48 protein-coding genes (2 of these 48 running past the window's edge) are annotated in these 57,443 nt (G+C 63.4%); 27 read left to right on the top strand and 21 right to left on the bottom strand.

Going from position 1 to position 57,443, the window contains the following annotated elements:
• Window positions 1-963, top strand: the 3' portion of a protein-coding gene (locus HWE04_RS07480; RefSeq protein WP_182994202.1) for an NAD(P)/FAD-dependent oxidoreductase. Its footprint begins 171 nt before the window's first position; the window shows 963 of its 1,134 coding nt (coding positions 172-1,134); its start codon lies beyond the left edge, outside the window; its stop codon occupies window positions 961-963.
• Window positions 964-1,024: 61 nt separating this feature from the next.
• Here the strand turns inward: HWE04_RS07480 and HWE04_RS07475 are convergent, their stop codons facing one another.
• Window positions 1,025-2,605 carry a GGDEF domain-containing protein gene (locus HWE04_RS07475; RefSeq protein ID WP_241812001.1) on the bottom strand — a complete coding sequence of 527 codons (1,581 nt, stop codon included), beginning with the start codon at window positions 2,603-2,605 and terminating at the stop codon, window positions 1,025-1,027.
• 437 nt (window positions 2,606-3,042) lie between these two features.
• On the opposite strand from HWE04_RS07475, the gene HWE04_RS07470 reads away from it, so the two are divergent.
• Entirely contained in the window at window positions 3,043-4,803 is a 1,761-nt protein-coding gene (locus HWE04_RS07470; protein ID WP_241812000.1) for a methyl-accepting chemotaxis protein, read from the top strand.
• 72 nt (window positions 4,804-4,875) lie between these two features.
• Here HWE04_RS07470 and HWE04_RS07465 read toward each other — a convergent pair whose 3' ends face one another.
• Window positions 4,876-5,859, bottom strand: a complete 984-nt coding sequence (locus HWE04_RS07465) for a MerR family transcriptional regulator (protein ID WP_241811999.1) — start codon at window positions 5,857-5,859, stop codon at window positions 4,876-4,878.
• A gap of 249 nt (window positions 5,860-6,108) precedes the next feature.
• Here HWE04_RS07465 and HWE04_RS07460 point away from each other — a divergent pair, with 249 nt between their 5' ends.
• The 3 genes from HWE04_RS07460 to HWE04_RS07450 all read left to right on the top strand — a co-directional run bounded on the left by HWE04_RS07460 (window position 6,109) and on the right by HWE04_RS07450 (window position 9,948).
• Entirely contained in the window at window positions 6,109-7,851 is a 1,743-nt protein-coding gene (locus HWE04_RS07460; RefSeq protein ID WP_241811998.1) for a methyl-accepting chemotaxis protein, read from the top strand.
• 7 nt (window positions 7,852-7,858) lie between these two features.
• Window positions 7,859-9,649: a putative bifunctional diguanylate cyclase/phosphodiesterase gene (locus HWE04_RS07455; protein ID WP_241811997.1), complete on the top strand. Its 1,791-nt coding sequence runs from the start codon at window positions 7,859-7,861 to the stop codon at window positions 9,647-9,649.
• Window positions 9,650-9,741: 92 nt separating this feature from the next.
• On the top strand, window positions 9,742-9,948 hold the full coding sequence (locus HWE04_RS07450) for a hypothetical protein (RefSeq protein WP_241811996.1): 207 nt from the start codon (window positions 9,742-9,744) through the stop codon (window positions 9,946-9,948).
• A gap of 44 nt (window positions 9,949-9,992) precedes the next feature.
• On the opposite strand, the gene HWE04_RS07445 is transcribed toward HWE04_RS07450, so the two are convergent.
• Both HWE04_RS07445 and HWE04_RS07440 read right to left on the bottom strand, forming a co-directional pair.
• A complete protein-coding gene (locus HWE04_RS07445; protein WP_241811995.1) occupies window positions 9,993-12,731 on the bottom strand; it encodes a hybrid sensor histidine kinase/response regulator in 2,739 nt (912 codons plus the stop codon).
• Window positions 12,732-12,790: 59 nt separating this feature from the next.
• Complete coding sequence (locus HWE04_RS07440; protein WP_241811994.1) at window positions 12,791-13,630, bottom strand: response regulator transcription factor; 840 nt, start codon at window positions 13,628-13,630, stop codon at window positions 12,791-12,793.
• Between the two features lie 482 nt (window positions 13,631-14,112).
• Between HWE04_RS07440 and HWE04_RS07435 the strand changes: the two genes are divergently transcribed.
• Entirely contained in the window at window positions 14,113-14,796 is a 684-nt protein-coding gene (locus HWE04_RS07435) for a response regulator transcription factor (protein ID WP_241811993.1), read from the top strand.
• A gap of 49 nt (window positions 14,797-14,845) precedes the next feature.
• Here the strand turns inward: HWE04_RS07435 and HWE04_RS07430 are convergent, their stop codons facing one another.
• The 3 genes from HWE04_RS07430 to HWE04_RS07420 all read right to left on the bottom strand — a co-directional run bounded on the left by HWE04_RS07430 (window position 14,846) and on the right by HWE04_RS07420 (window position 16,996).
• Complete coding sequence (locus HWE04_RS07430) at window positions 14,846-15,160, bottom strand: cupin domain-containing protein (protein WP_241811992.1); 315 nt, start codon at window positions 15,158-15,160, stop codon at window positions 14,846-14,848.
• A 182-nt stretch (window positions 15,161-15,342) separates the two neighbouring features.
• Complete coding sequence (locus HWE04_RS07425; protein WP_006463215.1) at window positions 15,343-15,927, bottom strand: flavin reductase family protein; 585 nt, start codon at window positions 15,925-15,927, stop codon at window positions 15,343-15,345.
• Window positions 15,928-16,075: 148 nt separating this feature from the next.
• Window positions 16,076-16,996, bottom strand: a complete 921-nt coding sequence (locus HWE04_RS07420) for a dihydrodipicolinate synthase family protein (protein ID WP_006463214.1) — start codon at window positions 16,994-16,996, stop codon at window positions 16,076-16,078.
• Between the two features lie 128 nt (window positions 16,997-17,124).
• On the opposite strand from HWE04_RS07420, the gene HWE04_RS07415 reads away from it, so the two are divergent.
• The 6 genes from HWE04_RS07415 (at window position 17,125) to HWE04_RS07390 (ending at window position 24,185) form a co-directional block, all read left to right on the top strand.
• On the top strand, window positions 17,125-18,072 hold the full coding sequence (locus HWE04_RS07415; RefSeq protein ID WP_241811991.1) for a LysR family transcriptional regulator: 948 nt from the start codon (window positions 17,125-17,127) through the stop codon (window positions 18,070-18,072).
• 412 nt (window positions 18,073-18,484) lie between these two features.
• Window positions 18,485-19,822, top strand: coding sequence for an MFS transporter (locus HWE04_RS07410; RefSeq protein ID WP_006463212.1), 1,338 nt, complete (start codon window positions 18,485-18,487; stop codon window positions 19,820-19,822).
• A 78-nt stretch (window positions 19,823-19,900) separates the two neighbouring features.
• Window positions 19,901-20,731 carry a phosphogluconate dehydrogenase C-terminal domain-containing protein gene (locus HWE04_RS07405; protein ID WP_234295847.1) on the top strand — a complete coding sequence of 277 codons (831 nt, stop codon included), beginning with the start codon at window positions 19,901-19,903 and terminating at the stop codon, window positions 20,729-20,731.
• Window positions 20,732-20,741: 10 nt separating this feature from the next.
• Entirely contained in the window at window positions 20,742-21,986 is a 1,245-nt protein-coding gene (locus HWE04_RS07400; RefSeq protein WP_241811990.1) for a ribulose-bisphosphate carboxylase large subunit family protein, read from the top strand.
• Complete coding sequence (gene oiaK, locus HWE04_RS07395) at window positions 21,983-23,380, top strand: 3-oxo-isoapionate kinase OiaK (RefSeq protein ID WP_241811989.1); 1,398 nt, start codon at window positions 21,983-21,985, stop codon at window positions 23,378-23,380. The genes HWE04_RS07400 and oiaK overlap by 4 nt, the downstream gene beginning before the upstream one ends.
• 97 nt (window positions 23,381-23,477) lie before the next feature.
• The gene (locus HWE04_RS07390) at window positions 23,478-24,185 is read left to right on the top strand and encodes a transcriptional regulator NanR (RefSeq protein WP_006463208.1); all 708 of its coding nucleotides are present in this window, start codon (window positions 23,478-23,480) and stop codon (window positions 24,183-24,185) included.
• A gap of 109 nt (window positions 24,186-24,294) precedes the next feature.
• Here the strand turns inward: HWE04_RS07390 and HWE04_RS07385 are convergent, their stop codons facing one another.
• From HWE04_RS07385 to HWE04_RS07370, 4 genes are all read right to left on the bottom strand, one after another.
• A complete protein-coding gene (locus tag HWE04_RS07385) occupies window positions 24,295-24,615 on the bottom strand; it encodes a type II toxin-antitoxin system PemK/MazF family toxin (protein ID WP_234295850.1) in 321 nt (106 codons plus the stop codon).
• On the bottom strand, window positions 24,609-24,863 hold the full coding sequence (locus HWE04_RS07380; protein ID WP_039875214.1) for an AbrB/MazE/SpoVT family DNA-binding domain-containing protein: 255 nt from the start codon (window positions 24,861-24,863) through the stop codon (window positions 24,609-24,611). Before HWE04_RS07380 ends, HWE04_RS07385 begins: the two co-directional genes overlap by 7 nt.
• Before the next feature lie 103 nt (window positions 24,864-24,966).
• Window positions 24,967-25,824 (bottom strand): hypothetical protein, encoded by an 858-nt coding sequence (locus HWE04_RS07375; protein WP_241811988.1) that lies wholly within the window; start codon window positions 25,822-25,824, stop codon window positions 24,967-24,969.
• Window positions 25,825-25,960: 136 nt separating this feature from the next.
• Window positions 25,961-26,617 carry a helix-turn-helix transcriptional regulator gene (locus tag HWE04_RS07370; RefSeq protein ID WP_241811987.1) on the bottom strand — a complete coding sequence of 219 codons (657 nt, stop codon included), beginning with the start codon at window positions 26,615-26,617 and terminating at the stop codon, window positions 25,961-25,963.
• A gap of 162 nt (window positions 26,618-26,779) precedes the next feature.
• Between HWE04_RS07370 and HWE04_RS07365 the strand changes: the two genes are divergently transcribed.
• Together HWE04_RS07365 and HWE04_RS07360 are read left to right on the top strand one after the other, a co-directional pair.
• Window positions 26,780-28,231 (top strand): MFS transporter, encoded by a 1,452-nt coding sequence (locus tag HWE04_RS07365; RefSeq protein WP_241811986.1) that lies wholly within the window; start codon window positions 26,780-26,782, stop codon window positions 28,229-28,231.
• A gap of 9 nt (window positions 28,232-28,240) precedes the next feature.
• The gene (locus HWE04_RS07360; protein WP_102661263.1) at window positions 28,241-28,420 is read left to right on the top strand and encodes a hypothetical protein; all 180 of its coding nucleotides are present in this window, start codon (window positions 28,241-28,243) and stop codon (window positions 28,418-28,420) included.
• Window positions 28,421-28,434: 14 nt separating this feature from the next.
• Here HWE04_RS07360 and HWE04_RS07355 read toward each other — a convergent pair whose 3' ends face one another.
• A complete protein-coding gene (locus HWE04_RS07355) occupies window positions 28,435-29,334 on the bottom strand; it encodes a LysR family transcriptional regulator (RefSeq protein WP_241811985.1) in 900 nt (299 codons plus the stop codon).
• A gap of 187 nt (window positions 29,335-29,521) precedes the next feature.
• Between HWE04_RS07355 and HWE04_RS07350 the strand changes: the two genes are divergently transcribed.
• On the top strand, window positions 29,522-30,898 hold the full coding sequence (locus tag HWE04_RS07350) for an NAD(P)H-dependent oxidoreductase (RefSeq protein ID WP_241811984.1): 1,377 nt from the start codon (window positions 29,522-29,524) through the stop codon (window positions 30,896-30,898).
• A gap of 94 nt (window positions 30,899-30,992) precedes the next feature.
• Window positions 30,993-32,297, top strand: coding sequence for an MFS transporter (locus HWE04_RS07345; RefSeq protein WP_241811983.1), 1,305 nt, complete (start codon window positions 30,993-30,995; stop codon window positions 32,295-32,297).
• Between the two features lie 21 nt (window positions 32,298-32,318).
• Here HWE04_RS07345 and HWE04_RS07340 read toward each other — a convergent pair whose 3' ends face one another.
• Complete coding sequence (locus HWE04_RS07340) at window positions 32,319-32,909, bottom strand: IMPACT family protein (RefSeq protein WP_241811982.1); 591 nt, start codon at window positions 32,907-32,909, stop codon at window positions 32,319-32,321.
• Window positions 32,910-32,934: 25 nt separating this feature from the next.
• On the bottom strand, window positions 32,935-33,843 hold the full coding sequence (locus HWE04_RS07335) for a hypothetical protein (protein ID WP_241811981.1): 909 nt from the start codon (window positions 33,841-33,843) through the stop codon (window positions 32,935-32,937).
• 132 nt (window positions 33,844-33,975) lie between these two features.
• Here HWE04_RS07335 and HWE04_RS07330 point away from each other — a divergent pair, with 132 nt between their 5' ends.
• Entirely contained in the window at window positions 33,976-34,947 is a 972-nt protein-coding gene (locus HWE04_RS07330) for a patatin-like phospholipase family protein (RefSeq protein ID WP_039875210.1), read from the top strand.
• Between the two features lie 98 nt (window positions 34,948-35,045).
• Here the strand turns inward: HWE04_RS07330 and HWE04_RS07325 are convergent, their stop codons facing one another.
• Window positions 35,046-35,648 (bottom strand): C40 family peptidase, encoded by a 603-nt coding sequence (locus HWE04_RS07325; RefSeq protein ID WP_039875208.1) that lies wholly within the window; start codon window positions 35,646-35,648, stop codon window positions 35,046-35,048.
• Window positions 35,649-36,017: 369 nt separating this feature from the next.
• On the opposite strand from HWE04_RS07325, the gene HWE04_RS07320 reads away from it, so the two are divergent.
• From HWE04_RS07320 to greA, 4 genes are all read left to right on the top strand, one after another.
• Window positions 36,018-36,425, top strand: coding sequence for a GlcG/HbpS family heme-binding protein (locus tag HWE04_RS07320; RefSeq protein ID WP_241811980.1), 408 nt, complete (start codon window positions 36,018-36,020; stop codon window positions 36,423-36,425).
• 299 nt (window positions 36,426-36,724) lie between these two features.
• Window positions 36,725-37,888, top strand: a complete 1,164-nt coding sequence (carA, locus tag HWE04_RS07315; RefSeq protein ID WP_241811979.1) for a glutamine-hydrolyzing carbamoyl-phosphate synthase small subunit — start codon at window positions 36,725-36,727, stop codon at window positions 37,886-37,888.
• Entirely contained in the window at window positions 37,881-41,114 is a 3,234-nt protein-coding gene (carB, locus tag HWE04_RS07310; protein WP_006463195.1) for a carbamoyl-phosphate synthase large subunit, read from the top strand. The genes carA and carB overlap by 8 nt, the downstream gene beginning before the upstream one ends.
• A gap of 399 nt (window positions 41,115-41,513) precedes the next feature.
• Window positions 41,514-41,990, top strand: coding sequence for a transcription elongation factor GreA (greA, locus tag HWE04_RS07305; RefSeq protein WP_006463194.1), 477 nt, complete (start codon window positions 41,514-41,516; stop codon window positions 41,988-41,990).
• A 194-nt stretch (window positions 41,991-42,184) separates the two neighbouring features.
• On the opposite strand, the gene yhbY is transcribed toward greA, so the two are convergent.
• A complete protein-coding gene (gene yhbY / locus HWE04_RS07300; RefSeq protein ID WP_182994223.1) occupies window positions 42,185-42,643 on the bottom strand; it encodes a ribosome assembly RNA-binding protein YhbY in 459 nt (152 codons plus the stop codon).
• Between the two features lie 76 nt (window positions 42,644-42,719).
• Between yhbY and HWE04_RS07295 the strand changes: the two genes are divergently transcribed.
• The 5 genes from HWE04_RS07295 to HWE04_RS07275 all read left to right on the top strand — a co-directional run bounded on the left by HWE04_RS07295 (window position 42,720) and on the right by HWE04_RS07275 (window position 48,917).
• The gene (locus tag HWE04_RS07295) at window positions 42,720-43,367 is read left to right on the top strand and encodes an RlmE family RNA methyltransferase (RefSeq protein ID WP_241811978.1); all 648 of its coding nucleotides are present in this window, start codon (window positions 42,720-42,722) and stop codon (window positions 43,365-43,367) included.
• Window positions 43,368-43,750: 383 nt separating this feature from the next.
• On the top strand, window positions 43,751-45,640 hold the full coding sequence (gene ftsH / locus HWE04_RS07290; protein ID WP_039875206.1) for an ATP-dependent zinc metalloprotease FtsH: 1,890 nt from the start codon (window positions 43,751-43,753) through the stop codon (window positions 45,638-45,640).
• A gap of 236 nt (window positions 45,641-45,876) precedes the next feature.
• Window positions 45,877-46,725 (top strand): dihydropteroate synthase, encoded by an 849-nt coding sequence (gene folP, locus HWE04_RS07285; protein WP_241811977.1) that lies wholly within the window; start codon window positions 45,877-45,879, stop codon window positions 46,723-46,725.
• 138 nt (window positions 46,726-46,863) lie between these two features.
• Entirely contained in the window at window positions 46,864-48,198 is a 1,335-nt protein-coding gene (gene glmM, locus HWE04_RS07280; RefSeq protein ID WP_006463183.1) for a phosphoglucosamine mutase, read from the top strand.
• A gap of 26 nt (window positions 48,199-48,224) precedes the next feature.
• Window positions 48,225-48,917 carry a winged helix-turn-helix domain-containing protein gene (locus tag HWE04_RS07275; RefSeq protein ID WP_077237791.1) on the top strand — a complete coding sequence of 231 codons (693 nt, stop codon included), beginning with the start codon at window positions 48,225-48,227 and terminating at the stop codon, window positions 48,915-48,917.
• A 96-nt stretch (window positions 48,918-49,013) separates the two neighbouring features.
• Here HWE04_RS07275 and HWE04_RS07270 read toward each other — a convergent pair whose 3' ends face one another.
• From HWE04_RS07270 to HWE04_RS07260, 3 genes are all read right to left on the bottom strand, one after another.
• Entirely contained in the window at window positions 49,014-50,321 is a 1,308-nt protein-coding gene (locus HWE04_RS07270) for a cytochrome c (protein ID WP_241811976.1), read from the bottom strand.
• Window positions 50,318-51,067, bottom strand: a complete 750-nt coding sequence (locus HWE04_RS07265) for a c-type cytochrome (RefSeq protein WP_446719212.1) — start codon at window positions 51,065-51,067, stop codon at window positions 50,318-50,320. The genes HWE04_RS07270 and HWE04_RS07265 overlap by 4 nt, the downstream gene beginning before the upstream one ends.
• A 534-nt stretch (window positions 51,068-51,601) precedes the next feature.
• Entirely contained in the window at window positions 51,602-54,079 is a 2,478-nt protein-coding gene (locus HWE04_RS07260) for a penicillin-binding protein 1A (protein WP_241811974.1), read from the bottom strand.
• 375 nt (window positions 54,080-54,454) lie between these two features.
• On the opposite strand from HWE04_RS07260, the gene HWE04_RS07255 reads away from it, so the two are divergent.
• The gene (locus tag HWE04_RS07255) at window positions 54,455-56,383 is read left to right on the top strand and encodes an ATP-binding cassette domain-containing protein (RefSeq protein WP_241811973.1); all 1,929 of its coding nucleotides are present in this window, start codon (window positions 54,455-54,457) and stop codon (window positions 56,381-56,383) included.
• A gap of 24 nt (window positions 56,384-56,407) precedes the next feature.
• Here the strand turns inward: HWE04_RS07255 and HWE04_RS07250 are convergent, their stop codons facing one another.
• Together HWE04_RS07250 and murJ are read right to left on the bottom strand one after the other, a co-directional pair.
• The gene (locus HWE04_RS07250; protein WP_006463177.1) at window positions 56,408-57,256 is read right to left on the bottom strand and encodes a SirB1 family protein; all 849 of its coding nucleotides are present in this window, start codon (window positions 57,254-57,256) and stop codon (window positions 56,408-56,410) included.
• Between the two features lie 119 nt (window positions 57,257-57,375).
• A protein-coding gene (murJ, locus tag HWE04_RS07245; protein ID WP_241811972.1) for a murein biosynthesis integral membrane protein MurJ crosses the window boundary here: on the bottom strand, window positions 57,376-57,443 show its 3' portion. It continues 1,486 nt past the right edge of the window; only the last 68 of its 1,554 coding nucleotides appear in the window; its start codon lies off the right edge, out of view — the gene reads right to left on this strand; it ends in the stop codon at window positions 57,376-57,378.

Raw genomic sequence — 57,443 nt, 5'->3', positions numbered from 1 at the left:
CCGCCGCAGGTGCGGGCGCTGACCTGCGCAAGTCGCGCTTTCTTCGACCATCCCCCGGAGGGCTTTGCCGAACATCCCTTGCTCACGCCGCGTGGCGCGCTGTTCTATGCCGGTGCGGCCCTGCAGGCCGAGCTGGATGAGCACGAAGCGCTGGTGCGCTCGGTATCGGACAAGGTACAGCGTCTGGATCGCGAGCAGACCCTGGCGATGGTGCCAGTGCTGCGCGGGGAAGACCTGATCGGCGCGGTCTATGAGGAAGATGCCAGCGACATCGACGTGCATGCCCTGCACCAGGGTTTCCTGCGCGGTGCGCGCGCGGCCGGTGCCCGGCTGCTGTGCCATGCCGAGGTGCAGGCCATTGTGCGCGACGAGGCTGCGCAGGAGTGGCAGGTCGGCACCTCCCAGGGGCCGTTGCGTGCCGGGGTGGTCATCAATGCCGCCGGTGCCTGGGCCGATCAGATCGGCAGTCTGGCCGGAGCCGCCAGCATCGGTCTGCAACCCTGCCGTCGTTCTGCCTTTACCTTTGCGGCGCCGCCTGACAGCGCCCACTGGCCGATGTTCATGCCGGTGGACCAGGCGTTCTACATCAAGCCCGACGCCGGCCTGCTGCTGGGGTCCCCGGCCAATGCCGATCCGGTGCCGCCGCAGGATGTGCAGGCCGAAGAACTGGATATCGCCATTGCCATCGACCATATCCAGAACGGCACCACCCTGGAAATCCGCCGGCCTGCGCATGTCTGGGCCGGTCTGCGTTCCTTTGTGGCCGATGGCAGCTTCGTCGGTGGCTACGATGCACAACTGCCGGGCTTCTTCTGGGCGGCCGGGCAGGGCGGCTATGGCATCCAGTCCGCCCCCGCGGCCGGCGAAGCCTATGCGGCACTGGTGCGCGGCCAGTCGATACCGGAGCATATCGCCCGCTTCGGCGTGCAGGCCGACGCCCTGAGTCCGGCCCGGATCGGCTGAGGCCGCGGCCTTTGCTGATGCCTGTGCCGGTCGCCTTGCCATCGACGTCAGGCGTCAGGCGTCAGGCAGAGGCATCCCCGGACCGCTCGTCCTGCCTGTCCTTGCCACTGACCACCGTGTGAGGCGGCTGGTAATCCGCAACGCGGTCGCGTCCATCGTCCTTGGCCCGGTACAGCGCCCGGTCGGCGCCGGCGAAGATGTCCTCGATGCGGGTCTCCGGACGCGGCACGCAGGTGTACACACCCGCACTGATGGTGACCACGCCATGGGCGTTGCCTTCATGCGGGATCGCCAGCGCCCTGACAGCGTCCACCACCTTCTGCGCAATCCTGTGCGCTCCGGCAAGGTCGGTATCGGGCAGCAGGATGGCAAATTCCTCTCCCCCATAACGGGCCGCCAGGTCGCCTTGCCGGCGCTGCGCAGTCTGCAGTGTGCGTGCGATGTCCTGCAGGCAGTAGTCGCCCTGGATGTGGCCATAGAGGTCGTTGTACTTCTTGAAGTAATCCACATCCAGCATCACCAGTGACAGCGCGCTCTTGCTGCGGCTGGCATTGCGCATCACCAGTTGCAGCTGTTCATCCAGGTAGCGCCGGTTGGGAATGCCGGTCATGCCATCCAGCATGGCCTGGGCGCGCAGGTTCTCGGTGAGCAGCTTGAGGGACAGGTTCTTCTTTTCGATTTCATCCTCGGCGCGATCGCGCATGCGGACCACGCGCAGCAGGTAGGCGGTCAGCAGACCGATGATCAGGGCCGCGGCGACGATCACCAGCAGTTGTGAAGCCTGGGCGGCGTGCCAGTCGGCCAGCATCTCGTCGTGGGCCAGGGCGGCGCTGACGAAGAGCGGATAGTCCGGCACCCCCGTGACGTAATGCAGCCGTCGTATGCCGTCCTGCATCGAATTGATGTCGGCCCAGCCGGAGGAGCGTTGGCGTACGTGATCCCGGTAGAGCGGCAACTCCACCATGTTCTTGCCGAGGAACTGTTCGCCATAGGGACGGCGCAGCAGCATCACGCCGTCGCGGCTACCCAGTAGCAGCGAGCCTTGTGCCCCGATATTCACCTCGTCGAAGAGACGCTGGAAATGCTCCAGACTGACGCCCAGCCGGAATTCTCCGGCAGGCTTGCCCTGACGCATGCGCGTGCGGGCCAGCGGGATCACCCAGTGACCGGTGACGCGGCTGATCATCGGCGCGCCAATCTTCAATCCGCCTTCCGAGATCGATGCCGGCCCGTCGGGACTGGCTGAGAGGGCTGTGGCGGACATATTGTCGCCAGCCGGCCAGCGTTGCAGGACGCGACCTTGCTCGTCGATGACCAGCAGGGTGTCCATCTCGGGAAAGAGGCGGCTCTGTCGATTGAGCAATTCCTCCACCAGCTTGCGCATGTCACGCCGATCCAGCGGATTGTTGTTGTCCAGTGCGGCGATTTCCTGCAGCAGCAGGTCGGCGGCGCGAACACTGAGATTGACCTGGGTGGCAAGACCGGTGGCGATATTCATGGTGGCCGTCTGCCCCGACTTGAGCGCCGCCTGGCGTCCGGCCAGGCTGCCGTTGAGCAAGGCATAGCCGAACATGGCACTGCCCAGGATGGCCAGCACGATGGACGTGATCCTGACCTTGTTGTTGAGACGTTTGAGGGGCATGGCGTTTCTCCGCGGTGACAACGGGTCAATCATGTCAACTTGAAATCAAATTAATCAAATTAACCAATTGTATTTTAGCGCATTCGTGCTTTTATTTCCTTTTTTGCAATGCCTTGTGCACGAAAAAGGAGGGTGTATTTGATGTGCATTAAATGCGCTGTTGTTTTGCGGGCGCGAATGCTTATCGCTTAGATAGCGGGTTTACGGCTTGTTGTGGCGTATTTCGGCGGGAAAAGATCATCGTTCCTCGCAGCATCGATGTCATCTTTTCATGACGTGAGAGTCGCGCGAGATCAAAATCCAACGCTCTTGCTGTATTTATCGAATTTAATAAATAAATCGTTTATAGTTGGGGAATTCCGGATGCGAGAGGGAGCCCGGATAAGCAGATTCAGGGTGGTTTGGGAGCTGAAGTATTCATACAAGGGGGAGTCAACATGAAAATCACGGATATCAGGATCAGCGTTCGGCTCGGCGCCTGCTTTGCGGCGCTGATCGTGGTGATGTGTGTCATCGCCGGGGTGGGCATCAAGAACCTGTGGACGGTGAGTGCCGCCACGGCGGAGATCGTCAACGACCGCTACGTCAAGGTCGCCATCGGCGCCCAGATGAGCGACAAGATCAATACCGCCGCACGCAGCCTGCGCAATGCCATCCTGGCGCGCAACCCGGAGGAGGCCAGGAAATACCTCGACCGGGTCGACCTCAATACGGCTGAAGTCGGCCAGCACATGGCGCAGATGGACAAGCTGATCAACACGCCGCGTGGGCGTGAATTGATCGATGCGCTCAAGCAGTCGCGCGACGATTACACGCGCGAGCGCAAGAAGGTCGTCGAGCTGATCCTGCAACAGAAGAGGGATGAGGCGACCACCCAGTTGTTCGATCAGACCATCCCGGTGCAGGACAAGTATTTCGCTGCGCTCAAGGCCATGACCACTTTCCAGGCCGAGCTCATGGATCGGAGCGTGGAGCGTGCCAATGCCGCCTCCGCCATGGCGGTCAACATCATGCTGTTGCTGTCGGTGGCCGCCGTCATCCTGTCGGTGCTGTGTGCGGTGCTGATCACGCGTTCCATCACGCGGCCGCTCAATCAGGCTGTGGAAGTGGCCACCGCAGTGGCGGCAGGCGACCTGACCGTGCAGATCCATGCCACCTCCCGCGATGAGACCGGGGCGTTGCTGGCGTCGCTGAAGGCCATGAATGACAACCTGCATCGCATCGTCACCGAAGTGCGCCAGGGTAGCGACACCATCAATACCGCTTCGGCCGAGATCGCCACTGGCAACTTCGATCTGTCGTCGCGCACCGAGCAGCAGGCCGGCGCACTGGAGGAGACGGCCTCGGCCATGGAGGAACTGACTTCCACCGTCAGGCAGAACGCCGACAATGCGCGCCAGGCCAATACGCTGGCGGAGAGCGCGTCGGCCGTGGCGATCCAGGGTGGCAGTGTGGTGGGGGAGGTGGTGCAGACCATGGGCGAGATCAACGATGCCTCGCGCAAGATCGTGGACATCATCAGCGTGATCGATGGCATTGCATTCCAGACCAATATCCTGGCCTTGAATGCGGCGGTGGAAGCGGCACGGGCCGGTGAGCAGGGGCGCGGGTTTGCGGTGGTGGCTTCGGAGGTGCGCACGCTGGCTCAGCGCAGCGCGGCGGCGGCCAAGGAGATCAAGGGCCTCATCGACGCATCGGTGGAGCGCGTGGAAAGCGGCAGTCGCCTTGTGGAGCAGGCCGGTTCGACCATGAGCGAGGTGGTGGCCAGCGTCAAGCGGGTGACCGACGTGGTGGCCGAAATCACCGCCGCCAGTGGTGAGCAGAGCGATGGCATCGAACAGATCAACCAGGCCATCGTCCAGATGGATGAAACGACCCAGCAGAACGCGGCCCTGGTGGAGCAGGCGGCTGCGGCCGCGCAATCGCTGCAGGAGCAGTCCGGTCGTCTGTGCGAGACCGTCAGCATCTTCCGGTTGAGCAGCGGTGAAGTGGCACGCAGTCCAGCCGCTGGTGCGGTCAATATGGCGCCGGCGCGCAGCGTGGATATCTCGCCGCGTGCGCCGGCCTTGCCGCGCAAACCGCAGGCCAGGAGCAATCCGGCCGTGGCCAAGGCCTTGCCGGCGACGCCGGCACCGGCACCGGCACCGGCAAAGGGGGCGGCGGTTGCTGCAGCCGAAGGGGATTGGGAGCAGTTCTGATTTCCGAGCGCTTGGCACCTTGCAGTTCCAACAGCGCGCCCGTCGGGCGCGCTTTTTTTTCATCCCCAGGTACTACGGCAGGGTGATGCCCTTCACCTGGGTCAGACGCTGCAGGGCTTCTTCCAGTGGCAGACGGGCGCGTCCGGCCGCAATGCAGAGCGACCGGTGCAGCGCTGCTTCTTCGTCCGATTCATCTTCGCACTGGCGGCTGTAGCGCTCGAAGCCGGCCAGGGCGGTCAACAGCTCGGCCAGGTGGCGCGGGCATTCGCACTGCATGCGGTCGGATGCCTCGGAGATATGGGCCAGGTCGCTCTCGCTGAAACGCGGTGGCGGTACGCTGGCTTCATCCTCGGGTGAGGTGGCCGTGGCCGGCAGTTCGATGCGCTGGATATGGTTGCCCAGCCAGTCGGCGTCAAGGCCATCCATGGGTTTGCGCAGCAGTCGATGACCGGCCTGTTCCAGGCGCGCCACCACCTCCGCCGAGCCGAAACGGTACAGGATCAGTACCGGTACCTGGGCCAGGGCGTGCCGCAGATCGTTCAGTCGCAGGTCCAGGTCGCTCTCCAGCACCGCGCTCTCCAGCACCAGCATGTCGCTCTCCACGCCGCGCAGGTCCAGTTGATCCAGCGACTCGATGGCTGCGGTGATCGTGAAATGCTGTCGCACCAGTGCCTCTCTGCCAGCCTTGGTGGAAATCCAGGGACCGACCACGGCCAGTCGCTTCGATGCCGGCATTGCTGCGCCCAGATCGCTGGCGGGTGTCTCCCTGCCCGGCAAGCTCTGGGTCAGCGACTCCAGCTCCTGTGGTGACAGGGCGGCCAGCTTGCCGATCCGGTGCCCGGCGTCGACCAGCCGCTTGATCCAGCCCAGTCGTTGCAGGTCGTCCTGCGAATAGAGGCGCTGACCACCGCCGCTGTGCTGTGAGGAAGTAATGCCGTAGCGATGCTCCCAGGCGCGCAGGGTCTCCACTGACATGCCCAGTTGCCGCGCCACGGCACCGGGCCGTAGCAGGGGGAGATCGGTCAGGTCGTCGGGTTGAGGGGTGACATGATCCATTGTGTTTTTGGCAATCAAAAATAATTTGAAGAAACAGGGATATTTTTCCGGGTTATCCGTTCAAATCCGTTGCATTTTGAATTTATGTGCAAATGCATCGAAAAGATGCGTGTTTGTTTTGGTGATTTTTATCAGTATGTCACGCATTTGCAGGATTGTGAACGTGAAAAATAAAAAAGCAAGCGGCGCCGGCCTTCTGCAGGGCGCCGTCTCTTCAGGAACCTTGTCTGTCTCAACGGAAAAATGAACATGAAACTCTCTGACCTGAAAATCGGCACGCGCCTGTATATCGGTTTTGGCATGGTGGCCGCCATCCTGGTGATCCTGGTCAGTGTGGCCTACGCCAACTTTGCCCGCCTGGGGGCGGCCAATGAATGGAACGTGCATACCTACGATGTGCGCGACCAGGTACAAGGCATGATGGAAAGCCTGATCAACATCGAGACCGGCCAGCGTGGCTTTTCCCTGACCGGAAATGACGCTTCGCTGGAGCCCTACCAGCTCGGCAACGCCAGCTTCAAGCAGCATCTGGCCAAGGCCCGTGAGCTGACCGCCGACAATGCGGCCCAGCAGCAGCGTCTGCAGCAGATCAGTGAGGCCGAAGGGCGCTGGCTGGCATCGGCCATCGACCCGGCCATCGCGCTGCGGCGCGCGGTGCGTGACGGCCGTGAACAGATGGCCGCCGTGGTGAACTTTGAGCAGGCCGGCAAGGGCAAGACCGAGATGGACCGCATGCGCGCCTTGCTGGGCGAAATGGACCGTTCCGAATCGTCCCTGCTGAGTACCCGCGCTGAGGAAGCTGCCAGCCTGAAGTCGGTGACCGGCAACACCCTCATCGGTGGCGGTGTCATTTCGGTGGTGCTGGCGATGCTGTTGGCCTGGTGGTTGTCCAACAACATCACCCGCCCGCTGGCCACGGCCGTGCGCCTGGCACGTCAGGTGGCCGGTGGTGACCTGACGGCGCGCATCCAGGTGAACTCGCGGGATGAAACCGGCGAACTGCTGGCCGCCCTCAAGGAGATGAACGCCAGTCTGGTGGGCATCGTCTCCGGTGTGCGCCGGGGGACCGACATGATCGCCACTGCATCCTCGCAGATCGCCAGCGGCAACCTGGACCTGTCCTCGCGCACCGAGCAGCAGGCCAGCTCGCTGGAGGAGACCGCTTCCTCGATGGAAGAGCTGACCTCCACGGTGCAGCAGAACACGGCCAATGCCCGCGAGGCCAACCGCATGGCGCAGGCCGCCTCGGATATCGCCAGCAGCGGCGGTGGCGTGGTCAACCGGGTGGTGGAGACGATGGAAGACATCAATGCCTCCTCGCGCAAGATTGTCGACATCATCAGCGTGATCGATGGTATCGCCTTCCAGACCAATATCCTGGCGCTCAACGCGGCCGTGGAAGCGGCGCGCGCCGGCGAGCAGGGGCGCGGCTTTGCCGTGGTGGCCACTGAGGTGCGCAGCCTGGCGCAGCGTTCGGCCGCAGCGGCCAAGGAGATCAAGGCCCTCATCAGTGATTCGGTCGCCAAGGTCGAATCCGGCAGCGTGCTGGTCAACGAGGCCGGTGACACCATGCGCGAGATCGTCCAGAGCGTGCAGCGGGTGAGCAACATGATCAGCGAGATCAGTGCCGCTGGTGAGGAGCAGCGTTCCGGCATCGAGCAGGTCAGCCAGGCGGTGGGCCAGATGGACCAGGTGACGCAGCAGAATGCGGCGCTGGTGGAAGAAGCGGCGGCAGCCTCGCAATCGCTGCAACAGCAGGCCCAGGAGCTGGCCCAGGCGGTGAGTGTGTTCCGTATCGATGCCGCCCAGGTGCAGGAAGAGGCAGCGCCGTTGGTGGCCAAGGATACGCTGGCGGCCCCGCGCAGCCTCGGCAGCACTGCAGCGCGCACTGCCAGCCACACTGTGCCGCGCACCCCGCGTGAACCGCGCCTGAGCACACCGCTGCCCGCCCGCCAACTGGCTGGCGGCACCGATGAATGGGTCACCTTCTAAGCCAGCGATGCATGCCGATATCCTGAGACTGGACGGCGCACTGCGCGTGCCGTCCGAAAAAGAACAGCGGCGCCTGGCCGTGCTGGACAGTTATTGTGTGCTCGACAGCCAGCCCGATGCACTGTGCGACCTGGTCACCGACCTGGCCGCCAGGCTGTTCCAGACTGAGATCGCGCTGGTCTCGCTGGTGGCGGAGAACCGTCAATGGTTCAAGTCCCGGCACGGGCTGCAGGCGCAGTCCACGCCGCGTTCGCAATCCTTCTGCAGCTACGTCATCGAGCAGGACCAGGTGATGGTGGTACTGGATGCCTGCCATGACCCACGCTTTGCAGACAATCCGCTGGTCACCGGCGAGCCGGGCATCCGCTTCTATGCGGGCGCTTCGTTGCGGACCAGGGACGGCCTGTACCTGGGGACGCTGTGCGTGATCGGCAAGTCGCCGCGCCAGCAGTTCAGCGACGAGGAAGCGGCCACCCTGCAGCGACTGGCGGCCATCGTGATGGCGCGGCTGGAAATCCTGCGCGACGCCAGCTATGTCGACAGCCTGACATCGCTGCCCAATCGCAGCCGCCTGGTAGGCGACCTGCAGACCTTGCGCAGCGTCGACGGCCCGCTCGACAAGCTCACGGCGGTGGCGGTGGAGGTGTGCGAGCACGTCTATCTGGCCGACATGATCAAGGCGCTCGGCTGGGATTACGTGGAAGGTTTCCTGATCGAAGCCAAGGAACGCCTGCGCCAGGCGCTGGGGGGCATCGCGCTCTATCGCATCGGTACCACCAGCTTTGCCTATCTGGAGCGGCGTGACGTCTGGCAGGCCCAGGCCGAGCAGATCGAGGAGGCCTTCGCTGCGACCGTGGCGCACCAGGGGATTCCGCATCATCTGGACATCTCGGTGGGGATCGCGCCGATGTCGCAGTGCGCGGACGACAATGAATTGGTACCGGCGCTGCTGACCGCCATTGACGTGGCGCGGGAATGCGGCAGCCTGCAGTGTCACTACGAACAGCCGCTGGGGCGCATGCAGAAGCATTCCTTCGAACTGCTGTCGGCCATCCCGGGGGCACTGCTGGCCACCGATGAACTGTGGCTGGAGTTCCAGCCCAAGGTGGCGCTGATGTCAGGCCAGTGCGCCGGGGTGGAGGCGCTGCTGCGCTGGCGCCATCCGGTGCATGGGCTGATCTCGCCGGCTCTGTTCATCCCGCTGGCGGAAAAGACTGCCCTAATCCGCCAGGTCACCCTGTGGGTCCTGCAGCACGGCATCGAGCAGGCTGCTGCCTGGATGCGCCAGGGCCGTGCCATTGCAGTGGCCATCAACGTGTCGGCACGCGACTTCGACAACGACGATCTGGTGCATGCCCTGGCTGCACAACTGCAGCGGCATCGTCTTCCTGCCGGCCTGATCGAGATCGAGTTCACGGAGAGCGCGATGAGCAAGAACCCGGAAAAGCTCTACGGCAAGATCCAGGAAATCAAGCGGCTGGGGGTGAAGGTGGCCATCGACGATTTCGGCGCCGGCTTCAGCAACCTGAGCTATCTCAAGAACATCCCCGCCGACTATCTCAAGATCGACCAGTCCTTCATCCGCACCATGGAGAGCAATTACTCCGACCAGCAGATCGTGCCGTCGATGATCCATCTGGGCCAGAAGCTGGGATTTGCGGTCGTGGCCGAGGGCCTGGAGACCGAGAAATGCCGGCGCATCCTGCAGCACCTGGGCTGCGAATATGGGCAGGGGTACGGTATCGCCCGTCCCATGGCGGCCGCCGATACCTGGGACTGGATCGCGGCCCGGGGTTGAAGCAAACAGCTGGTCTCTTACGGCCGCGCTTGCGATGAGGATTGGTGAGGAGTATATTGCCGGGCAGAAATATAACGATGGAGACCATCCACATGCCCCGTCCTGCCTCCCTCCTGCTACTTCTCCTGAGTGCCTCGGTATTGACGCTGGGGGCCTGCAGCCGCTCGCCCAAGGAGCAACTGGCCTATGAACACGCCGAGCTGCAGTATCAGATCAATGTGCGCAATGCCGAACTGGCGCGTAGCGGCGACCGGCCTGCCATGCCGGTGGAGGCCGGCAGTGCGGGTGGCGGCGAATGAGCGGCCCTGCGTAAGCGCATCCGGCGAGGACTCAAGACACATCCTCATTTCCCGGCCCGCACTGCTTCGAGCGCTGTATTGACCAGGGCTTCCACGGCGAACAGGTCACCCTCACGCAGCAATTGATCCACCCTGGACTGGAACCCGGCACACTGTGGATGCTGCTGCAGTAGCGCATCGCCCCAGTCCAGCAAATCCGAGACCGCACCACTGTCGATCAACACACGTGCCTGCTGCAGGCTTTCCTGCGGCGGCAGTGGGTCCTGTCCGGCAGTGTCCCCGGTCGTCTCGCTGGTTGCTGCAACGGCTGCGACGGTGCCGACCGCTGCAACCGTTCCTGCCAGCGCCGCGCCCAGCTGCGGCAGCGGCAGGCCCAGCAGGCGTGCCAGGGTTTCCTGCAATTCCATGAAGTTGACCGGCTTGAGCAGGCAGGCGTCGAATGCCAGGTCATCGGGTCGATCTGTTGGCGGCCGCAGGGTTGCCGACAGCAACAGCACCGGCACGCCCGGCAGATGCTGGCGGGTGGCCCGCAGGACCTCGCCTCCCTTTGCAACGGGTAGCAGGTAGTCGGTCAGCACCAGCGCCGGGGCGGGTTTGTCGGTCTGCATGATGCGTGCGACGGCGCTTTCGCCGTCAGCATACAGTTCCACCTCGAAGGCCAGCATTTCCAGTTGCTCTACCAGCAGGTCGGCGATGTCGGGACTGTCCTCCACCACCAGCACCCGGCGACCAGTTCCATCGATGAGGGGATGCGTGTTGCTGTCTTCGCGGCAGTCGTCACGGGCAATGTCCTGTTCGTCCGCCAGGGCGACCGGCAACTGCAAGGTCAGGACAGTGCCTTGACCGGGCTGGCTTTGCAGGGCGATCTGCCCGTCCATCTGCTGTATCCATTGACGTACCAGGGCCAGCCCCATGCCGAGGCCGGGTTGCGAGCGGTCGGCCCCGGCCCGTTCGAAAGGCTCGAACACGCTTGCCTGGTAGTGTAAGGGAATGCCGCTCCCTGTATCGCTGACCCGCATTTCCATCACGCCCGTGCCGGAGCGCACGGCCGCCGCCTGCCAGCCGACTTCCAGCCTGATACTGCCCTCGCGGGTGTACTTGGCGGCATTGTCGAGCAGGTTGCCCAGGAGGCGGCGCAGCCGAGGGGCGTCGATCCTGAGCACCGGTGGCAGCGCCGGTGAGACGTCAAGGCTGAAAGCATTGTGCTGCCGTCGGGCCAGGGCCGCGCCTTCCTGGCCGATGGTCTGCAGCAACCCATGCACATACAGGGGCCTGGGTTGCGACAGGTCCATGCGGTCGCCGTGGGCGTAGTCGATGAGGTCATTGATCATGGACAGCATGTGGCGGGCGCTGCGCACGATGATGCGTCCATACCGCCCTTGTTCGCCACCGGCCGCCTGCAGCATGTCGGCAAAGCCGAGGATGGAGGTCAGCGGGGTGCGCAGATCATGGCTGATGCTGGTGAAAAAGCCATTCTTGGAATGACGGGCATGATCGGCGACCTCCAGGGCCGCGCGCAATTCACTGGTGCGATGGTTGACCGCCTGCTCCAGCTTGAACTGTTCGCGCATGCGCAGGGAGAGCACCGACCACTGCATCTGCTCGAACTTGTGATGCAGTTGCAGCGCACGCCCGACCACCATCGTAGAGGCCACGCCGAGCAGGCCAAGCTGGAACAGGGTGGAGAACTGCCAGTCCGGCAGGATGCCGTGTGCAATCAGGCCGTTGAGCTCCAGCATCTTCAGCCACATCGCCGACCAGGCCAGGCCAAAGGAGATGGCCAGCAAGCGCGCATTGTCCAGCCCGTGGCGCCAGCCATGCAGCATCGATGCGGCCCACATCAGATAGCAGGTGGCGGCGATGGCATTGGCCACTGGAGCTGTGGCGCGGAAGTCGCCTGCTGCGATCCATATGGTCACCACGATGAGCGCCGCGCTCATGACGTCGTAGATCCGCTTCCAGCGCCGTTCCCAGCGCGGCAGCTGATCCAGACTGACCAGCAGATAGCTCATCCTGAGATGCAGCAGGGTGGTCAGGCAGCCCAGCGTGATGGGGACGCGTACCAGCCACATGCCACCCCTGGGGAGCAGGTAGAGGTAGAGATAGCCCTGGAAGCTGAGGATGAAGAGCAGCGCCGAGCAGATCCACACCGCCATCAGCACGGAACCGCGATCGCGCCATTCCACGCCCTGGATCAACGCGTACGTCACCAGCACCAGGGCGATGCCGATGACGAAGGCCTGGAAGGCCAGCTCGCGACCTTCTTCCTCCCGGAACACGGCGGGATCCCACAGCGCCACACCCAGTTCGATCACCGAGCTGCCGGCCACCCGCAGCACCATCGTGCGTTGCTCGCCCGGTGCCAGCGTCAGCGCAAACAGGGCCGTGCGGCCCTGCACCTCGCGTTGCGCAGAGGCGTACTTCGTGCCGGCGACCTGTGGCGGCTGCCAGCGTAGTCCGGCCCCGGGGACGCCCGCCGTGAGCGGTTCCGAGAGATGCAGTTGCACATCCTGCAGGCGCGCCGATCCCATGGCCAGCCAGCGCGTGACGGGGACGGGACTGTCGTTGCGCAGTTGCCCACGCAACCAGAAGGCCCCTTCGCGATAGCCCTCCTGCAGGACAGAGACGTTGATGTTCTCCCACTCCGGACTTTGCATGGCGGAGGACAACTGCTCCGTGGCCCCTTCATCGCGCAGCAATTGCAGATACTGGGTGACGGACTCCCCGTACTGCCACCGGGACAGATCGATGGCCTGTGCCGAGCAGGCCGCTGTGGGCCACACCAACGCAGCCCACAGGACAGGCAACAAGCACCAGCGTGACGCCCACATCATCGCAGTGGCTAGCGGCGGAACTGACTGGGTGGCATGCCGAAGCGATCCCGGAATGCCGTGGAGAAGTTGGCAGTGTTGCTGTAGCCGATTGCCAGCGCAATGGCACCGATGTCCAGCGTACTTTCGGAGAGCAGTCGCCTGGCCTCCTTCATACGCTCTTCGCGCAGGTAGTCGAAGACCGTCACGCCGCAGCAATGCTTGAAGGCGACGGAGAGGCGACGCGCATTGCTCCCCACAGCGGCGGCCAGGGCATGCAGACCCATCGGCTGGTCGAGTTTTTCCAGTATCAATCGGCGCGCCGCCTCGAACAGCACGACGTCGAAAGTGCTGTTGTTGACGGAAGTCCCCACCGTTGCCGGCGAGACGTCTGCGGCGCTGCTGCCGGCCATGTTTGGCAGGGGCGCCAGCTCCTCGTGCACCGGTGAGCGCAGATGTACGCACAGACGCAGTCGCACTTCCTCGAAATCGAATGGTTTGGTAACGTAATCCACCGCACCTGCCCGTAGACCCGAGATCTTTTCTTCACTGGCATCGGCTGCCGAAAGGAAGATCAGCGGGATATTGCGAGTGACCGCATTGGCCTTGAGCAGGCGGCAGCTCGTGAGCCCATCATAGACCGGCATGCGAATGTCCATCAGGATCAGGTCAGGCCGCACAGTCTGCGCCTTGTGGTAGCCGTCCTGCCCGTCCCGTGCGACATACAGTCGCGCCCCGTAGCGCAGCAGGAAACCGGAGAGCAGCATGCGGTCCTCCTCGGCGTCATCGACAAGCAGGATGCGCTGTCCGGCCAACAGGCCGGTGTGTGCGGTATGTGTGGTACGTGTGTTCAGATTGGTTCTGTGGCTCATGTTCACCTCGTGACGAAAGTTCGGAAGTTACGGCGGGAAGTTACCCCGAAATGGAGGCGAAGCGACGCAAAAATGCCGTTTGGGAACATATTTTTCCCGCCATCAAAACAATGGGATCGGCTGGCAAAAATGTGACGATCTCAGTCCGGATTTTTTTCGGTCGGCCGGTGCCGCGGTCACGTTGCAGGGTGCGATGGCGCCTTAGCATATTGCGCCAATAACTTCCATGATCGGCCCGCTAGAATCGTTGGAAAAAGCTCAGTAGAAAATATTTTTCCTTCGTGAACAAACATCCGTGCAGATCGCAAAAGTGGATGCGTGAAATTCCAGGTTTCCTTCGATAAATTCCTTAAACGCCAAATCCGTCGCCTTGATCTGAAGGGGCAAGGGAGCGTTGGCAGATCCGACCCGCTCGGATTTCCTTGGTTTTATTTCCGATCGGGTCGTTCAAGGATGCGTTTGAGTAAGAAGGAGAAGCCGCAATGGCCAATATTTTATTGATCGAAGAAATTCTGACGTCCGGGCAGCGCCAAGGCAGTCACGCCGTGCGCAAACTGATGGAGCAACAGGGACACAAGGTGCTGAGCGTGATGGCGGATGGCGATAAGCTGCTCATGCCGACGCAGGATTGCGACATCGCCATCGTTGACGTTGGAAAAGCCAGCGGGACCGGCTACACGGTGACCGAACAACTTCGCGCCGCGCATGGTGGCATGGGTATCCTGCTGCTGGCGGGACAGGAAGAGACCGCAGCCCAGCGGGTCGCCGGGCTGCAACGTGGTGCCGACTTCTGCGAAGCCAGGCCGGAGGAAGCAGATCTGCTCAATGCCTATGTCGATGTGCTGCTGCGTCGGGTCGCGCCAGAAGTCTGGCGGCTCGATACCAAGGCACGCACCTTGCGGGCACCCCGACATGATGCGGTGGAGATCAACGTGCGCGAGGTCGCATTGCTGCGCGCGCTGGCCGATAGCGCACGCAATGCCGCGAACCGCTCGACCATCGCACACGCCTTTGGTGCCGACTGGATCGGCTTTGACGAGCGCGTATTGGAAAAAACCGTCAGCCGGCTTCGCCGCAAATGGCGTGAGAGAACCCTGGGCGACTTGCCCCTGCGCACTCTGCATGGCGTGGGTTATTGCTTCACCGAAGCGCTACAGGTGCATTGAGAGGACAGCTGGCCGGGCTTCTGGCGCGGCCGCTGTGACTGCGGTCGGTTCAGTTCTTGCGCGCGACCCAGTAGGTCGCGCCGGCATCGCCGTAACGTTCGCTATGAGGCGTGCCGGGCAGCACCTGGAAGCGGTCGCCCGCGACCAGGCGGCGCTCTGCTGCGCCATCAAGCGTCAGAAACATCTCGCCCTGGACGACCAGGGCGTTGGCTTCGAAGGGGTGGGTGTGGATTTCCAGGACGGTGCCGCCGTCCCAATGTCGTTCCACGACTTCGTCATAGCCTCGTGCCAGCATGGTGTCGCGAAACTGGTCGAGTGTGATGTCAAGGATGGGGGTGTCAAGGGTGGCGGTTGGCTGGTTCATGGTGGCTTCCGGAGGGCTGGCGACGGTTGAAGGAACGGCGTGTCGTCACACTATAGCGCTGCCCGGAAAGCCTTGCTGGACGTGGCCCGGGTGTCAGTCATCCGTCAGAAACCCGTCAGAGATTCGTCAGGATGACGACCGGGACGCCTCATGAAAGACGTCACCCAGGCCCGCCGCTGCACTCAGTCCAGTTTGGCCTGGCGCTGGTTGCCGGCCACCACGAACTTGCCGGCGCCGAGGTGATGCAGGGTATGCAGATCGGCATTGGCGTCAGTGAAGGACCAATGACCGTTCTCGAAGATGCGGGCATCGGCCGCCGCAGCGACCACTTCGCCAAAGAAGGTGTCATAGGCCTGCTCGGTATGGCTCTCCTTGATCCAGCGACACTCCAGCCACGCGGCGCAGCCTTGTTCCAGCACTGGCATGCCCAGGACCGGGCCGGTGCCAGCCTCGATATGGTGGCGTTTGAATTTGTCGATATCGCGACCGCTTTCGCTGCCCACGGCATAGGTCAGGTCCATCTGCGCGGCACCGGGGACGATGATGCCGAAGCTGCCCGATTGCATGATCAGCTCGCGGGTATGGGTGCTCTTGTCGATCACCACCGCGATGCGCGGCGGCGTGAACTCCACCGGCATGGACCAGGCGGCGGCCATGATGTTGCGCTGCCCGCCATGGGCGGCGGTAATGAGTACCGTGGGGCCGTGGTTGACCAGGCGGCTGGCGTGTTCCAGCGCGACGGGGCGGAAATGACTGGGATGGGACAAGATCAACTCCTTGGGCAATGGGGAAGACAGGCGGCAAGGATGACACAGAATGCGTGGGCAGGTGGCTTGCGCGGCTGGCCTGACCGCTGATGCAAAAACGGGAGCCTTAGCCCCCGTTTCAGTCATGTCCTGCAGGCGAGCTTGTCGCTCACTTGCCCCAGTTCAGCACCACCGGGTCCAGGCGACGTGCCACGCGCAGCAGGCCTTCGCGCACCTTGGGGTGCATCGGTGCCTGCGGATGGCGCAGCATGTCGGACTTGATCACGCCGCCTTCGAGCATCAGTGCCTTGCAGGCGGCCAGGCCGCACTGGCGGTTTTCATAGTTGATCAGCGGCAGCCAGTGCATGTAGAGCTCGGCGGCCTTTTCGGTGTCGCCGGCCATGTAGGCGTCGACGATCTTGCGGATGCCATCCGGGTAGCCGCCACCGGTCATGGCGCCGGTGGCACCGGCGTCGAGGTCGGGGATCAGGGTGATGGCTTCTTCGCCGTCCCACGGGCCGACTACGGCGTCACCGCCCAGTTCGATCAGATCGCGCAGCTTGGAGGCGGCGCCGGCGGTTTCGATCTTGAAATAGGAGACGTTTTCGATTTCCTTGGCCATGCGTGCCAGGAAGGGCGCCGACAGCGGGGTGCCGGCCACCGGTGCGTCCTGGATCATGATGGGGATGTCGATGGCTTCGGACACGCGTGCATAGAACTCGTAGATCTGCTTTTCCGACACGCGGAAGGTGGCGCCGTGGTAGGGCGGCATCACCATCACCATGGCGGCGCCCGCATCCTGCGCGGCGCGGCTGCGCTCGGCGCAGATCTGGCTACCGAAGTGGGTGGTGGTGACGATCACCGGCACGCGTCCGGCGACGTGTTCCAGCACGGTGTTCTGCACCTGCACGCGCTCTTCGTCGGAGAGTACGAACTGTTCCGAGAAGTTGGCCAGGATGCACAGGCCGTTGGAGCCGGCATCGATCATGAAGTCGATGGCGCGCTTCTGGCCTTCCAGGTCGAGCTGGCCGTGTTCGTCGAAGATGGTGGGGGCGACCGGGAATACGCCGCGGTAGATGGGGGTGCTCATGGAGTCTCCGTCATGGTTGTCGTGGGCCATCGGTGGATGGCGGCTTGCAATGGCGATCAATATACGTGCGCCCAACGGGGCTGTATAGTGAAGACTTTCCATCATGTGATCGCTTTTTGGAATCACCCATGAAACCCACACCCAGCTTGCAAAGCCTCCAGAGTCTGCTGTCCCGTCTGCGCATGAAGCAGCTGCAGCTGCTGATCGCCCTGGATGAACACAAATCCCTGCACAAGGCCGCCAGTGCCCTGGCCATGACGCAGTCAGCGGCCAGCAAGTCGCTGGCCGAGCTGGAATCGATGCTGGATGCGCAATTGTTCGAACGCACCAAGTCCGGGCTGATCCCCAACCAGTTCGGCCATTGCGTGATCCGCTATGCGCGCCTGATGGCTACCGACCTGGGGTCCTTGTGCGAGGAAATGGCGCAACTGCGCTCCGGGCGCGGTGGCCGGTTGGCCATCGGGGCGGTCATGGGGGCGGTACCGGAGATGGTGGTGCCGGCGGTGGATGCGCTGCAACGGCGCCATCCCGAGCTCAGCATCGAGATCGTGGAAGATACCAGCGTGCAGTTGCTGGGCTTGCTGGACGAGGGGCATCTCGACCTGCTGGTGGCGCGCGCCAGCGTGTCGGACCATCCTGGCAAGTATCACTACCAGGCCCTGTCGGAGGAGCCGCTGTCGGTGGTGGTGTCGGCCGAGCACCCGCGCCCGCGTAATCGGCAGCTGCAACTGGCGGCGCTGGCCGGCTATCGCTGGGTGACCTATCCTAGCCACATGCCGCTGCACGCGGTGCTGGAGCGCGAGATGGACCTGGCCGGGGTGACCATGCCGGGCAATGCCATTTCCACGGCATCGACCTTCGTGACCGTGGCGCTGCTGCAGCAGGGGACGGACATGGTGTCCATCCTGCCCACAGCGGTGGCGGAGATGTTCGTCCGGCGCGGGATGCTGCGCATCCTGCCGGTGAAGCTGCGCTCGATGTCGCAGACCATCGGCATCGTCACCCGCAAAGGGGGGCAGTTGTCGGGGGCGGGGGAGGCGCTGGTGCGGCTGTTGAGGGAGCGCTCGGCGCTCTGACCTCCATCGACCCTGCTCGCCATGGCAGGGGCTCTTCTTCCAGGTGGGGCTCCTCCCGCCTGATCTTTCCCGCTTGCATTATTTCCGGCATGAAGCGCGGGAGGCGCCTTGTCGCCCATGCAGCCCATGCAGCCTTTCCTACGCTCGCATGCGAGACATTCATCTCATCCATGCAAAAAATTTGAGCATCCTTACAACTGGTGTAATGGTATAGTGATTATACCAGTTGGCGCTGTCCGTCTTTTTCGTCTGCCGTCGCCGCTGGCGATATCAAGAAAACATCAAAGAAACAAAACAAGCAAAGGCAGCCAGGCGACCGCAAGGCGCACAGCCCCCGCAGTCCCTGGCGAAACCCGGAGAGGTTGTCGTTGAACAGGCGCAGCCTCTCAACCCGACAGGAGACAAGACAAAAATGGAGACCACCCAGAGTGCCGTCGAAAGATCGGCCATCCGCAAGGTCGCGATGAGGCTGGTGCCTTTCGTAGGCCTGATGTTTTTCATCAACTTCCTGGATCGCACGGCGATCTCGTTTGCCGGCCCCAATGGGATGAGCCGTGACCTGGCGCTCACTGCGGCCCAGTTCGGCTTTGCTGCCGGGGTCTTTTTCATCGGCTACGTGCTGCTGGAAATCCCCAGCAACCTGGCCCTGCACAAGTACGGCGCGCGCCGCTGGCTAGCGCGCATCATGGTGACCTGGGGCATCGTGGCGCTGCTCTTTACCTGGGTCAGCAGCGTGGAGGGGTTGTATGTGTTGCGCTTCCTGCTGGGCGTGGCCGAGGCCGGTTTCTTCCCCGGTGCCATCCTCTACCTGAGCCTGTGGGTGCCGGCCCGGCATCGCAGCCACATCCTGGCGCTGTTCTACCTGGCCCAGCCGCTGACCATCGTCATCGGCGCGCCGGTGGCGGCCCTGCTGATCGAGGCGCATGGCCTGTTCGGCCTGGAAGGCTGGCGCATCATGTTCGCCGGGGTGGCGCTGCCGGCCATCGTGGTCGGGGTGATCGCCTGGTTCTACCTGGCCGACAAGCCGGGTGAAGCCAAATGGCTCAACGAGGCCGAACGCAAGTGGCTCACCGGCGCCCTGCAGGCCGAGCAGAACGGCAAGCGTGTGGAGCATGTGGCCCACGCCGGCGCGGCGCTGAAGAATCCGCGGGTGTGGATGCTCTCGCTGGTCTATTTCGGACTGATCTACGGGCTTTACGCGCTGGCCTTCTTCCTGCCGACCATCATCGGCGGCTTCGAGACCCAGTTCGGCACCAAATTCAATGTCTTCCAGAAGGGCCTGATCACCGCCATTCCCTACCTGCCGGCGGCCATCGCGCTGTTCCTGTGGAGCCGTGACGCCACCCGGCGCGGCGTGCGCAGCTGGCATGTGGGCCTGCCGGCACTGCTGGGCGCCATCAGCATCCCGGCCGCGCTGTACATGCAGAGCCCGGCAGCCACCGTGATGGCCATCACGGTCACGGCCTGCGCCATCTTCTCGGCGCTGCCGACCTTCTGGTCGATCCCGGCGCGCTTCCTCTCCGGTGCGGCGGCCGCTGCCGGTATCGCCCTCATCAATACGGTGGGCAATGCGGCGGGCTTCATGGCGCCCTTCATCACCGGTGCGATCAAGGACGCCACCGGTTCCTACCAGGCACCGATGTTCGTGGTGGGGGCATTGATGGCCGTGTCGGCACTGGTGATCTTCGCCATCGGCGCGGGATCGCGGGAAGAGGCGGCCGAGTTGCAGGGCCGCGTGATCGCCGAATGAATCCGCCGGTCGGCCGGCAGCCAGTTGGCCCGGCCGACCGGAACTTTGCAGAACTCAAATGACGACAGGAGAAGAAATATGAAGGAAAAGATCGCACTCTTCGGCGCAGGCGGCAAGATGGGCGTGCGCCTGGCGAAGAATCTGAAGAAATCGGATTACCAGGTTTCTCATGTGGAAGTCAGCGAAGTGGGCCAGCAGCGCCTGCGGGACGAGGTCGGCGTGGACTGTGTGAGCATCGACGCGGCGCTGGACAACGTGGACGTGGTCATCCTGGCCGTGCCCGACACCCTGATCGGCAAGATTGCCGCCGAGATCTCGCCCAAGCTGCGCGCCGGCGTGATGGTGATGACGCTGGACGCGGCCGCGCCCTTCGCCGGCCATCTGCCGGAGCGGCCGGACCTGGTCTATTTCGTGGCCCACCCTTGCCACCCGCCCATCTTCAACGACGAGACCACGGCGGAAGGCCGTCGTGATTTCTTCGGTGGCGGCGCCGCCAAGCAATCCATCACCAGCGCCCTGATGCAGGGTCCGGAGTCGGCCTTCGACCTGGGCGAGGATGTGGCCAAGGTGATTTACCAGCCCATCCTGCGCAGCTATCGCCTGACGGTGGAACAGATGGCAATCCTGGAGCCGGGCCTGTCCGAGACCGTCTGTGCCACGCTGCTCTATGCGATGAAGCAGGCCATGGACGAGACCGTGCGTCGCGGCGTGCCGGAAGAAGCGGCCCGCGATTTCCTGCTGGGGCATATGAACATCCTGGGCGCGGTGATCTTCAAGGAAATTCCCGGTGCCTTCTCGGATGCCTGCAACAAGGCCATCCAGAACGGCCTGCCGCGCCTGCTGCGCGACGACTGGCTGAAGGTCTTCGAGCATGACGAGATCGCGGAGAGCATCCGCCGCATCACCTGAGGGAGTGGGCATGGAACGCATCTACGCCAGCTACTGGCTGGAAACCGGGGATGACCCGGCGCGCGCGGCCGAGGTCATCGCCGGGGAGCAATCCAGCGGGACCTTCGTGGCCCTGGCCACCGAGACGCCGGAACTGAAGGCGCGCTCCGGCGCCCGTGTCGAAAAGCTGGAGATCCTCGGCCACAGCAACACGCCCAGCCTGCCCGGCGGCATGACGTCGCAGCGCTATACGCAATGCCGGCTGGAGCTGTCCTGGCCGCTGGAGAACACCGGTGCTTCGCTGCCCAACCTGATGTCCACGGTGGCGGGCAACCTGTTCGAGCTGCGCCAGGTGTCGGGTCTGCGCCTGACCGGGCTGCAACTGCCCAAGGCCTTCGTGGACGCCTATCCGGGGCCGGCCTTCGGCATCGAAGGCACGCGCCGCCTGAGCGGGGTGAGGCATGGTCCGCTGATCGGCACCATCATCAAGCCCAGCATCGGCCTGTCGGTGGAGGAGACGGTGCAGCAGGTGCGTGAACTGGTGGCTGGTGGCATCGACTTCATCAAGGACGACGAACTGCAGGCTGATGGCGGCCGTTGTCCCTTCGACGAGCGGGTGCGGGCGGTGATGCGGGTGGTCAACGACCACGCCGATCGCACCGGCAAGAAGGTCATGGTGGCCTTCAACCTCACCGGCGACCTGGACCAGATGCGACGTCGTCATGACCTGGTGCTGGCCGAGGGCGGAAGCTGTGTCATGGCGGTCCTCAATTCCATCGGTCTGGTCGGTCTGCAGGAGTTGCGCCGCCATGCCCAACTGCCGATCCATGCGCATCGCGCCGGCTGGGGCTATCTCACGCGCAGCCCGCAACTGGGTTGGGACTATGCGCCCTGGCAGCAGCTGTGGCGCCTGGCGGGGGCTGACCATATGCACGTCAACGGTTTGGGCAACAAGTTCAGCGAGCCGGATGACAGCGTCATCACGGCGGCGCGTTCGGTCCTGCAGCCGGTGGTGGCCGGCGCCGACATGGTCAGCACGATGCCGGTCTTCAGCTCCGGGCAGACCGGCTTGCAGGCGGCCGATACCTATGCCGCCATTGGCTGCGCCGACCTGATCCATACCGCCGGTGGTGGCATCTTCGGCCATCCGCAGGGTGTGGCGGCAGGCGTGGAAGCGCTGCGTGAGGCATGGGTGGCCGCCATCGAAGGCGTCCCCCTGGCCCAGCATGCGCGCAACAACAAGGCGCTGCAGGCGGCGCTGGGGTTCTGGAAATGAGCCTGCTGCCTGAGAGCGCACAGCTGCCACAGGGGCTGCTGCTGTCCTATTACGGCGACGACTTCACCGGCTCCACCGATGCCATGGAGGTGATGAGCGCCGCCGGTCTGCCGACCGTGCTGTTCCTGCGTACGCCCGATGCGGCGATGCTGGCGCGCTTTCCCGAGGTGCGCTGCATCGGCATCGCCGGGTCTTCGCGCGGGCGTTCGCCGCAGTGGATGGAGGAACATTTGCCGCAGGCCTTCACTGCGCTGGCGGCGCTGGGCGCACCGGTGATGCAGTACAAGGTGTGCTCGACCTTCGATTCCTCGCCCGAGACCGGTTCCATCGGGCGCGCCATCGACATCGGCACGCGCCATCTGCGTGGCGACTGGTCGCCCATGGTGGTGGGCGCGCCCCGGCTGAAGCGCTACCAGTTGTTCGGCAACCTGTTTGCCGCAGTGGACGGGCAGGGCTACCGGCTGGACCGGCATCCGACCATGTCGCGCCATCCGGTCACGCCCATGGACGAGGCCGACCTGCGCCGGCATCTGCGCCGGCAGACCGCGCGCCGCCTTGAACTGGTGGACATGCTGCAGCTGCGCGACGGGGCCGGGCAGGCGCAGGCGCGCCTTGAGGCATTACGCGGTGGCGATGCCCCGGTAGTGCTGATCGACGTGCTCGACGACGAGACCCAGCGCCAGGCCGGGCGGCTGGTGTGGGAGGGTAGGGGGGCGGGCGTCTTCAGCGCATCGTCCTCGGGTTTGCAATACGCGCTCACCGCCTACTGGCGTGAACGCGGCTGGATCGCGGCGCAGCCATCGTTACCCAAGGCCGGCCCGGTGCCGGTGATTGCGGCGGTCAGCGGCAGCTGTTCGCCGGTCACGGCCGGGCAGATCGCCTGGGCGCGCGAGCACGGGTTTGCCTGCCTGCGCATGGATTTGCCGGCCGTGCTGCGGCCCGAGCGGCGTACTGCCGAACTGGGCCGCCTGGTGGCGGCGGCCGATGCGGCCATCGCCAGCGGGCGCAGTCCGTTGGTGTTTTCGGCCGAGGGGCCGGACGATCCTGCCGTCGCCGGTTTCGATGACATCGCCGCCCAGGCCGGGCTGGCGCGGGGCGAGGCGGCGCGCCAGGTCGGCATCGCCCTGGCCGAGACCCTGCGTGCCATCCTCGATGGCGATTCTGGACAGTCGCTGCAGCGTATTGCCATTGCCGGCGGCGACAGCTCGGGCGAGGTCGCCAGTGCCCTGGACATCACGGCCCTGTCGGTCTGCGCCGGACTGGCCCCGGGCGCGCCACTGTGCCGGGCATGGTCGGACAATAGCCGCCGCGACGGTCTGGAACTGGTGCTCAAAGGGGGACAGGTGGGCGCGCGCAGCTTCTTCGGGGATGTGCTGGAGGGCGCCGCCAGCTAGGCGCATTGCATGGCGCAATCGCAGGCCGGGCCTGCGATTGCGGTAGATATGGTAGAGTGCGCGTCCAACGAAACCTATACTTTGAGACAGCGCAGCCATGCCGGAACCGATACAGCGACGCAAGTTATACCAGGAAGTGCTGGAGCGCCTGATGGATCGCATCCATCAGGGTGAATTCCCGCCCGGGTCACAATTGCCTTCCGAACGCGACCTGATGGAGCAATACGGTGTGGGCCGCCCGGCGGTACGCGAGGCGATGCAGGCGATGGAGCGTTCCGGTTTCGTGGAGATCGCCCATGGCGAGCGCGCCCGCGTGGTCGACCCCACGGCCGACCGGCTGATCGCCCAGATCGCGGCTGGTGCGCAGCATCTCCTGCGTACCAAGCCGGACATGTTGAAGCACATGAAGGAAGCCCGCGTCTTCCTGGAAACCAGCACCGCCCGCATGGCCGCCGAGCGCGCCAGCGAGGAGCAGGTAGCGCGGCTGCGCCAGGCCATCGCCGAGCATCGCGCTTCGATGGTCAACCTGGAAGAGTTCATCGAACGCGACATGGCCTTCCATCGCGAGATCGCCGACATCAGCGGCAACCCGATTTTCCCGTCCATCGTCGAATCGATGTTCCGCTGGGCCAGCGAGTTCTATACCACCCTGGTGCGCGCCCCCGGGGCGGAAGAACTGACGCTGCTGGAACACCAGCGCATCGTCGATGCCATTGCCGCCCACGATGGCGAAGCCGCCGCCGAAGCCATGCGCGCGCACCTGATGCGCGCCAATGAGTTGTATCGGGAGTTGGGGCAGCAGTAGATATGCCTGCACGCGGGGAGCACAGCCGTGGATGCTCTGGATGATTGCAACCGGTCTTCCCCAGGGTGACAAAAATAGCTCGGTGCGGCCCCGTGTTTTTCCTGCTTCGCTATTCGGCGAAGACTTCTTGCAACGCTTCCAATGTTGCCGTGAGCGTCTTGTCCGTTACGCGCCCGAGTTTCCTGATCAAACGCTCCTTGTCCAGCGTGCGCATCTGATCCAGGACAATCAATCCTTTTTTCTTGTCGAACGTGATCGGTACGCGATACGGGGCGGGCTTACTGCCTGTTGTCATCGGAGCCACAATCACGGTGCGCAGATAATCGTGCATCTCTGCCGGCGAAACGACGACGCATGGACGGGATTTATTGATTTCGCTACCCACAGTGGGGTCGAGCGCGGCTAACCAGATTTCGCCGCGCATCACCATGTCAATTCCTTGTCACCATCGTTTCCAAATTCGGGCCAGACCAGGCCGTCATCCTGTGCGGCCGCAATTTTCTGGCTGGCTTCGGCCCATCCTTCACGGGGCCGTTTTTCCAGTTTGCGAATCACGATCTTGTCGTCTTCGATGTCGATGTCGATATCTTCATCGACCAACATCCCCATCTTGGCCAGAAATGGCTTCGGAATCAGTACGCCTTGCGAGTTACCCATTTTGCGGATGGATGTCTTCATTTTTCTCACCTGGTAAATACAATGTTGTTACATCAGAATTCTCGTGTAAAAACAATGTTATTACAATTTTCCTGAAATGCCTATCGCTGGCCAAGATCGTGATTCAACGCAACATGCCATGCCAGGTAGGCTGCTTTTCCTCATGGTAATAAGGCCGGGTCAGCGGCGCCGACATCACCTGCTCATCCGCCAGCACGGTCACCGTGGCCAGGCCGGGCGGGCCGTCGTAGCGACGGCAGGCCTGGGCCGAATTGCGGTTGTTGTGCATGTCCACCACCAGCAGGCGTTTCTGGGCCTCGCTCATGCCCGGGGTGGGTGGCGGTGCCATGCGCTTGGGTGGGATCACCAGGGCGTCGCCCGGTTCCACCCACAGGTCGGCCAGGCTGATTTCATTGACGTAGGGGCGCCAGCGCGCCATCGTGATCACCAGTGGTTCGGGGCCCTGCGAGAAAAAGATGTGGGCGAAGTCGTGGTACTCCAGGTCGGTGGCATTCCAGGTCAACAGTTCGCGGCTGCGGCCGTCGCCGAGATAGGGTGATTCATAGCCGGCCCATTTGCCGTAGGTGTACTGGGCCATCACCAATCCCTGATAGGTGAAGCTGAGGCACTGGCCGTTGCGCAGCAGCGTGGCGCCGAAGGCCTGGGCATTCTCCGGGGTGGCGGGCAGGGGTTCGTAGCGGACCTCGGGAACGCGGAAGTCGAACTCGGTGATCTCGTAGGCCGGCCAGTCCTTGGGCGTGATCTTGCGCGGCCAGTGGGCGATATCGCGGTAGGTGGCACCGCGTTCGAGTTCCGGTGCTTCCTGGGCCAGGGTGATGAGTTCGCCGACCACGGTCTGGCTCTGCAGGCCATGGCCGTTCTGGTTGCACATGTAGGGGTACTGGTTCGGGTCGAGCAGGGCTTGCGAGGGACCGTCGGCGATGAACAGGACCGGGTCGAAATCACTTTGATCTGGTGGCATGGCTTCCCCTTTTGAATAAGCGTGGCGGTGGCAGGTCGCCGGCCGGCATCCCCCGATGCGGCGCGGCGTCGGGGATGTTCGCACAGATCGGGGGCGTTCAGCGCAGTTTGTTGGCGCCGGGGGACTTTCGCCGGACTCAGCCAGCGGCGATGCGACGGATGCGATAGACGCAGCGTCGTGCTCCGGCCGGCAGGTGCTCTTCGCGGGTGATCTCGGCCTCGCCCCCGAGCACTTCGCCAAAGAGCTGGAGCTCCGAACGGCAGAAGCCCTGGCAGGTCATTGCGGCGGCGCAGATGGGGCAGTGGTCTTCGATCAGCAGCCAGTCCTTGCCCTCCTTCTCCACCCTGGCCATGTAGCCTTCGGCACTGCGGATGTCGGCCAGTTTTTCCAGCTTCTTCGGAAGGGTGGGCAGGTCGGCGCAGAGGCGCAGATAGTGCGCCCGCATGTCGTCTTCGCGTTGATTGATCAGCTTGTCCAGTCCGGGTTCGCCGAACAGCTGGCGGATCGACCCCAGCAGTTGCACCGTCAGTTGCGCATGCGTGTCGGGGAAGCGGGCATGGCCGCTTGCGGTCAGCTCCCATTCCTGGCGCGGCCGTCCGGCGCGCGCCACGGCTGCGGCCTGGCGGCTGGCGATCAGGCCTTCGGCGGCCAGCTTCTGGATCTGTTGGCGTGCCGCTTCGGCGGTCATCTCCAGCTCCCCGGCCAGTTCGCTGGCGGCGGCGGGACCGCGGGTCTTCAGGCGTAGGAGGATGCGTTCCGCAGTACTGGGGCTTTCCTGTATCGATTCGCTCATCGTATATTTTCCAAGTGTTTACTTGTTTAATTGCTCGTCTGGTTTTACCATGGCGGTGAATTAGCCAAGTATTTACTTGTATATTATGCCGGAGCGCTCCAAATGTCGATACGGTCCTGCGCCGGCTTTCCACCTCCCTACCAAGGTCACCAAGGATACGCCATGACGAGTTCTCCTCCTTCCTCCACCGACGTCCATCCCGCCGCGGGCGTGGCCTCGGCCTCGTGGGGCGAGCTGCTGGGCCGCCGCCAGGGCTGGCGTGCAGTGGCCCTGACCGGTGGCGTGGCCATGCATGCCATCAACGTGCATATCGTCACGACCATCCTGCCCTCGGTGGTGCGTGATATTGGCGGTATCGATTATTACGCCTGGAACGTGACCCTCTTCGTGGTGACCTCCATCATCGGCTCCGCTCTGACCAGCAAGCTGCTGGGTCGCCTGGGAGCACGTCCTGCCTATCTGCTGGCGCTGGCAGTGTTCGGTGCCGGGGCGATGCTGTGCGCCAGTGCCGGCGACATGGGCTGGATGCTGGTCGGGCGGGCTGTGCAGGGCATCGGCGGCGGCTTGCTGGCGGCGCTGGGCTATGCGCTGATCCCGCTGGTGTTCGAGCAGCGCCTGTGGTCGCGTGCCATTGCACTGGTGTCGGGCATGTGGGGCATATCGACCCTGCTGGGGCCCGCCGTGGGAGGCATGTTCGCCGCCGGCGGCCAGTGGCGCCTGGCCTTCTTCGCCTTGTTGCCGTTGCTGCTGTTGCAGGCTGCACTGGTGACGCGTCAACTGGGGCCGGACGCGGTACGCACGATAGTGGGCGAGCAGCAGGCCATGCCGCTAGGACGCATTCTCTTGCTGGCTGTCTCGGTACTGCTGGTGGCGATGGCGGCGCAAACTGGCCGGGCCTGGATGGCGATGGCCTGCGTGGCCGGCGGTGCTGCTTTGGGCGTACTGGTGGCGCGTATCGACCTGAATCATCGCGTGAGCCTGCTGCCGCGCGATGGCTACAGCCTGCGCACGGTGATGGGTAGCGTGTTTGCCAGTGTGTCCTTGCTGGTGGTTGCCAGTTGTGTGGAGATCTTCGTCCCATACTTCCTGCAGACCCTGCATGGTTATGCACCATTGGCCGCGGGTTATGCCACGGCGGCCATGGCGGCCGGCTGGAGCGTGGGGTCGCTCGGCGCTTCAGGGCACAGCGGCGTGGCGGCACGTCGCATGATCTGTGCCGGCCCTTGGCTGATGGCGCTGGGCCTGGTCGCGCTGGCGTTGCTGTTGCCGGGGCAGTTGCTGACCCCGGGTTGGCTGTCGGATGCCCTGATCGTGCTGGCGCTGGGCGCGGCCGGGCTGGGCATCGGCCTGGGCTGGCCCCATCTGATCGGCCGGGCCATGCAGGCGGCTCGGACAGGTGAGGAGAACCTGACCTCTGCTGCCATCACTACCGTGCAGCTCTATGCCATGGCCATCGGGGCGGCTTTGGCCGGTCTGGTGGCCAACCAGGCCGGGTTGGGCGAACCTGGTGGCCCGGCGGGCGCCGCCCAGGCGGCGACAGTACTGCTGGGGGTGTTTGCGCTGGCACCACTGGCGGCCATCGTGTTGACGCGGCGCCTGGTGCGGCAGGGTTGAGGAGGGCGCATGGACTTGCCGCCGGAATTGAGCGAGATCGAATACTACCTGCTGGTGGCCGAGTTCGACCTGTTGTGGTCACGCCGGCCGGAGGCGGCCCTGCGTGAGCGCATGGATCAGATGATGTGCAGGATAGAGGCCTTCGAGGCTGCCCATGCGTTCTTGTTCGTGCGCAGCGCATCGGCCTGAAGCCGCTGGCTGTCTCAGGCCATCCAGAAGGCCGGCCCGGTTGCCTCCAGTTCGTCGCGGATGAAGCGGGTCACGCGTTCCACCCGGGCCAGGTCCCGGGTATCGGCGTGGGTCACCAGCCAATAGGAGCGGGTCAGGCAGATCTGCTCCGGCAGCACCCGCACCAGTCCGGGCTCCTGGCGTGCCATGAAGTGCGGCAGCACGCCGATGCCGGCGCCGCCGGCCAGCGCGGTCATCTGCGTGATCACGTTGGAGACCCGCAATTGTGCCCGGATCTCGCGCGAGATCTGGGGCAGGTAATCCAGCTCCGGGGTCCACATCAGGTCTTCCACATAGCCTATCCAGCGCATCCCGGCCAGGTCGGAGGGCTTGCGCAGGCGGCGCTGGCCGGCCAGGTAGGCGGGCGCGGCGTACAGGCCTAGCGCATAGTCGACCAGCTTGTTGGCATAGACCCGCCCCTGGGCCGGACGCGCCATGCTCACGGCCAGGTCGGCTTCGCGCTTGGTCAGACTGAATGAGCGGGGATTGGCTACCAGTTCGATCTCCAGCCCTGGCTGGGCGTCGCACAGGCGCTCGATGCGTGGCGCCAGGAAGTAGGTGCCGAAACCCTCTGGTGTCCCCAGCCGCACCGTGCCGGTCAGGCTGGCGGCATCATCGTCGAGGCTGGCGCGCATGCGCAGGGCCAGGGTCTCGATGGCTTCGGCATCGCCGATCAGTCGTTCGCCCTCGGGCGTGAGTACGAAACCCACCGCACGCCGTTCGAAGAGCGGTACGCCCAATGCCGCTTCCAGCGCGGCGATGCGGCGGCTGAGGGTGGAGTGGTCCACGCCCAGGCGCTGCGCCGCCACCATCAGGCGCCCGGCCCGGGCCATGGTGAGGAAGGCTTGCAGGTCGTTCCAGTTGAAGTCGCTCAAGAGATATTCCTTTCTGGCTGGGGGCGAGAGACTTCGAATTTTTGCACAGAACGCTTTCGATTTTCCGCATTGGATTGCGAAAATGATGGTGCTATCTTGCCTGCCAGGGTAGGGCATGGACGCTTGACTCAAGGCTCATCGCCATGCCGTACCTGCATCCATCAACAAGGCAACGGAGACAATACACATGTCGCTCATCAGGCAATTGAAGGCCCGCGCGGCCAATGGCAGACCGGTTCGGGTCGGCGTCATTGGCGCCGGCAAGTTCGGTTCGATGTATCTTTCACAGGCACCGCGCACGCCGGGTATTCACCTTGCCGCGGTAGCCGACCTCTCGCCCACGCGTGCCCAGGCCTCGCTGGCCAGGGTGGGCTGGGAAGAAGCGCGTTACCAGGCGCGTTCGCTGCAGGAGGCCGTGCGTACCGGTGGCACCTTCATCACCGACGATGCGGCGGCCATGATCGCCAGCGATGCCGTCGATATCGTCATTGATGCCACCGGCAGCCCGGCCGCCGGAATCCGTCACGCGCTGCTGTGCTGCGAGCACAAGAAGCACATCATCATGGTCAACGTCGAGGCCGATGTGCTGGCCGGTCCCTATCTGGCGCGCCGCGCGGCCGAGGCGGGCATCCTCTATTCAATGGCTTCGGGCGACCAGCCGGCCCTGATCGCCGAGCTGGTGGACTGGGCGCGGACCATCGGCATGGACGTGATCTGCGCCGGCAAGGGCACCAAGTATCTACCGGTATATCACCAGTCCACGCCGGATACGGTCTGGGGCCACTATGGTTTCTCGGAGGCGCAGGTGGCCGGTGGCGACTTCAATGCCCAGATGTTCAACTCCTTCCTCGATGGCACCAAGTCGGCGCTGGAAATGGCAGCCGTCTCCAATGGCTGTGATCTGGTCCCGCCCACGGATGGCCTGATGTTCCCGGCCTGCGGCGTGGACGACTTGCCGACCCTGCTGCGCGCACAAGCCGACGGCGGCATCCTTCAGCAACGCGGGACAGTGGAGGTGGTGTCATCTCTGGAGCGCGATGGTCGGCCGGTGTTCCGCGACCTGCGCTGGGGCGTGTATGCGGTCTTCGAGGCCCCCAGCGATTACGTGCGTGACTGCTTCGCCCAGTACGGTCTCAAGACCGATGCCAGCGGCCGCTTTGCCGCCACCTATAAGCCGTATCACCTGATCGGGCTGGAGCTGGGCATCTCGGTGGCGTCCATCGCCGTGCGCAACGAAGCCACCGGGGCCACTACCAGCTGGAGCGGTGACGTCGCCGCCACCGCCAAGCGGGACTTGAAGGCGGGTGAGACGCTGGACGGCGAGGGTGGCTTCACTGTCTACGGCAAGCTCATGCCGGCGGCCGATTCGCTGCGCGTGGGGGCCTTGCCCATCGGGCTGGCGCACAACATGGTGCTCAAGCACGATATCCCGGCTGGCCGGGCGGTGCGCTGGAGCGACGTGCAATTCGATGCCAGCAAGCAGGCCGTGCAGGTGCGCCGCGAAATGGAAGCGCTCTTCGCACGCGAACTCGGCATCGCAACCGAGCACAAGCAGGCGGCCTGAGCGCCGGCTTCCTCGTCAACGGGGGCGACGCTGACGTCGCCCCTGCCTTTCCCAACCTCGAACAAGCCCATCAAAAAAGGGCATCGGAGGAGACATGACTCAACACACCATGGCGCATCCCACTGCGCATGCGGGTGCTTTCGACGTTTATCGCAAGATCACCTGGCGCATCATGCCGTTCATCGTGCTGTGCTATCTGTGCGCCTACCTGGACCGTGTCAACGTCGGTTTCGCCAAGCTGCAGATGATGAACGACCTGCACCTGAGCGACGCCGTCTACGGCCTGGGCGCGGGCATCTTCTTCATCGGCTACTTCCTCTTCGAAGTGCCCAGCAACCTCATCATGCACAAGGTCGGCGCGCGCGTGTGGATCGCCCGCATCATGATCACCTGGGCGCTGATCTCGGCGGCCACCCTGCTGGTGCAGACGCCGACCCAGTTCTATATCGCCCGCTTCCTGCTGGGCGTGGCCGAGGCCGGGTTCTCGCCAGGCATCATGCTCTACCTGACCTACTGGTTCCCGGCCAGGAAGCGCGGTTTCGCGCTGGGCTTCTACTACATCGCCATCCCGCTGGCGGGTGTAGTGGGCGGGCCGCTGTCGGGCTGGATCCTGGATGCCTTTGGCCAGTCGCAAATCATGCGCGGCTGGCAGTGGCTGTTCCTGATCGAGGCAATTCCATCGATGGTGGCGGGTATCGCGGTGCTATTCATGATGGTGGACAAGCCCGAGCAGGCACGGTGGCTCTCGGCCGATGAAAAGCGTCAGGTGGTCGAGGAGATCCGCCAGGAAGATGGCGCCAAGACCGAGCATGCGAATTCGATGTCCTTCCTCAAGGACCGCCGGCTGTGGAAGCTGTGCCTAGTGTATTTCTGCCAGATCATCGGGCTATATGGCGTGAGCTTCTGGCTGCCCTCCATCATCAAGAACAGCGGCGTGGCCGACAACACCATGATCGGCTGGCTCTCGGCGATTCCCTATCTGGTGGCGATCCCGGCCATCCTGCTGACGGGTATGTCGGCCGACCGTCGCCGCACGCGCCGCATGCACTTTTCGGTGATGCTGGTGGTGGGCGCGATCGGCCTGGCCTTCAGCGGCTACATCGGTCGTGATCCGACGCTGGCGGTGCTGGGTCTGTCGGTGGGCACGGCCGGTACGCTGGCGGCGCTGTCGCTGTTCTGGGGGATTCCCTCGGCCTTCCTGGCGGGAACTTCGGCGGCGGCCGGGATTGCAGCGATCAATTGCGTGGGCAACCTAGCCGGGTTTGTTTCGCCCTACATGGTGGGCTGGTTGAACGATGTGACCGGAAACGTCAGGATCGGTCTGTATGCGGTGGCGGCCTTCATGGTGCTGGGGGCTTTCCTGGTGCGCATGATTGCAGCGCGTGATGCCGACCAGTGAGATGGCGCATGGGCGCCGGGATCAGGCGATGCGCTTGATCTCGGCGTTCGAGGAGAGTCGGCGGATCGCTTCTTCGGCCTGAGCCAGGGCGGCCTCGGGCAGGCGCAGGTGGAGGTGGGCCAGGGTGTCGTGGCGGCTGTCCAGCAGTTGGTACTTTTGCTGCGCCAGCCAGTGCCGCAGTTGCGGTTCGGCCGAATAGACCACCCCGATCTCGATTTCCGCCTGGGCCACGCGTTCGGTGCGTTCGCTGGTCTTGAGGGCAGTGGCGATGGCGTCGGTATACGCACGTACCAGGCCACCGGCGCCCAGTTTGACGCCACCGTAGTAGCGCACCACCATGGCCAGTACGCCATCCAGTTCGTGGTGACGCAAGACCTCCAGCATGGGGCGGCCGGCGGTGCCGGAGGGCTCGCCGTCGTCGGACATGCCGGACTGGCCACCGGCCATCACCGCCCAGCAGACGTGGGTGGCACTGCGATGGGCCTCGCGCATGCGGGCGATTTCCTGCATGGCGGCCTCGCGCCCCGCGACCGGCTGGACGATGCCGATGAAGCGGCTCTTGCGGATTTCCAGTTCGATCTCGGCCCGCTGGGCGATGGTGAAGGTGGCCATGGTGACTTGCCCGTGCGCCTGGGCGTCAGGCCTGCTGGTCGCTGCCGGCCTTGAGCAGGGCCAGTTCGGCACGCAGGCCCTGGTTCTCTTCGGACAGGCGCGAGACCCGGTTCTGCAGTGCGGCGATCTCGCGGCGCAGGGTGGCGGTGAGTTCGTTTTCCTGGCCTTCCACCAAGGGGATGGCGCTGCTGCTGCCGGTGGCGCTGTCGTCGCTGACGGGCGCGCGCGGGGTACGGGTGGCGGCTTTCTGTTCGCGCACTTTCTTGGCGGCTTCGCGCAGTTCCTTCTTGCCACCGGCCACAGCGCTGACCTGCGCCTCGCTGGGCAGGGTCGCTACGGCAGCGGCGGCATTGATGGAGATGGTGCCGGTGCGCACGGCCTCTACCAGTTCCGGGGCGGCGGTCTTGCGGATGCGGTCGATCTGGCCGATGGTGGCGCTGCTGATGCCGGCGGCGCGGGCGATGTCTTCGCGCGTCTTGATGCGACCGGCGTCGTCGTCGGCGTGCCAGGGGGCATCGCCGGCCGGGGCGTCTTCGTTGTTCATGGCGGGCTCGGCGGTGCTGCTGTCGTCGCTGGCGGCCGATTTGGCCGGTGTGGCTTCGGCCTTGGTGCGGGCGGCGATGATGTCGCGCTTGCGCAGGGCTAGCATGCCGCGCTGGAAGTCCGAGACGCTGCGGCGGCCGAGCTGGTTATCGATCATCCACAGCAGCACGTCTTCCAGCGACTTGAAGCTGTCATTGTGGACCGTCTTGAAGGGCAGGTCGTACTTGCGGCAGATTTCGTAACGGTTGTGACCATCGATGAGCACCTCGCCCCACAGCACCAGCGCATCGCGGCAGCCTTCGGCCAGCAGGCTGCGTTCCAGAGCGGCGTATTCGTTGGGGGTGAGGGGATCGATGTACTTCTGGAGTTCTTCGTTAATGACGATATTCATGGGGCGAAGCCTTGCCTAACAGATCGTGAGCCGGGGCCGCATTCTACACCACCGCCCCTGGCGGCCGGCCGCCTGCGGTCGGGTCGGGGGCTTGCAGTACAATGACGGGCTTCGATATTGCTCCGTGGTGTCATGCGCTTCTCCTTCCGCCTGACGGCTGTTGCCGTCGCTTCCACTTTCCTGCTGTCGGCCTGTGGTACCCCTTCCTGGGTGCCGGGCAACGCGTCGCCAGCGTCTGTCGAATCTACCGCCGGTAGCCCTGCAACCCCCGCTGTCACGACCGTCACCCCGGTGCCGGTGGCGCCACGCAAGATCAGGATCGGCCTGGCCCTGGGCGGCGGCGCTGCGCGCGGGTTTGCGCACATTGGCGTGATCAAGGCGCTGGAGGCGCAGGGCATCACGGTAGACGTGGTGGCCGGTACCAGCGCGGGCAGCCTGGTGGGGGCGCTCTATGCCGCCGGCAACGATGGCTTTGCCTTGCAGAAGCTGGCGATGTCCATGGATGAAGCCTCCATCTCTGACTGGTCGGTGCCCTTGTTCGCCAAGGTCAGCGGGGTGATCAAGGGGGAGGGCGTGCAGAACTACGTGAACAAGGCGGTGCACAACGTTCCCATCGAAAAATTCAAGATTCCCTTCGGCGCGGTCGCCACCGACCTGCGCAGCGGCCAGCCCATCCTGTTCCAGCGCGGCAATGCGGGCGTCGCGGTGCGGGCTTCGTCGGCGGTGCCGGGGGTGTTCCAGTCGGTGAAGATCGGCGACCATACCTATGTCGATGGCGGGCTGGTGTCGCCGGTGCCGGTGCGCTATGCGCGGCAGATGGGGGCGGACTTCGTGATCGCGGTCAATATCTCGGCCAATCCGGAGGCACAGGCGGCTTCCAGCAGCTCCATCGATGTGCTGCTGCAGACCTTTGCGATCATGGGGCAGACCATCAACCAGTATGAGCTGAAGAATGCTGATATCGTGCTGCAGCCGAGTCTGGGGGCGATGAAGGGCAGCGACTTCGCCAGCCGCAACGTGGCCATCCTGGCGGGCGAGCAAGCGGCTACGGCGGCCATGCCGGAGATCAAGCGCAAGCTCAGGTTGATGGCGACGGGGAACTGATTTTCAGGTTTCCCTGAGGAAAAAAATGGCCACTGGATTTTCCAGTGGCCATTTTGTTTGTATCGTTTATAGCGTTTGCGCTCGCACCGTTGCGGTGCTTATTTTTGCTCTTCTTCGCCCGCCATGATGCGTCTTGCACCATTGAAGCGCTTCTTCCAGTAGGACTCGTCCATGCTCTCGATGCGCACCTGGCCACCGGCCGAGGGGGAGTGGATGAACTTGCCGTCGCCCAGGTAGATGCCCACGTGGGAGAAGCCGCGGCGCAGGGTGTTGTAGAACACCAGGTCGCCGGGCTGCAGATTGTCGCGGCCGATCTTTTCGCCTACGCGGCTGATTTCCAGCGAGGTGCGCGGCAGGTCGGTGCCCCATGCTTCCTTGAAGACGTAGCGCACCAGGCCGCTGCAGTCCAGGCCGGTATCGGGCGAATTGCCGCCGTAGCGGTAATTGATGCCCAGCATGGCCAGGGCCTGGGTGGCCAGTTCGGATGCGCGATTGGTGATGTCTTGCAGGCGGGCGATCGCAAGATTGGTCTTGCTGATCAACTGCTGGGCTTGCGGGGAAGTTGCTTGAGGAGGAGGAAGATCCTGCGCTGCCAGGGAAAGGTCAGCGGAATAGGCCGATGCACTGATCCAAAGGCCGGCTGCGAGCGCGCACGCACGAGCGGTTTGTCGTCGGATTCGGTCAGATCGGCGTAGGGTCATCGGGATCCTCTCAAAATAGGATTGCGGGACTGTAAGGTAAATCTTACGGCTTGTCAAAAGCTGGATTCGTGCCAGCTTGGCAAAATGGAATGATTTGCGGGGCAAAAAGGGGGTATTTAGCGTCATCTCCCAGTAAGTGTTCTTCCTACACGACCCTAGGAAAATTTTTCTGTAAATGATTTACGGATGAGTCGGAGTGCAGTTCTTGTGTTCTCGGGGTGCGGGAATTTTCAAGAGGGGTGGGCAGTATGCGGAAGTGCTGAAAATGATTCATGCAAGTCGCATGGATGAGTTTGCCGGCATGGGATGTCAAAACGACTTTATGGCCTTACAATCAGCGTTCGATTTTTTATGCCTATCGGAGCAAACATGCAAACCAAACCGTTTCTGTCGCTGGACGACGTGAAGAAGATCGCCGCCGGTGCTGAAGCCGAAGCCCGCGCCAACAACTGGAACGTGGCCATCTCCGTGGTCGATGACGGCGGCCACCTGCTGTGGCTGCAGCGCATGGACGGCGCCGCCCCGATTTCCTCGCAGATCGCCCCGGCCAAGGCGCGCACCGCCGCCCTGGGTCGCCGCGAAAGCAAGATCTATGAAGACATGATCAACAACGGTCGCGTCTCCTTCCTGAGCGCCCCCGGCCTGGACGGCCTGCTCGAAGGCGGTGTGCCGGTCGTGGTCGAGGGTCACTACGTGGGCGCCGTGGGCGTTTCCGGCGTGAAGTCTTCCGAAGACGTGCAGATCGCCCAGGCCGGTATCGCCGCCCTGGGCCTGTAATACGCCGCGTTGCGCCGGCAGCGCTGCCTGCCGGCGTTCCCTCCTTCGGCACCCCATTTCGGTGCTTCCAGAAGCAAGTTCGGCCATCCGTGATTTGCCGGAGGGAGCCTCTTGCGCTATAATTGAGCGGTTTAGCCAATTTTATCCGCCGTAGCGCATAGCCATTCCTCTTCCTCGTTCCTAACAGGCCCAGCCACGCTCCCGTACCGAATGAGTCGGGGTGTTCGCGCCGGTCGGTTTTGGCGCGCAAAGGTCTTCCGGTCATCCAGCCGCGGCGGTAACAATCTCAGGAGTTACCCTTGCTGCCTCTTCTTTCCGGTCCCGCGATTCCGGCCATCCTCGCGCTCGCAGACGGGTCTGTCTTCCAAGGTTTTTCCATCGGCGCCGCAGGCAACACCACCGGTGAGGTGGTGTTCAATACCGCGATGACCGGCTACCAGGAAATCCTGACCGACCCCAGCTACAGCCGCCAGATCGTCACCCTTACCTATCCGCACATCGGCAACACGGGCGTGAACCGTGAAGACGTGGAAGCCTCGCAGATCCACGCCGCCGGCCTGATCATCAAGGACCTGCCGCGCCTGCTGTCGAACTTCCGCAGCCAGCAATCCCTGTCGGACTACCTGAAGGAAAGCAACATCGTTTCCATCGCCGGCATCGATACCCGCAAGCTGACCCGCATCCTGCGCGAGAAGGGTGCCCAGAACGGCGCCATCGTGGCCGGTGAAGCGGACATCGAGGCGGCCACCGCCAAGGCGCTGGAACTGGCACGTGCTTTCCCCGGCCTGGCCGGCATGGACCTGGCCAAGGTGGTCTCCACCCAGAAGGCCTACAACTGGACCGAGACCGAATGGCGTCTGGGTCGCGGCTACGGCCAGCAGATCACCCCGAAATTCCATGTGGTCGCCTTCGACTACGGCGTCAAGTACAACATCCTGCGCATGCTGGCCGAGCGCGGCTGCAAGGTCACCGTGCTGCCCGCGCAAGCCACCGCCGCCGAGGCGCTGGCCCTGAACCCGGACGGCATCTTCCTCTCCAACGGTCCTGGCGATCCGGAACCCTGTGATTACGCCATCGCCGCTTCCAAGGAGCTGATCGAGCGCGGCATCCCGACCTTCGGCATCTGCCTGGGTCACCAGATCATGGCCCTGGCCTCGGGCGCCAAGACCCTGAAGATGAAGTTCGGCCACCACGGCGCCAACCACCCGGTGCAGGACCTGGATTCCAAGCAGGTGATGATCACCTCGCAGAACCACGGTTTCGCCGTGGACCAGGCGACCCTGCCGGCCAACTGCCGCGTCACCCACATCTCGCTGTTCGACGGTTCGCTGCAAGGTTTCGAGCGCACCGACAAGCCTGCTTTCTGCTTCCAGGGCCACCCCGAAGCATCCCCTGGACCGCATGACATCGCTCCCCTGTTCGACAAGTTCGTGGCGATGATGGAGAAGAAACAAAATGCCTAAGCGTACTGACATCAAAAGCATCCTGATCATTGGCGCTGGCCCGATCATCATCGGCCAGGCCTGCGAATTCGACTATTCCGGCGCCCAGGCCTGCAAGGCCCTGCGCGAAGAAGGTTTCAAGGTCATCCTGGTCAACAGCAACCCGGCCACCATCATGACCGACCCGGAAATGGCCGACGCCACCTACATCGAGCCGATCACCTGGCAAGCGGTGGAACGTATCATCGCCAAGGAAAAGCCGGACGCCATCCTGCCGACCATGGGCGGCCAGACCGCGCTGAACTGTGCGCTGGACCTGCATCGCCATGGCGTGCTGGACAAGTACAAGGTCGAACTGATCGGCGCCACACCGGAAGCCATCGACAAGGCCGAGGACCGCTCCAAGTTCAAGCAGGCCATGACCAAGATCGGCCTGGGTTCGGCCCGTTCGGGCGTGTCGCACACGATGGAAGAATCGTGGGCAGTGCAGAAGACCATCGGCTTCCCGGTCATCATCCGCCCGTCCTTCACCATGGGCGGCACCGGCGGCGGCATCGCCTACAACGCCGAAGAATTCGAGACCATCTGCAAGCGCGGGCTGGAGGCTTCGCCGACGTCCGAACTGCTGATCGAGGAATCCCTGATCGGCTGGAAGGAATACGAAATGGAAGTGGTCCGCGACAAGGCGGACAACTGCATCATCGTCTGCTCGATTGAAAACCTGGACCCGATGGGCGTGCACACCGGTGACTCCATCACCGTGGCACCGGCGCAGACGCTGACCGACAAGGAATACCAGATCATGCGTAACGCCTCGCTGGCGGTGCTGCGTGAGATCGGTGTGGATACCGGCGGCTCCAACGTGCAGTTCTCGGTCAACCCGGCCGACGGCCGCATGATCGTCATCGAGATGAACCCGCGCGTGTCGCGTTCGTCGGCGCTGGCCTCCAAGGCCACCGGCTTCCCGATCGCCAAGATCGCCGCCAAGCTGGCCGTGGGCTTTACCCTGGACGAACTGCGCAACGAGATCACCGGCGGTGCCACCCCGGCGTCCTTCGAGCCGTCCATCGACTATGTCGTGACCAAGATCCCGCGCTTCACCTTCGAGAAATTCCCGCAGGCCGACAAGCACCTGACCACCCAGATGAAGTCGGTGGGTGAAGTGATGGCCATCGGCCGCACCTTCCAGGAATCCTTCCAGAAGGCCCTGCGCGGCCTGGAAGTCGGCGTGGACGGCATGAACGAGAAGACCACCGACCGCGAACTGATCGAGAAGGAACTGGGCGAACCCGGTCCGGACCGCATCTGGTACGTGGGCGATGCCTTCGCACAAGGCTTCTCGCTGGAAGAAGTACATGGCCTGACCCACATCGACCCGTGGTTCCTGTCGCAGATCAAGGAGATCGTCGACATCGAACTGTGGCTGGAAAAGGAAGCTTCCCTGGAGTCGCTCGACAAGGCCACCCTGTTCCAGCTGAAGCAGAAGGGCTTCTCGGACCGCCGCCTGGCCAAGCTGCTGAAGACCACCGACACCGCCGTGCGCGAACAGCGCAAGAAGCTGAACGTGCGTCCGGTCTTCAAGCGCGTCGATACCTGCGCGGGCGAGTTCGCCACCGATACCGCCTACATGTATTCGACCTACGACGAAGAGTGCGAATCCAACCCGACCGACAAGAAGAAGATCATGGTGCTGGGCGGTGGCCCGAACCGTATCGGTCAGGGTATCGAGTTCGACTACTGCTGCGTGCATGCCGCGCTGGCCATGCGTGACGATGGTTACGAAACCATCATGGTCAACTGCAACCCGGAAACCGTCTCGACCGACTACGACACCTCCGATCGCCTCTACTTCGAGCCGGTGACGCTGGAAGACGTGCTGGAAATCGTCGACAAGGAAAAGCCGGTCGGCGTGATCGTCCAGTACGGCGGCCAGACCCCGCTGAAGCTGGCGCTGGACCTGGAAGCCAATGGCGTGCCCATCGTCGGCACCTCGCCGGACATGATCGACGCCGCCGAAGACCGCGAGCGTTTCCAGAAGCTGCTGCAGGACCTGGGCCTGCGTCAGCCGCCCAACCGTACCGCCCGCACCGAAGCCGACGCGCTGCAACTGGCGCAGGAAATCGGCTACCCGCTGGTGGTTCGTCCATCCTACGTGCTGGGTGGCCGCGCCATGGAAATCGTCCACGAGCAGCGTGACCTGGAGCGCTACATGCGCGAAGCCGTCAAGGTCTCGCACGATTCGCCGGTGCTGCTGGACCGCTTCCTGAACGACGCCATCGAAGTCGATGTGGACTGCCTCTCCGACGGTGAACGCACCTTCATCGGCGGCGTGATGGAACACATCGAACAGGCTGGCGTGCACTCGGGTGACTCGGCTTGCTCGCTGCCGCCGTATTCGCTGTCCAAGGACACCATCGAAGAACTGAAGCGCCAGACCGCGCTGATGGCCAAGGGCCTGAACGTGGTGGGTCTGATGAACGTGCAGTTCGCCATCCAGCAAAGTGAAGTCGATGGCAAGACCGTCGATACCGTCTTCGTGCTGGAAGTGAACCCGCGTGCATCGCGTACCGTGCCCTTCGTCTCCAAGGCCACCGGCCTGCAATTGGCCAAGATCGCGGCACGTTGTATGGTCGGCCAGTCGCTGGACAGCCAGGGCATCAAGAACGAAGTGGTGCCGCCGTACTACAGCGTGAAGGAAGCCGTCTTCCCGTTCGTGAAGTTCCCCGGCGTGGACACCATCCTCGGCCCCGAGATGAAGTCCACCGGTGAAGTCATGGGCGTGGGCAAGACCTTCGGCGAAGCCTTCGTGAAGTCTCAGATGGGCGCCGGCGTGAAGCTGCCGACTTCGGGCAAGGTCTTCCTGTCGGTGAAGAACAGCGACAAGCCGCGTGCCGTGCAAGTGGCGCGTGACCTGGTCGCACTGGGCTTCTCCATCGTCGCCACCAAGGGCACGGCGGCTGCCATCAGTGCTGCCGGTATCCCTGTTGCCACCGTCAACAAGGTGGTCGAAGGTCGTCCGCACATCGTGGACATGGTCAAGAACAACGAGATCGCCCTGGTGGTGAACACCGTTGAAGAAAAGCGCAACGCCATCGCCGACTCCGGAGCGATCCGTACCTCGGCCCTGGCAGCCCGCGTGACCACCTTCACCACCATCGCCGGTGCAGAGGCGGCAGTGGAAGGCATGCGCCATCTGGAATCGCTGGACGTCTACGATTTACAAGGCCTGCATAAAGCTATACACTAAACCCACAACACGTTACTTTGTCGGCAGCAGTTGACGCTGACAAGCTAAGAGGGCATCTGAGCAATCGATGCCCTCTCTGACTTTTGGACGACACCCTGCGGCCACAACATGTTCAATGTTGCAGGGCAGATCCGTCCAGGGGACGCTAAGGACATGACGCCGCCGTGCCACGTGATCGCGGACTTGCGCGTGGCGTCATGTCCTTAGCGGCTCTGGGTCAGAGCGCGTGTTGAAGAGCTGACGGAATCCTGCAGCAACGGTCCGTTCACCAGCCAGACTGTTCCCGTAAAGACGATGCTTGTCCGCCAAGTTGGCGGCAATGGTGTGCTTTTGCGTGTTCATCGGCCGGCGGACCTTGGATGCGTCTTCCGTGTAACCCTAACCTTGAGCAAGAGACTTATGAGCACAGTTCCCCTTACCAAGCGTGGCGCCGAACTTCTGAAGGAAGAATTGCACCGTTTGAAAACCAAAGACCGTCCTGAAGTCATCAATGCGATCGCGGAAGCGCGCGCGCAGGGCGACTTGTCCGAAAACGCCGAGTATGAATCGGCCAAGGAGCGTCAGGCCTTCATCGAAGGTCGCATCGCCGACCTGGAAGGCAAGCTGGGCGCGGCCCAGATCGTCGACCCGGCTGATCTGAACGCTGAAGGCCGCGTGGTCTTCGCCTCCACCGTGGACCTGGAAAACCTGGATAGCGGCGAGAAGGTGACCTACCAGATCGTGGGTCTGGATGAAGCCGACATCAAGGAATCCAAGGTTTCCGTGACCTCGCCCATCGCCCGTGCCCTGATCGGCAAGAGCGCCGGTGACGTGGTGGCCGTGGAAGCCCCGTCGGGTCTGAAGGAATATGAAATCCTGGAAGTGCGCTACGTCTGACGTGGTGTGACGGCACCGGCCCCGTGATAGTGCGGGGCGGGTGCCGTAGTATTCGGCTTGATCCGTCTGCGGGATCTGTCTGCCTGAGCTGTCTACCTGAGCTGTCTGCAAGTCCGACGAGCCGGAAATGAAAATGCCCGCATCAGCGGGCATTCTGTTTTGCGGGCCATCCGGAGATGGCCGGTCGGATGGGATCAGCCCAGCGACTTCTTGGTGCTGCGCTGGCGCGGCTTGGCCTTCTTGACCAGGCCACCGGCGGTGACGCGTTCATTGCCCTTGAGCATGACCTTGTTCACCGAAGGACGCTTGGTGGCGTGCGACTTGACGATGGTCACTTCGCGCAGACCGCCCTTGGCGCCGGCAGCGGTCTTCTTGACATCGTCCTTCTGCGGGCGATACAGCACCAGCAGCTTGCCGATGTGCTGTACCGGCGCGGCCTTGAGCTCGGCGCAGATGGTTTCGTAGATCGCGATGCGGGCTTCGCGGTCGTCGCCGAAGACGCGGACCTTGATGAGGCCGTGGGCGTTCAGGCTCTTGTCGATTTCCTTCATCACGGATTCGGACAGGCCGCTTTCGCCCACCATCACGACGGGGTTCAAGGCATGGGCCTGGGCGCGCAGTTCGCTGCGCTCGGCGGGAGTCAATGTCAACATGGGAATGCAGGTTCGGGACGAGGTCTCGGCGGCGCCAAGTTGTCCCTCAATGAGATAAAACCAGTATTCTACGCGAATGGCAAAGAACAAACTGAACAAAAACTGGTTGCACGACCATATCAACGATCCTTATGTGAAGCTTGCACAAAAGGAAGGTTATCGTGCGCGCGCCGCCTACAAGCTCAAGGAAATCGACGAGGAAGAGCGCCTGATCAAGCCTGGTCAGGTCATCGTCGACCTCGGATGTACCCCCGGCAGCTGGTGCCAGTACGTGCGCAACAAGCTGGCCGGCGCCGAAGGTGGCGGCATCCATGGCACCATCATCGGCCTGGACATCCTGCCGATGGATCCGATTGCCGACGTCCACTATATCCAGGGTGACTTCCGCGAAGATGAACCGGTGCGCCAGCTGGAAGAGCTGCTGGACGGCCGCAAGGTCGACCTCGTGCTTTCGGACATGGCGCCCAACCTGTCGGGCGTGGCCATTGCTGACGCAGCGCGGGTGGAGTACCTGATCGACCTGGCCATCGAATTTGCCCAGTTGCACATGAAACCTGGCGGCTCCTTGCTGGTCAAGTGTTTCAACGGGACCGGCTATAACGAACTGGTGCACAAGTTCCGGGCCGAGTTCAAGACGGTGATGTCCAAGAAGCCCAAGGCCAGCCGCGACAAGTCGTCGGAAATCTTCCTGTTGGGCAAGACATTGAAGAATCCCCGCGTTTGAATTCCGATCACATCGCTCAAACTTGATTCCGATGCGTTCGCTCGTTCAGGTGTTGAGTGCACAATGGACAGGATTTCGGCGCAAATACTGAAGTTTTCTGCCTTGTTTTGCCTGCTTTCAACCCTATATCGACATTTGGAAAACATCCGCTTGTCCCTTCCCGGGCGAGCAGCCTGCAGGTTTCGCCAGTTCAGGATGGTGGAAAAAGTGTTGGCTGGATGGTAACGAAGCAACTGTGGTGGCGCGTCTGCACGGCAATTGTGCGTTGCGCGACGGCACGGCAGGGCGGGGCGGACGGCGGTTTTCTATGTAACGGTGGTTGAATCCGGGTAAAATCGGACAATACAAAGGCAACGTGGCGCCCAGGCGTCGGAGGAGTTCCAGTGAACAATATGTTTTCCAAGGCTGCCATATGGGTGGTCATCGCGCTCGTGCTGTTTATGGTATTCAAACAGTTCGACAGCCGCAGCATGGCAACCAACGCCAAGCCTATCGCGTATTCGGACTTCATCTCCGAGGTCAAGGCGGGTCACATCAAGGATGCGACCATCGAGGATCGCAATATCATCGCCACCACCCAGGATGGCACCAAGGTCAAGACCGCGACCACCGTGCTGGACCGCGGCCTGGTCGGTGACCTGCTCAACAATGGCGTGAAATTCGACGTGCGCCAGCCGGAAGAGCAGTCTTTCCTGTCGCAGATCTTCATTTCGTGGTTCCCGATGCTGCTGCTGATCGGCGTCTGGATCTTCTTCATGCGCCAGATGCAGGGCGGTGGCAAGGGCGGCGCCTTCTCCTTCGGCAAGTCCAAGGCCCGCATGCTGGATGAGAACAGCAACTCCGTCACCTTCGCCGACGTCGCCGGTTGCGACGAGGCCAAGGAAGAAGTGCAGGAGCTGGTCGAGTTCCTGCGTGATCCGACCAAGTTCCAGAAGCTGGGCGGCCGCATTCCCCACGGCGTGCTGATGGTCGGCCCCCCGGGTACCGGTAAGACCCTGCTGGCACGTGCCATCGCGGGTGAAGCCAAGGTGCCGTTCTTCACCATCTCGGGTTCCGACTTCGTTGAAATGTTCGTCGGCGTGGGTGCGTCCCGCGTGCGCGACATGTTCGAAAACGCCAAGAAGCATGCTCCCTGCATCATCTTCATCGATGAAATCGACGCCGTCGGTCGCCATCGCGGTGCCGGCATGGGCGGCGGTAACGACGAACGTGAACAGACTCTGAACCAGATGCTGGTGGAGATGGACGGCTTTGAAGCCAATTCCGGCGTCATCGTGATCGCCGCCACCAACCGTGCCGACGTGCTGGACAAGGCGCTGCTGCGTCCGGGTCGCTTCGACCGCCAGGTGATGGTCGGCCTGCCCGATATCCGTGGTCGCGAACAGATCCTGTACGTCCACATGCGCAAGGTGCCCATCGCTCCGGACGTCAAGGCCGACATCCTGGCCCGCGGTACCCCGGGCTTCTCCGGCGCCGACCTGGCCAACCTGGTCAACGAAGCGGCCCTGTTTGCGGCCCGTCGCAACAAGCGCCTGGTCGAGATGCAGGACTTCGAAGATGCCAAGGACAAGATCGTCATGGGTCCGGAACGCAAGTCGGCCGTGATGCGCGAAGAAGAACGTCGCAACACCGCCTACCACGAGTCCGGCCACGCCGTGGTCGCCAAGCTGCTGCCCAAGGCCGATCCGGTGCACAAGGTCACCATCATGCCGCGTGGTTACGCACTGGGCCTGACCTGGCAGCTGCCGGAACATGACCGCGTGAACATGTACAAGGACAAGATGCTGGAAGAGATCTCGATCCTGTTCGGTGGTCGTATTGCTGAAGAAATCTTCATGCACCAGATGTCCACCGGCGCTTCCAACGACTTCGAGCGTGCCACCAAGCTGGCCCGTGCGATGGTGACCCGCTACGGCATGTCCGTCACCCTGGGTACCATGGTGTATGAAGATTCGGAGCAGGACGCCTACTTCGGCCGCATGTCTTCCAAGACCGTGTCCGAAGCCACCCAGCAAAAGGTGGATGCGGAAATCCGCAGCATCCTCGACGAGCAATATGCGCTGGCCCGCCGCCTGCTGGAAGAGCATCGCGACAAGGTCGACGTCATGGCCAAGGCCCTGCTGGAATGGGAAACCCTGGATGCCGATCAGGTCAACGACATCATGAACGGTGACGAACCGCGTCCGCCACGCAACGGTGTGCCGGCCAAGAAGTCGTCCTCGGACAACAACCGCCCCGGCGACGTCACCCCCAACGCCACGGCACCTGCCTGAAGCGTGGTGGTATCGACGCAGCCAGGCAGTCTGCGGTAAGAGAAAAAGGTGAGGAGCGATCCTCGCCTTTTTTCATTTCGGCCTCCCCGACGCGTCGCCTGGAGGCCGCCAAGCCCTGGCAGGTGCCGGCGAAAGAAGCAGGCAGCCGGCATGCGGCGGTGTATCATGCTGCGCCACGCAGTGTTGCGCCGTTTGCGGCGAAAACTGAACACCTGTTCCACCCTGATAGAAGCAAGATGACGCAAGCATTCCTCAAATGCGGCAGGTTCCGCCTGCCGGTACAGCAAGGTCGCCGGCCACTGGTCATGGGCATCCTCAACGTGACGCCGGATTCCTTCTCCGACGGCGGACGCCACCAGTCGCTGGAAATGGCCCTGACCCATGCCGAACAGATGATTGCCGACGGTGTGGACATCATCGATATCGGTGGAGAATCCACCCGTCCCGGTATCGCCCCTCTGTCACTGGAGCAGGAGCTCGAACGCGTCATGCCAGTGATCTACGCGTTGCGCGATTGTGGCAAGCCGCTCTCGCTGGATACCTACAAGCCCGCCGTCATGCGCGAAGCCCTGCTGGCGGAAGTGGACATGATCAACGACATCAACGGTTTTCGCGCCGAAGGCGCCATCGATGCCGTCAAGGACAGCGAGGCCGGCCTGTGCGTGATGCACATGCAGGGCCAGCCGCAGACCATGCAGCAAGCCCCGGTCTACGATGACGTGGTGGCGGAAGTTGCCCACTTTTTGCAAGGACAGGTGGACCTGATGCGGGCGGCCGGCATCGCGCGCGAACGCATCTGCATCGACCCCGGTTTTGGATTTGGCAAGACAGTGGAGCATAATCTTGCTTTGCTCAAAAATACCCGCAGCCTGATCGATCAAATTGACCTGCCGCTCTTGGCGGGCATGTCGCGTAAATCCATGGTCGGCGCGGTCGTCGGCAAGCCGCTGGAACGGCGCATGGCCGGCAGTATCGGCGCGGCGCTGGCAGCGGCCCAGCAGGGCGCAATGATCATCCGCGTGCATGACGTGGCCGAAACCGTCGACGCGCTCACCATGTGGCAGGCCGGGCGCCCGGACAATTGATGCACCGGCGCCGCATGGCCGCCTGCGACAGGCAGCTGCGGCAGTTTCAGGCAGAAATCGGAAGTTGCCCTATTCAAGGCATCAAGGGAGACAGGTCGGCCGTTCGGCCGCCTGCAGGAAAGAGTTAGAGGAAACAACATGGCAGCAAAATATTTCGGCACCGACGGCGTGCGTGGTCGCGTCGGCGTGGCCCCCATCACCCCGGACTTCGTCATGCGTCTGGGCTATGCCGCAGGCAAGGTACTGACCAAGGCCAAGGAAGGCGCGGCCCGCCGCACGGTCCTCATCGGCAAGGACACCCGGATTTCCGGCTACATGCTGGAAGCCGCCTTGGAAGCCGGTTTTGCCGCAGCGGGCGTGGATGTCTGGCTGGCTGGACCGATCCCCACCCCGGCTGTGGCCTATTTGACCCGCGCCTTGCGGCTCTCGGCCGGTGTGGTGATATCCGCTTCGCATAATCCGTATCATGACAATGGCATCAAGTTCTTCTCCGCCAGCGGCAACAAGCTGCCGGACGCCGTCGAAGCCGATATCGAGGCGGCCCTGGAGCAGCCCATGGAATGCGTGCCCTCCGAGAAGCTGGGCAAGGCTCGTCGCCTCAATGATGCCGCCGGTCGCTACATCGAATTCTGCAAGAGCACCTTCCCCGGTGCCATGGACCTGCGCGGCATGCGCCTGGTGGTCGATTGCGCCCATGGCGCGGCCTACAATATCGCCCCTCACGTGTTCCATGAACTGGGTGCCGAGGTCATCACCATCGGTAACCAGCCCGATGGCCTGAACATCAACGAGGACTGCGGTGCCACCGCGCCCAAGACCCTGGTGGCGTCGGTGCGCGAATACCGCGCTGACCTGGGCATCGCACTCGACGGCGATGCCGACCGCCTGATCATGGTCGACGACAGCGGCCGCATCTACAACGGCGACGAACTGCTGTACCTGATGGTCAAGGACAGGCTGGCCACCGGCGCGATCGATGGCGCGGTCGGCACGCTCATGACCAACATGGCCCTGGAGGTCGCCTTCAAGAAAATGGGCGTGCCCTTCGCGCGTGCCAAGGTGGGCGACCGCTATGTGCTGGAAGTGCTGCAGGAAAAGGGCTGGCTGCTGGGTGGCGAGGGTTCCGGTCACCTGCTGGCGCTGGACAAGCACACCACCGGCGACGGCATCGTCTCGGCGCTGCAGGTGCTGTCGGCACTCAAGCGCGCAGGCCAGACCCTGGCGCAGATGACGGCGGATATCAGCATGTATCCACAGTCGCTGATCAACGTGAAGATCCCTGCCGGCTACGACTGGAAATCCAATACCGCCCTGCAGGCGGAAAAGGCGGCCGTGGAAGAGCAGCTCGGCGAGCGTGGGCGCGTACTGCTGCGCCCCTCCGGTACCGAGCCCCTGATCCGCGTGATGGTGGAAGCCCAGGAGGCCGAGCTGGCGCGCAGCATGGCGCAGCGTATCGCCGCCAAGGTGCTCTGAGTTCTTCCTGTTTCGGACTGCGGACGATGTCAAAAGAGCTAGCCCAAATCCTCATGGTGGAAGACGAACCCAGCATCGCGGAGCTATTGCGCTTCACGATGCAGGGGGCTGGTTTCGCCACCACCATTGCCACCGATGTGGCCCAGGCCCGCAAGTTCATTGCCGAGGCGCTGCCCCACGTGATCCTGCTGGACTGGATGTTGCCGGACAGCTCGGGCCTGGTGTTGCTCAGCGAATTGCGCCGCGATCCGCGCACCGCCGCGCTGCCGGTCATCATGCTGACCGCCAAGGGCATGGAAGAAGACAAGGTCAAGGGCTTGAACGAGGGCGCCGATGACTACGTGACCAAGCCCTTCTCACCCAAGGAACTGGTGGCGCGGGTGCAGGCGCTGTTACGCCGCAAGACCCCCGAGATCGGCAGCCAGGTGCTGCGGTATCGCGACATTGGCATCGACGTCGAGCGGCGCGAAGTCTCGGTCGGTGGCCGGCCGGTGACGCTGGACCAGGCCGAATTCAAGCTGCTGCGCTATCTGGTGGCCCACCCGGAACGCATCTTTTCGCGCGCCCAGTTGCTGGACAAGGTGTGGGGTGACCATACCTTCATCGAAGAACGCACGGTGGACGTGCATATCATGCGTCTGCGCAAATCGCTGGGCGATCTCGCGCATTACGTGCAGACGGTGCGTGGCATGGGCTACAAGCTCAGCGGCGAGCAATGATCGCCTCTCAGGTAGTCGGCGTGCGTCGCTGAAGCCGCATCATGAAAAAAGCGATCCGAGGATCGCTTTTTTCATGGCGGCTCCCTCTCGCCAGGTTCAGTCCAGCGGCACGCTGCGATAGCGGTTGACCTCCGAGGCCGACACCCATCCGCCCTGATTACCCCAGCTGTTGAGCACATAGGACAGTACCGCCGCCACCTCGGAATCGCTTAGTTGCGGCCCGAAGGGCGGCATGCCGAAGGGATAGGGATTGCCGGTCGTGGATGGCGGAAAACCGCCATTGAGCACGGTGCGAATCGCATTGAGCGGTTGTGGCCCGGCGATGGCATGGTTTCCTGCCAGCGGCGGATAATCCGGCGCGCTACCCTGGCCCTTGCCGCCATGACAGTCCACGCACAGTGATCCGTAGAGCTTCTGGCCCTGCTTGAGGATGCGTTCGGCTTGCGCCGGCTCCGGGCGCGGTGTGCCGGAGCCGGCCGAACTTTCCGATGAGGGCGCCGGCAACGTCTTGAGGTAGACGCTGATGGCCGAGATGTCGCTATTGGTCAGATATTGCAGGCTGCGGCCGACGATTTCCGACATGGGCCCCAGCGCCGTACCGCGAGGCGATACCCCGGTCTTGAGCAGGGCGGCAATATCGGCCTCGCTCCAGCTTCCCAATCCCTTTTCCCCGCCATGCAGTGGCGGCGCATACCACGCCAGCGGCGGTATCACGCCGCCCTCCAGTGCCAGCGGCGCCAGGCTCGCGCCGAGAGCGTTGCGTGCGCTATGGCAGGCGCTGCAATGGCCGGCGCCCTGGACCAGATAGGCACCACGGTTCCATTGCGCATCGCGTGCCGGGTCGGGCGTGAAGCTGCCCGGTTTGAAATACAAGGCACGCCACAGCGCCAGCAGCATGCGCTGGTTGTAGGGAAAGCGCAGTGCATGATCGCGATTGGGCTGATTGACCGGCGGCAGGCTCTGCAGATAGGCGAAGAGGGCATCGCTGTCGTCGCGGCTCATCCGGGTGTAGCTGGTATAGGGGAAGGCCGGATAGAGGAAGCGGCCATCGCGGCCCCGCCCGTGATGCAGCGCGCGCCAGAAATCGTCGCGGCTCCAGTTGCCGATGCCGGTGGCTTTGTCCGGCGTGATGTTGCTGGTGTAGAGCGTGCCGAAGGGGCTGGCGATGGCGCGTCCCCCGGCATATCCCGCTCCGCCGCGCACGGTGTGGCAGGCCATGCAATTGCCGGCCTGCGCCAGGTATTGGCCCTTGAGCCGCTGCGCCTGCGGATCACCGACCGCGGAAGCCATGCCCGGGTCCTCGCTGGCCAGGCTCTGCCAGGCCACCACGCCAGCCAGGCCCACCAGCGTGCCGGCGGTGCCCAGCAGCAGCCACTTCAGGCCGGTTGTCCAGGGCCGCCTCATGGTATTGCTCCCATCGTGCCAGGCTTCGACACCGCCGGCCCCATGCTGCCGCACTGTGTGGGCAATGGCTTGGGCGGTGCAGCGGCCGGGCGGTAATCCGGTGGAACCGGCTGCGCCGCCAGCCAGCTGCTGGCGGCGTTGATGTCTTCCGGGCTCAGGGCGCGGGCGATCTCGCCCATGCAGTCCGGCGCCTTGGCCTTGCGCTCGCCGTTGCGCCAGGCGCCCAGCTGCGCGTTGATGTAATCCTTGGGCAGTCCCAGCAGGCCGGGAATGCCCGGTGCCACCCCGCCCAGGCCATCACCATGGCATGCGGCGCAGGCGGGCATGCGCTGCGCGGGCTGGCCGGTGGTGACCAGCTGGCGGCCGCGCTCCAGCACCGTTGCGCTGGCCTCGGTGGTGACTGGCGGCGGGTAGGGCGGGTGCTGGGCGGCGAAGAAGATCGCAATCTGCTGGAGATAGTCGTCCGAGAGATTGGCCAGCAGGTAATTCATCATCGGGTAACGGCGCTGGCCATCCCGGAAACTCTGCAATTGATGCAGCAGATAGCCTTCCGGCTTGCCGGCGATGCGGGGGTAATAGCCGTCGGCGGTGGCGCGCCCCTCCTTGCCATGGCAGACGGTGCAGGCCGCCATGCGTTCGGCCATGCCAGGAATCGCCCTGGCGTCAGGCGCGGTAGCAGGTGATTGGGCCATGGCCGGTCCACATGCAATCCAGGTCCCCAGTGCGATGGCAGCAGTTTTCTTCATATTTGTTATGAGCGGGCGCATCGACCTATTGTAGTGCAAGCCGCCGCAGTGCTTGCGGCTTTGCAAGCCCGGGCGCAGCGGATACAATAGCGGCCTTGCTGCCCCCGTAGCTCAGTGGATAGAGCGATCCCCTCCTAAAGACAATTGGGCAGCGGCTGCCGAAAGGCGCCGCGTGAATGGAGTCAAATTCGGTGAACCCTGACAGCGCCTGGTCGTGATGACTGCGCGGCTGCTGGCAATACCGAGCCAAGCCGGCTTCCGTGAGGACGCTGGAAGGTGTAGAGACTAGACGGCTCCGGTCTAAAGGCCAGTGCATCAATGGCACTGCCCACGATCAAGGTATAGTCCAGACCACAAACAGACTCTGGTGGCGAAAGCCATAGTGGTATGAAGGGATAGGTCACACGTTCGATCCGTGTCGGGGGCACCAGCATAAAAAAAGCGCAGAAGGTATCTTCTGCGCTTTTTCGTTTTCTGCCCCATCCGCTTCATCTCAGCGTGGGGCAGCCTTGCATCCATCATCCTGCTCTGTCGTCAATGGCCCTGGTTGGTACTGTCCAGGAAGCGGCGCGCATTGTCGCTCTGCGGGCGCGTTCCCGAAGGCGAGGGCGCAGCCCCCGGGCTGCCGGGGGCGCTGCCTGGCACGTTCGGCGCCGGCTGGGCCGTGCCCGGGGCGGCCGGGGTCTGGCTCGGGGTCCAGCCGAAGAAGTTCGAGATCGCATCCACCACCGTCACGCCCACATTGGTCACCAGACCGTTGTTGGGAGTGAAGTTGTCGTAGTAGGGCTCGCCATCGATGAAGCGGATGCCATCGGGGGCCGGCTGGTCGAACTGCGGCACGCCCTTCAGGGCCTTGGCCATGTAATCCACCCAGATCGGCAGTGCCAGCTGGGCGCCGAATTCCATGCCACCCAGGCTCTTGGGCTGGTCATATCCCATCCACACCACGGTGGCCAGCGTGCGCTGGTAGCCGGCAAACCAGCCATCCACGGCGTCGTTGGTGGTACCGGTCTTGCCGGCCAGGTCGGTACGGCCGATGCTGTTGCTGCGTGCGCCGGTGCCGCGCTGGGCCACGGACTTGAGCAGGTTGGTCATCATGTAGCTGTTGCGCTCGGCTACCACCCGTGGTGCGCCGTTGCCGACGATCAGCGGTTCCGCCTTGGACAGCACCTTGCCGCGGGCATCGGTGATCTGCGAGATCAGGTAGGGCTGGATCTTGTAGCCACCATTGGCGAACACCGAATAGGCCGCCGACAACTGCAGCGGATTGGTCTGGCCCGCGCCCAGTGCCATGGGCAGATAGGGCGGGACCTTGTCGGCGTCGAAGCCGTAGGTGCCGGTGATGAAGTCCTTGGCGTAAGGCACGCCGATGTAGTCCAGCGTGCGGATGGCCACCAGATTGACCGACTTCTGCAGGGCCGTGCGCACCGTGATCGGGCCGGCCGGGGTTTCGTCATCCTTGGGTTCCCAGTTCGGCTGGCCGGGGCCGGCAGGGTAGGACACCGGAGCATCATTGACGATGGAGGCGGGTGCAAAACCCTTCTCCAGCGCCGCCGAATAGATGAAGGGCTTGAACGTGGAGCCGGGCTGGCGCCAGGCTTGCGTCACGTGGTTGAAGTTGTTCTGGGTGAAGTCGAAACCGCCCACCAGCGCGCGGATGGCACCGTCCTGCGGCACCACCGACACCAGTGCCGCTTCCACCTGCGGCAACTGCACCACCTGCCAGTTCTGCTTGGCATCCTGCATCACGCGGATCAATGCGCCGGGGCCGATGCGCACGTCCTTCTTGGCCTTTTCCGACAGCGCCGATGCCACGAAACGCAGCGCCTCACCCTTGACGCTGATCTTGTCGCCGTTGCGCAGCACCGCGTCGATCTGCTTGGGGCTGGCAGCCACCACCACGGCGGCCAGGATGTCGTCGTTGTCCGGATGGTCGTCCATCACGTCGTCGATGGCGGAGGCCCGATCCTCCGCGTTCGAGGGCAGCTCGATGGTCTCTTCCGGGCCACGGTAGCCATGCCGACGGTCATAGTCCATCACGCCCTTGCGCACGGCCAGGTAGGCGGCCTGCTGGTCGGCGGCATTGACGGTGGTGTAGACGTTGAAGCCCTGGGTATAAGTGTCTTCCTTGTACTGGGCGTACACCATCTGGCGCACCATTTCATTCACATATTCTGCATGCACCGTGTACTGGCTGCCCGGTGCACGCACCTTCAGTTCTTCCTTGGAAGCCTTGTCGTACTGCGCCTGGGTGATGAAGCCCACGTCCAGCATGCGCTGCAGGATGTACTGCTGGCGGATGTGGGCGCGCTTGGGGTTGACGATGGGGTTGTAGGCCGATGGTGCCTTGGGCAGGCCGGCCAGCATGGCGGCTTCGGCCAGGCTGACGTCCTTGAGGTCCTTGCCGAAATAGGTGCGGGCGGCAGCGGCAAAGCCGAAGGCGCGCTGGCCCAGGTAGATCTGGTTCATGTAGACCTCCAGGATCTGGTCCTTGGTCAGGGCATGTTCGATCTTGTTGGCCAGCAGCACTTCATAGAGCTTGCGGGAGAAGGTCTTTTCCTTGGTCAGGAAGACATTGCGCGCCACCTGCATGGTGATGGTGCTGGCCCCCTGCGAGGCGCTGCCGCGCAGCACGTCGGTCACCAGGGCGCGGGCGATGCCGATCCAGTCGATGCCGCCATGTTCGTAGAAGCGATAGTCCTCAATGGCCAGCACGGCGTTCTTCATGTCGGCTGGGATGTCGTCCAGCTTGACCAGGCTTCGCTTTTCTTCACCGAATTCGCCCAGCAAGACCTTGTCTTCGGACCAGATGCGCAGCGGGACCTTGGGCCGGTAATCGGTGATCAGGTCCAGCGAGGGCAGGCGCGGGTTGATGAAGATCAGGGCGTAGACCACCAGTAGCGCACCGGCGATGCCGAGACCCAGGATGGACAGACCGATGAACTTGGCGATATTGGGATTGAGGAAGCCGCGCTGGCGGCGCAGCGGGTCCGGCAAAGTTGGAAGAGGCATGGGATGAGTGTGAATCGGGATGCGCTATCTTACAGCATCGGGCCACCAGCCCGGCGGACCGGCCGCCGGCAATGCTTTACCAGTTGTAACATCGACCGTTTTCGTCGTTGTAATTCGAGAGAATTTTGTTATTTTTCAGAAATACCGTTGCCGTAGTGACAATCGGGGCCGACTACCCGAGGGCCGCTGGCATTTGGTGGCGTCTTTTGTAAATCAAGACAGCGTCAGCGCGCTTAAATCAGCATTTCGCCGGCGCAGTCGGTACAATGCCGCTCTTTCGCCGTTGGTTCTCCTTGGTTCTCTTTTTCAGGCGACTTCGCATCCATCCTGCGCGGCCCAGGCCGTCGCATTCACGCAGATCACGCTACTCACGCTATGGCCGTCATTTCCCTCTCCGACGCACAACTGGCCTTCGGCCACGTCGCGCTCCTCGATCACGCCGAATTCTCGCTGGAGACCGGCGAACGCATCGGCCTGATCGGCCGCAACGGCACCGGCAAGTCTTCGCTCCTGAAGATCATTGCCGGTCGCTCGAAGCTGGACGATGGCCTGCTGGTGATGCAGCAGAACCTGAAGATCGCCTATGTCGACCAGGAGCCGCATTTTCCGGAAGAGATGACGGTGTTCGATGCCGTGGCTTCGGGCCTTGGCGAGCTGCCGGCCCTGCTGGCCGAATATGAAGCCATCACCGGCCAGTTCGGCGGCGACAACGACGATGCCCTGCTGGAGCGCATGCACCAGATCCAGACCGTGCTGGACGCGGCCGACGCCTGGTCCATCGGCAACAAGGTCGAGACCACGCTGGACAAGCTGAACCTGAACCGCGAAGCACGCATCGGCGAACTCTCCGGCGGCATGAAGAAACGCGTGGCCCTGGCCTGCGGCCTGGTGGGCAACCCTGACGTGCTGCTGCTGGACGAGCCGACCAACCACCTGGACTTCGGCTCCATCCTGTGGCTGGAAGGCCTGTTGCGCGACTTCAAGGGCAGCATCCTCTTCATCACCCACGACCGTAGTTTCCTGGACAACGTCTCGACCCGCATCATCGAACTGGATCGCGGCAAGATCCTGTCCTTCCCCGGCAACTTCAGCACCTACCAGACCCGCAAGGCCGAGCTGCTGGCCAACGAGGAAGTGGAAAACGCCAAGTTCGACAAATTCCTGGCCCAGGAAGAGGTCTGGATCCGCAAGGGCGTGCAGGCCCGCCGTACCCGCGACGAAGGCCGTGTGCGACGCCTGGAAGCGCTGCGCGTGCAGCGCAGCGAGCGCCGCGACCGGCAAGGTCAGGTCAAGCTGGAAGTGGGCACCGGCGAACGTTCCGGCAAGATCGTGGCGGAACTGGAAAACGTCAACAAGGCCTACGGCCCGAAGACCATCGTGCGCGATTTCAGCACCATCCTCATGCGCGGCGACAAGGTCGGCCTGATCGGCCAGAACGGCGCCGGCAAGACCACGCTGCTCAAGTTGATCCTGGGCGAGGAAGCGCCGGATAGCGGCACCGTCAAGCAGGGGACCAAGATGCAGGTCGCCTATTTCGATCAGATGCGCGCGCAACTGAATGAAGAAACCACGCTGGCTGACACGATTGCCCCGGGCAGCGACTGGGTCGAGGTCAACGGCCAGCGCAAGCACGTGATGACCTACCTGTCGGACTTCCTGTTCGCGCCGGAACGCGCCCGCTCGCCGGTGCGCACGCTCTCCGGCGGTGAACGCAACCGCCTGCTGCTGGCGCGCCTGTTCGCCAAGCCGGCCAACGTGCTGGTGCTGGACGAACCGACCAACGACCTCGACATCGATACCCTGGAACTGCTGGAAGAACTGCTGGAAGAATATCCGGGGACGGTATTCCTGGTCAGCCACGACCGCATGTTCCTGGACAACGTCGTGACCCAGGTGATCGCCGCCGAGGGCAATGGCGTCTGGCGTGAATACGTGGGTGGTTATTCCGACTGGGAGCGTCAGCGTCCGACCACGCAGGCGGCCTCCAAGGCTGGCGGCAAGGCGGCCGACAGGGCCACCGACAGTGGCGAGGTCAAGGCCGAATCGACCATGGCGGCACCGGTGGCTGCGCCCGCGGCCAAGAAGAAGCTGAGCTACAAGGAACAGCGTGAGCTGGAAGAACTGCCCAAGCGCATCGCCGCACTGGAAGCGGAGCAGAAGCAGATTTCCGAGAAGCTGGCCGACCCCGACCTCTACAAGAAGAGTGCCGATGACGCCGTCAAGCTGAACCAGCGTTTCGCCGAGATCGACGAAGAACTGCTGGTCAGCCTGGAGCGCTGGGAAGAGATCGAAGGCAGGAAGTAAGCGCCCTCAGCCTGCGCAGGCCGCTCAGTTCGGCTTGCGCAAGGCTTCGCGCAGGTCGGGCAGCATCTCGCGCAGATTGGGCGCGTCCTCGGCATAGGGGCGCAGGGCCAGGTAGGCTTCCAGATCTTCCAGCGCGGCCTGGGCCATGCCCAGGTTGGCGAAGGCCAGTCCGCGGTCGCGCTTTTCGGTGACTTCTTCGGGCAGCAGGATCACCAGGCGTTCCTGCACGTCCAGCACCTGTTGCCAGCGCTGGCTTTCCATGAAGATGGCTTTCAGGTTGCGCAGCATGCGCGCCAGGATTTCGCGTGGATGAGCCGCCCGCAGATAGGCCGCCAGGGGCAGCTCGTCGCCGAACTCTTCTTCCGGCTGATGGGCCAGGAAGGGCTCCAGACGCTCTTCCAGTTCTTCCCGCGACAGGCTGGAACCGTTCATGGGGTCCAGCACGATTTCACCCGACTGTACCGATAACTTCATCAGGAAGTGGCCAGGGAATGAAACCCCCTTCATGTCCAGCCCGATCTGCTGGGCCAGTTCGATATAGACTACCGCCAGCGAGATAGGGATGCCGCGCCGGGTCGAGATCACCCGGTGGATGTAGCTGTTGTCGGGGTCGTAGTAATTGTTGACGTTGCCGGCGAAGGCCATTTCCTGGAAGAAGAACTGGTTCAGCATGCGCAACTTCTGGATTTGCGACGCATCCGGAGGGAGTCGCTGCCTGAGCTTGAGCGCCAGGGTGTCGAGCGCCATTTCCTCTTCAGCGAAATCCATTTCGGGATAGAAATCCTGTCCCAACGTCAGGGCGGATTCGAACAAGGGAATCGAATCGTCCTGGCGCACCAGCGAAGCAAAATAGTCGAGGGAGGTGAGCGTCATGACACCCATGCTATCAAAATATTGCGCGCTGCGTCAGGTCTGCCTGGAGGGGAGTGAAATTTGTTGTTTCACTCCACCGTTTTCTTTTGCTGAAGCGACAGCAAGGCTGGTTCAGCGGCTCAGCGGCGCGCGATCCGCTTGAATTCGCGCAGCCGGAAACCCATCGCAAACAGGGGGCCGAAGTAGG

The organism is Herbaspirillum sp. C7C2 (assembly GCF_022627865.1).
In the GTDB taxonomy this organism is placed as follows: Bacteria; Pseudomonadota; Gammaproteobacteria; order Burkholderiales; family Burkholderiaceae_D; genus Herbaspirillum; species Herbaspirillum frisingense.
The sequence above is the reverse complement of the archived record's forward strand: the minus strand, read 5'-3'. Positions and strand labels throughout refer to the sequence as shown.

Excerpts from the sequence above, each read along its gene's own strand:
- HWE04_RS07475 (WP_241812001.1), bottom strand. The coding sequence starts at position 2,605 with ATGCCCCTCAAACGTCTCAACAACAAGGTCAGGATCACGTCCATCGTG.
- HWE04_RS07470 (WP_241812000.1), top strand. The coding sequence starts at position 3,043 with ATGAAAATCACGGATATCAGGATCAGCGTTCGGCTCGGCGCCTGCTTT.
- HWE04_RS07465 (WP_241811999.1), bottom strand. The coding sequence starts at position 5,859 with ATGGATCATGTCACCCCTCAACCCGACGACCTGACCGATCTCCCCCTG.
- HWE04_RS07460 (WP_241811998.1), top strand. The coding sequence starts at position 6,109 with ATGAAACTCTCTGACCTGAAAATCGGCACGCGCCTGTATATCGGTTTT.
- HWE04_RS07455 (WP_241811997.1), top strand. The coding sequence starts at position 7,859 with ATGCATGCCGATATCCTGAGACTGGACGGCGCACTGCGCGTGCCGTCC.
- HWE04_RS07450 (WP_241811996.1), top strand. The coding sequence starts at position 9,742 with ATGCCCCGTCCTGCCTCCCTCCTGCTACTTCTCCTGAGTGCCTCGGTA.
- HWE04_RS07440 (WP_241811994.1), bottom strand. The coding sequence starts at position 13,630 with ATGAGCCACAGAACCAATCTGAACACACGTACCACACATACCGCACAC.
- HWE04_RS07435 (WP_241811993.1), top strand. The coding sequence starts at position 14,113 with ATGGCCAATATTTTATTGATCGAAGAAATTCTGACGTCCGGGCAGCGC.
- HWE04_RS07430 (WP_241811992.1), bottom strand. The coding sequence starts at position 15,160 with ATGAACCAGCCAACCGCCACCCTTGACACCCCCATCCTTGACATCACA.
- HWE04_RS07420 (WP_006463214.1), bottom strand. The coding sequence starts at position 16,996 with ATGAGCACCCCCATCTACCGCGGCGTATTCCCGGTCGCCCCCACCATC.
- HWE04_RS07415 (WP_241811991.1), top strand. The coding sequence starts at position 17,125 with ATGAAACCCACACCCAGCTTGCAAAGCCTCCAGAGTCTGCTGTCCCGT.
- HWE04_RS07410 (WP_006463212.1), top strand. The coding sequence starts at position 18,485 with ATGGAGACCACCCAGAGTGCCGTCGAAAGATCGGCCATCCGCAAGGTC.
- HWE04_RS07405 (WP_234295847.1), top strand. The coding sequence starts at position 19,901 with ATGAAGGAAAAGATCGCACTCTTCGGCGCAGGCGGCAAGATGGGCGTG.
- HWE04_RS07400 (WP_241811990.1), top strand. The coding sequence starts at position 20,742 with ATGGAACGCATCTACGCCAGCTACTGGCTGGAAACCGGGGATGACCCG.
- oiaK (WP_241811989.1), top strand. The coding sequence starts at position 21,983 with ATGAGCCTGCTGCCTGAGAGCGCACAGCTGCCACAGGGGCTGCTGCTG.
- HWE04_RS07390 (WP_006463208.1), top strand. The coding sequence starts at position 23,478 with ATGCCGGAACCGATACAGCGACGCAAGTTATACCAGGAAGTGCTGGAG.
- HWE04_RS07385 (WP_234295850.1), bottom strand. The coding sequence starts at position 24,615 with ATGGTGATGCGCGGCGAAATCTGGTTAGCCGCGCTCGACCCCACTGTG.
- HWE04_RS07380 (WP_039875214.1), bottom strand. The coding sequence starts at position 24,863 with ATGAAGACATCCATCCGCAAAATGGGTAACTCGCAAGGCGTACTGATT.
- HWE04_RS07375 (WP_241811988.1), bottom strand. The coding sequence starts at position 25,824 with ATGCCACCAGATCAAAGTGATTTCGACCCGGTCCTGTTCATCGCCGAC.
- HWE04_RS07370 (WP_241811987.1), bottom strand. The coding sequence starts at position 26,617 with ATGAGCGAATCGATACAGGAAAGCCCCAGTACTGCGGAACGCATCCTC.
- HWE04_RS07365 (WP_241811986.1), top strand. The coding sequence starts at position 26,780 with ATGACGAGTTCTCCTCCTTCCTCCACCGACGTCCATCCCGCCGCGGGC.
- HWE04_RS07360 (WP_102661263.1), top strand. The coding sequence starts at position 28,241 with ATGGACTTGCCGCCGGAATTGAGCGAGATCGAATACTACCTGCTGGTG.
- HWE04_RS07350 (WP_241811984.1), top strand. The coding sequence starts at position 29,522 with ATGTCGCTCATCAGGCAATTGAAGGCCCGCGCGGCCAATGGCAGACCG.
- HWE04_RS07345 (WP_241811983.1), top strand. The coding sequence starts at position 30,993 with ATGACTCAACACACCATGGCGCATCCCACTGCGCATGCGGGTGCTTTC.
- HWE04_RS07340 (WP_241811982.1), bottom strand. The coding sequence starts at position 32,909 with ATGGCCACCTTCACCATCGCCCAGCGGGCCGAGATCGAACTGGAAATC.
- HWE04_RS07335 (WP_241811981.1), bottom strand. The coding sequence starts at position 33,843 with ATGAATATCGTCATTAACGAAGAACTCCAGAAGTACATCGATCCCCTC.
- HWE04_RS07330 (WP_039875210.1), top strand. The coding sequence starts at position 33,976 with ATGCGCTTCTCCTTCCGCCTGACGGCTGTTGCCGTCGCTTCCACTTTC.
- HWE04_RS07325 (WP_039875208.1), bottom strand. The coding sequence starts at position 35,648 with ATGACCCTACGCCGATCTGACCGAATCCGACGACAAACCGCTCGTGCG.
- HWE04_RS07320 (WP_241811980.1), top strand. The coding sequence starts at position 36,018 with ATGCAAACCAAACCGTTTCTGTCGCTGGACGACGTGAAGAAGATCGCC.
- carB (WP_006463195.1), top strand. The coding sequence starts at position 37,881 with ATGCCTAAGCGTACTGACATCAAAAGCATCCTGATCATTGGCGCTGGC.
- greA (WP_006463194.1), top strand. The coding sequence starts at position 41,514 with ATGAGCACAGTTCCCCTTACCAAGCGTGGCGCCGAACTTCTGAAGGAA.
- yhbY (WP_182994223.1), bottom strand. The coding sequence starts at position 42,643 with ATGTTGACATTGACTCCCGCCGAGCGCAGCGAACTGCGCGCCCAGGCC.
- HWE04_RS07295 (WP_241811978.1), top strand. The coding sequence starts at position 42,720 with ATGGCAAAGAACAAACTGAACAAAAACTGGTTGCACGACCATATCAAC.
- folP (WP_241811977.1), top strand. The coding sequence starts at position 45,877 with ATGACGCAAGCATTCCTCAAATGCGGCAGGTTCCGCCTGCCGGTACAG.
- glmM (WP_006463183.1), top strand. The coding sequence starts at position 46,864 with ATGGCAGCAAAATATTTCGGCACCGACGGCGTGCGTGGTCGCGTCGGC.
- HWE04_RS07275 (WP_077237791.1), top strand. The coding sequence starts at position 48,225 with ATGTCAAAAGAGCTAGCCCAAATCCTCATGGTGGAAGACGAACCCAGC.
- HWE04_RS07270 (WP_241811976.1), bottom strand. The coding sequence starts at position 50,321 with ATGAGGCGGCCCTGGACAACCGGCCTGAAGTGGCTGCTGCTGGGCACC.
- HWE04_RS07265 (WP_446719212.1), bottom strand. The coding sequence starts at position 51,067 with ATGAAGAAAACTGCTGCCATCGCACTGGGGACCTGGATTGCATGTGGA.
- HWE04_RS07260 (WP_241811974.1), bottom strand. The coding sequence starts at position 54,079 with ATGCCTCTTCCAACTTTGCCGGACCCGCTGCGCCGCCAGCGCGGCTTC.
- HWE04_RS07255 (WP_241811973.1), top strand. The coding sequence starts at position 54,455 with ATGGCCGTCATTTCCCTCTCCGACGCACAACTGGCCTTCGGCCACGTC.
- HWE04_RS07250 (WP_006463177.1), bottom strand. The coding sequence starts at position 57,256 with ATGACGCTCACCTCCCTCGACTATTTTGCTTCGCTGGTGCGCCAGGAC.